Origin of the sequence: Xenorhabdus indica (assembly GCF_014467235.1) — a bacterium.
In the GTDB taxonomy this organism is placed as follows: Bacteria; Pseudomonadota; Gammaproteobacteria; order Enterobacterales; family Enterobacteriaceae; genus Xenorhabdus; species Xenorhabdus indica.
On sequence record NZ_NKHP01000004.1, the window covers coordinates 74,022 to 131,692 of the forward strand.

The 57,671-nt window shown below is 43.3% G+C and carries 38 protein-coding genes and 1 riboswitch (2 of these 39 cut by a window edge); of the genes, 22 read left to right on the forward strand and 16 right to left on the reverse strand.

The window, feature by feature from the left end; translation table 11 throughout:
- The 3 genes from Xind_RS04735 to Xind_RS04745 form a co-directional block, all read right to left on the reverse strand.
- A protein-coding gene (locus Xind_RS04735) for a non-ribosomal peptide synthase/polyketide synthase (protein ID WP_222941728.1) crosses the window boundary here: on the reverse strand, window positions 1-8,301 show its 5' portion. Its footprint begins 14,979 nt before the window's first position; only the first 8,301 of its 23,280 coding nucleotides appear in the window; its start codon is at window positions 8,299-8,301; its stop codon lies beyond the left edge, outside the window.
- A gap of 619 nt (window positions 8,302-8,920) precedes the next feature.
- Window positions 8,921-9,076 carry a hypothetical protein gene (locus Xind_RS04740; RefSeq protein WP_156115324.1) on the reverse strand — a complete coding sequence of 52 codons (156 nt, stop codon included), beginning with the start codon at window positions 9,074-9,076 and terminating at the stop codon, window positions 8,921-8,923.
- A gap of 91 nt (window positions 9,077-9,167) precedes the next feature.
- A complete protein-coding gene (locus tag Xind_RS04745) occupies window positions 9,168-16,751 on the reverse strand; it encodes a TcdA/TcdB pore-forming domain-containing protein (RefSeq protein WP_187649571.1) in 7,584 nt (2,527 codons plus the stop codon).
- A 356-nt stretch (window positions 16,752-17,107) separates the two neighbouring features.
- Between Xind_RS04745 and bcp the strand changes: the two genes are divergently transcribed.
- On the forward strand, window positions 17,108-17,584 hold the full coding sequence (gene bcp / locus Xind_RS04750) for a thioredoxin-dependent thiol peroxidase (protein WP_047679534.1): 477 nt from the start codon (window positions 17,108-17,110) through the stop codon (window positions 17,582-17,584).
- A gap of 92 nt (window positions 17,585-17,676) precedes the next feature.
- Here the strand turns inward: bcp and Xind_RS04755 are convergent, their stop codons facing one another.
- Window positions 17,677-18,735, reverse strand: coding sequence for an AI-2E family transporter (locus tag Xind_RS04755; protein ID WP_047679536.1), 1,059 nt, complete (start codon window positions 18,733-18,735; stop codon window positions 17,677-17,679).
- A gap of 158 nt (window positions 18,736-18,893) precedes the next feature.
- Between Xind_RS04755 and bepA the strand changes: the two genes are divergently transcribed.
- Together bepA and arsC are read left to right on the forward strand one after the other, a co-directional pair.
- A complete protein-coding gene (bepA, locus tag Xind_RS04760) occupies window positions 18,894-20,360 on the forward strand; it encodes a beta-barrel assembly-enhancing protease (RefSeq protein WP_187649572.1) in 1,467 nt (488 codons plus the stop codon).
- An 11-nt stretch (window positions 20,361-20,371) separates the two neighbouring features.
- Window positions 20,372-20,731 carry an arsenate reductase (glutaredoxin) gene (arsC, locus tag Xind_RS04765; RefSeq protein ID WP_047679539.1) on the forward strand — a complete coding sequence of 120 codons (360 nt, stop codon included), beginning with the start codon at window positions 20,372-20,374 and terminating at the stop codon, window positions 20,729-20,731.
- Window positions 20,732-20,808: 77 nt separating this feature from the next.
- On the opposite strand, the gene hda is transcribed toward arsC, so the two are convergent.
- The 3 genes from hda to upp form a co-directional block, all read right to left on the reverse strand.
- Window positions 20,809-21,516 (reverse strand): DnaA inactivator Hda, encoded by a 708-nt coding sequence (gene hda / locus Xind_RS04770; RefSeq protein ID WP_187649573.1) that lies wholly within the window; start codon window positions 21,514-21,516, stop codon window positions 20,809-20,811.
- A 518-nt stretch (window positions 21,517-22,034) separates the two neighbouring features.
- A complete protein-coding gene (locus tag Xind_RS04775; protein WP_187649574.1) occupies window positions 22,035-22,382 on the reverse strand; it encodes a hypothetical protein in 348 nt (115 codons plus the stop codon).
- Window positions 22,383-22,575: 193 nt separating this feature from the next.
- Complete coding sequence (gene upp, locus Xind_RS04780; protein WP_187649575.1) at window positions 22,576-23,202, reverse strand: uracil phosphoribosyltransferase; 627 nt, start codon at window positions 23,200-23,202, stop codon at window positions 22,576-22,578.
- A 231-nt stretch (window positions 23,203-23,433) separates the two neighbouring features.
- Here upp and purM point away from each other — a divergent pair, with 231 nt between their 5' ends.
- From purM to mgtE, 6 genes are all read left to right on the forward strand, one after another.
- Window positions 23,434-24,474 carry a phosphoribosylformylglycinamidine cyclo-ligase gene (gene purM / locus Xind_RS04785; protein ID WP_187649576.1) on the forward strand — a complete coding sequence of 347 codons (1,041 nt, stop codon included), beginning with the start codon at window positions 23,434-23,436 and terminating at the stop codon, window positions 24,472-24,474.
- A 44-nt stretch (window positions 24,475-24,518) separates the two neighbouring features.
- On the forward strand, window positions 24,519-25,157 hold the full coding sequence (gene purN / locus Xind_RS04790) for a phosphoribosylglycinamide formyltransferase (protein WP_047679545.1): 639 nt from the start codon (window positions 24,519-24,521) through the stop codon (window positions 25,155-25,157).
- 351 nt (window positions 25,158-25,508) lie between these two features.
- A complete protein-coding gene (gene speG, locus Xind_RS04795; RefSeq protein WP_047679547.1) occupies window positions 25,509-26,072 on the forward strand; it encodes a spermidine N1-acetyltransferase in 564 nt (187 codons plus the stop codon).
- 28 nt (window positions 26,073-26,100) lie between these two features.
- Window positions 26,101-28,170 carry a polyphosphate kinase 1 gene (gene ppk1 / locus Xind_RS04800; protein ID WP_047679549.1) on the forward strand — a complete coding sequence of 690 codons (2,070 nt, stop codon included), beginning with the start codon at window positions 26,101-26,103 and terminating at the stop codon, window positions 28,168-28,170.
- Between the two features lie 3 nt (window positions 28,171-28,173).
- Window positions 28,174-29,778 carry an exopolyphosphatase gene (gene ppx, locus Xind_RS04805; protein WP_187649577.1) on the forward strand — a complete coding sequence of 535 codons (1,605 nt, stop codon included), beginning with the start codon at window positions 28,174-28,176 and terminating at the stop codon, window positions 29,776-29,778.
- Window positions 29,779-29,851: 73 nt separating this feature from the next.
- Window positions 29,852-31,315 carry a magnesium transporter gene (gene mgtE / locus Xind_RS04810; RefSeq protein ID WP_187649578.1) on the forward strand — a complete coding sequence of 488 codons (1,464 nt, stop codon included), beginning with the start codon at window positions 29,852-29,854 and terminating at the stop codon, window positions 31,313-31,315.
- 73 nt (window positions 31,316-31,388) lie between these two features.
- Here the strand turns inward: mgtE and Xind_RS04815 are convergent, their stop codons facing one another.
- Window positions 31,389-31,868, reverse strand: a complete 480-nt coding sequence (locus tag Xind_RS04815; protein WP_047679552.1) for an Hcp family type VI secretion system effector — start codon at window positions 31,866-31,868, stop codon at window positions 31,389-31,391.
- A gap of 739 nt (window positions 31,869-32,607) precedes the next feature.
- Between Xind_RS04815 and Xind_RS04820 the strand changes: the two genes are divergently transcribed.
- The 8 genes from Xind_RS04820 (at window position 32,608) to fbaB (ending at window position 45,911) form a co-directional block, all read left to right on the forward strand.
- Window positions 32,608-33,837, forward strand: a complete 1,230-nt coding sequence (locus Xind_RS04820) for an MdtA/MuxA family multidrug efflux RND transporter periplasmic adaptor subunit (RefSeq protein WP_187649579.1) — start codon at window positions 32,608-32,610, stop codon at window positions 33,835-33,837.
- Window positions 33,837-37,019 (forward strand): MdtB/MuxB family multidrug efflux RND transporter permease subunit, encoded by a 3,183-nt coding sequence (locus tag Xind_RS04825; RefSeq protein WP_187649580.1) that lies wholly within the window; start codon window positions 33,837-33,839, stop codon window positions 37,017-37,019. Before Xind_RS04820 ends, Xind_RS04825 begins: the two co-directional genes overlap by 1 nt.
- The gene (mdtC, locus tag Xind_RS04830; protein WP_187649581.1) at window positions 37,016-40,111 is read left to right on the forward strand and encodes a multidrug efflux RND transporter permease subunit MdtC; all 3,096 of its coding nucleotides are present in this window, start codon (window positions 37,016-37,018) and stop codon (window positions 40,109-40,111) included. Before Xind_RS04825 ends, mdtC begins: the two co-directional genes overlap by 4 nt.
- 8 nt (window positions 40,112-40,119) lie before the next feature.
- Complete coding sequence (gene baeS / locus Xind_RS04835; RefSeq protein ID WP_047679560.1) at window positions 40,120-41,526, forward strand: envelope stress sensor histidine kinase BaeS; 1,407 nt, start codon at window positions 40,120-40,122, stop codon at window positions 41,524-41,526.
- 11 nt (window positions 41,527-41,537) lie between these two features.
- The gene (baeR, locus tag Xind_RS04840; RefSeq protein WP_047679562.1) at window positions 41,538-42,236 is read left to right on the forward strand and encodes an envelope stress response regulator BaeR; all 699 of its coding nucleotides are present in this window, start codon (window positions 41,538-41,540) and stop codon (window positions 42,234-42,236) included.
- Between the two features lie 82 nt (window positions 42,237-42,318).
- A complete protein-coding gene (locus tag Xind_RS04845; protein ID WP_187649582.1) occupies window positions 42,319-42,663 on the forward strand; it encodes a YegP family protein in 345 nt (114 codons plus the stop codon).
- A gap of 187 nt (window positions 42,664-42,850) precedes the next feature.
- Window positions 42,851-44,242: a prephenate-dependent tRNA uridine(34) hydroxylase TrhP gene (gene trhP / locus Xind_RS04850; RefSeq protein ID WP_187649583.1), complete on the forward strand. Its 1,392-nt coding sequence runs from the start codon at window positions 42,851-42,853 to the stop codon at window positions 44,240-44,242.
- Window positions 44,243-44,861: 619 nt separating this feature from the next.
- Window positions 44,862-45,911, forward strand: a complete 1,050-nt coding sequence (gene fbaB / locus Xind_RS04855) for a class I fructose-bisphosphate aldolase (RefSeq protein ID WP_187649584.1) — start codon at window positions 44,862-44,864, stop codon at window positions 45,909-45,911.
- Window positions 45,912-46,043: 132 nt separating this feature from the next.
- Here fbaB and thiD read toward each other — a convergent pair whose 3' ends face one another.
- The 3 genes from thiD to Xind_RS04870 all read right to left on the reverse strand — a co-directional run bounded on the left by thiD (window position 46,044) and on the right by Xind_RS04870 (window position 49,463).
- Entirely contained in the window at window positions 46,044-46,844 is an 801-nt protein-coding gene (thiD, locus tag Xind_RS04860) for a bifunctional hydroxymethylpyrimidine kinase/phosphomethylpyrimidine kinase (protein WP_187649618.1), read from the reverse strand.
- A gap of 40 nt (window positions 46,845-46,884) precedes the next feature.
- Window positions 46,885-46,977, reverse strand: a riboswitch (TPP riboswitch).
- Window positions 46,978-47,111: 134 nt separating this feature from the next.
- On the reverse strand, window positions 47,112-47,321 hold the full coding sequence (gene cspE, locus Xind_RS04865; protein WP_038269841.1) for a transcription antiterminator/RNA stability regulator CspE: 210 nt from the start codon (window positions 47,319-47,321) through the stop codon (window positions 47,112-47,114).
- A gap of 780 nt (window positions 47,322-48,101) precedes the next feature.
- Window positions 48,102-49,463, reverse strand: coding sequence for an amino acid permease (locus Xind_RS04870; protein WP_047679575.1), 1,362 nt, complete (start codon window positions 49,461-49,463; stop codon window positions 48,102-48,104).
- Window positions 49,464-49,938: 475 nt separating this feature from the next.
- Between Xind_RS04870 and Xind_RS04875 the strand changes: the two genes are divergently transcribed.
- On the forward strand, window positions 49,939-50,325 hold the full coding sequence (locus Xind_RS04875; RefSeq protein ID WP_047679734.1) for a helix-turn-helix domain-containing protein: 387 nt from the start codon (window positions 49,939-49,941) through the stop codon (window positions 50,323-50,325).
- Between the two features lie 107 nt (window positions 50,326-50,432).
- Here the strand turns inward: Xind_RS04875 and Xind_RS04880 are convergent, their stop codons facing one another.
- Complete coding sequence (locus Xind_RS04880) at window positions 50,433-51,263, reverse strand: N-acetylmuramoyl-L-alanine amidase (protein ID WP_187649619.1); 831 nt, start codon at window positions 51,261-51,263, stop codon at window positions 50,433-50,435.
- A 188-nt stretch (window positions 51,264-51,451) separates the two neighbouring features.
- Complete coding sequence (locus tag Xind_RS04885; protein ID WP_047679579.1) at window positions 51,452-52,924, reverse strand: alanine/glycine:cation symporter family protein; 1,473 nt, start codon at window positions 52,922-52,924, stop codon at window positions 51,452-51,454.
- Window positions 52,925-53,699: 775 nt separating this feature from the next.
- Between Xind_RS04885 and Xind_RS04890 the strand changes: the two genes are divergently transcribed.
- Window positions 53,700-53,891: a hypothetical protein gene (locus tag Xind_RS04890; protein ID WP_156115326.1), complete on the forward strand. Its 192-nt coding sequence runs from the start codon at window positions 53,700-53,702 to the stop codon at window positions 53,889-53,891.
- A 167-nt stretch (window positions 53,892-54,058) separates the two neighbouring features.
- Here Xind_RS04890 and Xind_RS04895 read toward each other — a convergent pair whose 3' ends face one another.
- Window positions 54,059-54,247, reverse strand: coding sequence for a hypothetical protein (locus Xind_RS04895; protein ID WP_047679582.1), 189 nt, complete (start codon window positions 54,245-54,247; stop codon window positions 54,059-54,061).
- A 51-nt stretch (window positions 54,248-54,298) separates the two neighbouring features.
- Between Xind_RS04895 and Xind_RS04900 the strand changes: the two genes are divergently transcribed.
- Both Xind_RS04900 and Xind_RS04905 read left to right on the forward strand, forming a co-directional pair.
- The gene (locus tag Xind_RS04900) at window positions 54,299-54,778 is read left to right on the forward strand and encodes a PliI family lysozyme inhibitor of I-type lysozyme (RefSeq protein WP_156115327.1); all 480 of its coding nucleotides are present in this window, start codon (window positions 54,299-54,301) and stop codon (window positions 54,776-54,778) included.
- 113 nt (window positions 54,779-54,891) lie between these two features.
- Window positions 54,892-55,269, forward strand: coding sequence for a hypothetical protein (locus Xind_RS04905; RefSeq protein ID WP_047679586.1), 378 nt, complete (start codon window positions 54,892-54,894; stop codon window positions 55,267-55,269).
- A gap of 204 nt (window positions 55,270-55,473) precedes the next feature.
- Here the strand turns inward: Xind_RS04905 and Xind_RS04910 are convergent, their stop codons facing one another.
- The gene (locus Xind_RS04910; protein ID WP_187649585.1) at window positions 55,474-55,872 is read right to left on the reverse strand and encodes a VOC family protein; all 399 of its coding nucleotides are present in this window, start codon (window positions 55,870-55,872) and stop codon (window positions 55,474-55,476) included.
- Between the two features lie 308 nt (window positions 55,873-56,180).
- Window positions 56,181-57,434: an NADP-dependent isocitrate dehydrogenase gene (gene icd, locus Xind_RS04915; RefSeq protein WP_047679590.1), complete on the reverse strand. Its 1,254-nt coding sequence runs from the start codon at window positions 57,432-57,434 to the stop codon at window positions 56,181-56,183.
- A gap of 139 nt (window positions 57,435-57,573) precedes the next feature.
- Between icd and rluE the strand changes: the two genes are divergently transcribed.
- Window positions 57,574-57,671 carry the beginning of a 23S rRNA pseudouridine(2457) synthase RluE gene (gene rluE / locus Xind_RS04920; RefSeq protein WP_187649586.1) on the forward strand. The gene runs 532 nt beyond the window's last position, so 98 of the gene's 630 nt are visible here — the first part of the coding sequence; its start codon is at window positions 57,574-57,576; the stop codon falls past the right edge of the window.

Below are 57,671 nucleotides of genomic sequence, written 5' to 3' on the forward strand. Positions count from 1 at the left end.
CCGTTCCGCCGTTAACTCAGGCCGGTGCAGATAGCCACAGGCTACCCCATCTCCCCCCACATAAATCTCACCGGTTGTTCCCAACGGTACGGGCTGACCATGCTTATCCAGCAGATAAACCCGGGTATTGGCGATGGGCCGGCCAATGGGGAGCCGGATCATGTCTTCTTTTAGCGCCTTAATAGGATATGTTGTTGTAAAGGTGGTGCCTTCCGTCGGTCCATAGGCCTGCAACAGTTGTTGCGGTGGACGATGTTTCAGCACCTGGGCAATCACTGATAAATCGGGGATATCGCCGCCAAAAATCAGCGTCTTTATCTGCGGCAGCACCGGGGACAACTCTACCGCCAGCCGGTTAAACAGCCCGATGGTCAGCCACAAGATCGTAATACGGTGGGTCTGTAAAACCCGGACTAACTCTACCGGCGTCAATAAGGTGGCGTGATCAAGCACCACCAGTGCCCCCCCGTTAAGCAATGGCGCCCAGACTTCGAAAGTACTGGCATCAAACGCCGGGTTCGCGGTAAAGGCCACCCGATCATCCTGCTCAATGGCCGCATAACCATTATTGATGACCAGCCGAACCACGGCACGGTGTGGTACCAGCACCCCTTTGGGTGTGCCGGTGGAGCCGGAGGTGTACATGATATAGGCTAAATCCGTACTGATACGCGGCAAATCAGGGTTAACGCTATATTGCTCATTGTTTGTATTGCTCTCATCGGCAAGACAAAGCCGCGGCACCGCCAGATCAGCCGGAATATCTGCCTGTGTATCGGTGAGTAACAATTTGGCGGCACAGTCATTGATCAGCCAGTTTTTCCGCTCATCCGGCACACTGGGATCCAGAGGGACGTAAACTGCCCCGGCCTTAAGCACAGCCAGTTGCGCCACGACCAGCATGATGGAACGCTCGAACAGCAGCCCAACCGGATCGCCGGGGCAAACACCTCGTTCGATTAGCTGATGAGCCAATTGATTTGCCCATGTATTCAGTTCACTGTAGCTCAGGGTCTTATCGCCCTCTATCAGGGCTGTCGCCTGTGGCGTTTTCTCTGCCTGCTGTTCAAACCCTTGATGAATACACAATGTGTCAGGATATGGCGTTTCAGTCGCGTTCCAGGTTTCCAGCAATAATCGGCGTTCTGCCGGCAACAGCATCTCAATTTTCCCGACCTGTTGTTGATAATCAGTCACCATCGCTTGCAGCACCGCATGCAAGTAACCAATGTGTCGTTCAACAGTCGGCTGATTAAACAGTGCGGTTGAATAACCGAGATAACCGACAATCCTGCCGGCTTCCTCTGACAAGTTCAGTTCGAGATCAAATTTGACAATATCGAATGCTTGCTCAGCCGGTGACACGACCAACCCCGGCAATGTCCAGTCTGTGTACTCATTATTTTGCCAGGCAAACATGACCTGAAACAGCGGTGTATGGGCCAACTGACGCGGTGGTTGCACAATTTCCACCACTTGCTCAAACGGCAAATCCTGATGCGTCTGTGCCGCTAACGCGGTTTGCCGGACCTGTGCCAGTAACTCCGCTACCGTCAACTCACCCGAAACACCCATGCGCAACGCCAGGGTATTCACGAAGAAGCCAATTAAAGACTCCACTTCTTGATGGTTACGGCCAGCACTGGGGGTGCCAATCACGATATCCTCCTGCCCCGACAAACGTGACAAAACTATCGCCCAGGCGGATAACAGTGTCATAAATAACGTTACCCCCTGCTGCGCGCTCAGCCGTTTCAGGGCCGCCGTCAATTCCGCACCCAGATTGATAGGCAAAGCCTGCCCGGCAAACGACTGCTCAGGCGGACGGGGGCGGTCTGTGGGCAACTCCAGTAAAACGGGGACGTCAGCCAACGTGGTACGCCAATAATCAGACTGCACCTGAATACGTTCAGCAGAGAGCCATTGACGCTGCCAGACCGCATAATCAGGGTACTGGATTGCCAATGGCGGTAAAGGATCAGGCTGCCCGGCCAGAAAAGCCGAATAGAGTGTGTTTAGTTCCTGTACCAGCACATTGACCGACCAGCCATCGGAAATAATATGATGTTGGGTCAGCAAAAACTGGTATTCATCATCCGCCAGCCGGATCAGCACTGCCCGGATAAGCGGGCCACAATTGAGTTCAAAAGGTGCCGACATCTCCTTCGTACACAATCGTTCCAGTATCACTTCGGCATCCGGGTCTCCACGCAGATCATGCTGAACCCAGGGCAACCCGTGATCCGCCGTCAGCAGGCGGATTTGAGGCTGACCATCAACGGAAACAAAGACCGAGCGCAACGCTTCATGGCGGGCAAATAATGCATTCAGGGCCTGCTGCCAAACTGCGATATCCAGTTCACCCCGCAAACGTAGCGCCATGGGGATATGATACGTCTCACTGACGCCTTCAAACTGAGTCAGGAACCACAAACGCTGTTGTGCGAATGACAATGGCAGTATCCCCTCACGGGAGACAGATATAATGGCTGGCACAACATGATTTTGCTTATCAATCCGGGCCTGCACCGCCTCAGCCAGAGCCACCAAAGAAGGTGTGCTAAACAGTACAGGCAACGGCAATTCGACCCCTAGCACCGCTATTCGGTTCATCATCCGCACCACCAGCAGTGAATGGCCACCCAGGGCAAAGAAATTATCATGCCTGCTGATCGATTCAATCCCTAAGATTTCCCGCCAAATCGCCGCTAACGCGATTTCTATTTCTCCCTGCGGGGCTTCATAGGCTCGCCGGGCAAAGGCTTGACTGTCTGGTGCCGGTAGCGCCCGGCGATCCAGCTTACCATTTGGTGTCAGTGGAAACGCCTCCAGACGAACAAAAGCGGCTGGCACCATATAATCCGGTAATAAGGAACTCAGGTGGGTACGCAGGCTGTTCACCAGCCCTTCATCTGTTGTTCCCGCTGCCTTCGTTTCTGTGACCTCTGTTTCTGTAACGACATAGGCCACCAGCCGCTTATCCTGCCCTTCTCCCTGCGCCAACACCACCGATTCATGCACCATGGGGTGCCCGGCCAACCGGGATTCTATTTCCCCCGGTTCAATGCGAAAACCCCGGATTTTCACCTGCTGGTCATTACGGCCCAGAAATTCCAGATTGCCGTCCGGCCGGTAACGCGCTAAATCCCCGGTCCGGTACATGCGTGCATCCGGGCTATCACTAAACGGATCAGCTAAGAAGCGTTCAGCCGTCAGTTCCGGGCGATTAAGGTAACCCCGCGCTACACCCGCGCCACCAATGTATAACTCACCCACCGCTCCCAACGGAACCGGTTGACCATGAATATCCAGGAGATAAAGACAAGTATTAGCAATAGGGCGCCCGATAGAAACCACTGTATCTGTATAATCTGACGGACAACGCCAGACTGTGGCACATATTGTGATTTCTGTAGGGCCATAGGCATTAAACAGCATTGCCCGGCTGCTGAGTGCCTGGAGCAAAGACGCATTAGGCGCTTCACCAGCCAGTACCAATGTTGGCCTTATTGCTATCTCCGGTAAATCTGTTCCTTCTCTTAGCAGGGCGGGTGGGAGGCAGGCATGCGTCACCGCCTGCTCTTCCAGATAGTACCAGAGACGACGCAGATCCTGACGAATCGTGTCGGCAGGAAGAGCCAGACTGGCACCACTACTCAGCGCTATCATTATTTCCCAAACACTGGCATCAAAACCCAATGAAGCAAACTGCAATATCCGGCTAGATCCATTAACCTTAAATCGGGCGATTTGAGCCAAAGCCAGATTCACTACGCCCCTATGCGCTACCATGACCCCTTTTGGGGTGCCGGTCGAACCAGAAGTATAAATCACATAGGCCAGATGACGTGCAGTCAATGCCGGTATTTGCGGATTACTATCCGGCCGGTCAAATCGGTTATTCGGGTCAAGCACTGTCCGTTCTGCCAGTGCGGGCTCACCCAATGCTGTCCGGCCAGTCTTATCGGCCAGCACAAGAACCGGCGATGCATCCTTCAGAATATAAACCAGACGCTCTCCCGGATAAGCCGGGTCCAGCGGTACATAGGCCCCACCGGCTTTTAAGACAGCCAGCAATGCAACCACCATGGTTGGTGAACGTGACACACAAATGGCGACCCGTTGCTCCGGCGCTACGCCCAGTGCCATTAACTGATGCGCCAGTCGGTTAGCCCGGACATTTAATTCCGCATAACTGAGCGTCTGGTTTTCATAGACTAGCGCGGTGGCCTGTGGCGTTTTCGCCACCTGCTGTTCAAACCACTGATGAATACACAACGCCTCAGGATAAGCGGTTTCCGTCATATTCCAGGTTTTTAATAACAGCGTGCGTTCTGTTTCCGGCAGGATGTCCAACTGCCGTACTGGGATTTCCGGGGCCTGTTCCAGTGCCTCCACCAGACTTTCCAGTGCCTGCTGCATATAGCCACATACCCGCGCCGGCCCAAACGGCTGCACGACCTGCGCCGTCAAGCCCAACGCGTCACCATAATCTTCCACTGACAGAGCAAAAGGGTAGTTGGTCCGCTCCTGTTCACCAACAAACTCAATCCCACTGACCAGTTCCCCAGACATACCCAATAAAACATTGTGGCGGTAATTCAGCAAAGCACTAAAGAGGGGCGTACCACGGTCAACGCCACTACACTGTTGGGCCAACACCAGTGACGCATGCTCATGGGCTAATAATCCCGCCAGCCGACGATGGGTGGTTTGCACACTGTCCCGTACCGGAGTGTTATCCATATCCAGCCGCAACGGCAAGGTATTGATAAACAGCCCCATCCCACTGTCTGCCCCTTCTCCCGCGGCCATGCGCCCGAACAGTACCGTACCGAATACCACTTTTTCTTGTCCGCTGGTGCATGACAACACCTGAGCCCAGGCCAGATGACACAAGGCTGCCAGACTGACGCCTAATTGCCGGGCCTGACTGCGCAGGCGGTCATTCAGTTCAGGCGTTAACATTTGGTGAGATTCCGTCACCTGTGAACCATCGCGATGTACCTCTGTCAAGCCAAACGGCAACGTCGGCTCTTCCACCTCCGCTAACATCTCAGAAAAGAAACAGGTATGGGCAGCCTGATTTTCCCCCAACCAGGACTGTGCCACCAGATTGCGGAACGGCATCGGTACAGGCAGATTTTCCTCTTGCCCTGTCAGGTATAACTGGACTTCGCGGTGCATCATTTCCAGCGCTTCATGGTCGCCAATCAGATGATGGTGCAGCTCCAGTAAGAACCAGCGGCCATCCGTTTCCTGCGCCACCACAAAATGCAGGAGCGGAGCCTGCCCCAGATCGAGACGATAGTGGCGTAGATCAAAATGTCGGTTTAACTGATCAATGACTGGGCCATCAGCCGGATCCAGCGTCAGCTCGGTCACTGATAAGGCAGCATGACGCCAGACGACCTGTACTGGCACGGATATGTTTTGCCAGATAAAGGCGGTGCGTAAAATATCGTGCCGCTCAATCATCCGTTGCATCGCTGTCAGATAACGATCCAATAAAGATCGATCAGCAAAAATCATCTGAACGGTCAACAAATACGGGTCGCCTTCCCGTGCCAATAAATGGTGGAACAAAATCCCATCCTGCAAGGGTGATAAAGCGTAGATATCCTGAATATTCGCCACCCCGCCCGGCACTTGTTCAACAATATGGTCAATATCTGCCTGCGTTAAATCCACCAACGGCAACATGGCCGGTATCAGTTGCTGTGTTGCGGGAGTAATCACATTGGGCGGAATTTCGATGCTCTGATGCTGCCCCAACCTTTTCGCCAGATCGGCTAACACCGGCGATTGGAATAAATCACTCGCTGTCAGTGCCAATCCCCGCTGACGCAAATGACCAATCATATGTACAGCGAGCAGTGAATCCCCTCCCAACGCGAAGAAGTTGTCATGGCGGCTGATCTGTTCCATGCCCAGTAATCCACCCCAAATCGCTGCCAACGCCATTTCAGTTTCCCCCTGCGGGGTTTTATAGATCTGCCGGGCAAACGCCTCATTGCTCGGTATTGGCAGTGCCCGACGATCCAGCTTACCATTCGGTGTCAACGGAAACGCATCCAGACGCACGAAGGCCACCGGCACCATATAATCCGGCAAAACTGCACTCAGGTGGGTACGCAGGCTGTTAACCAATTCTTCATCCATATCTGCCACGACATAGGCCACCAGCCGTTTGTCCATTCCACCACCCAGTGCCAGTACAGCCGCCTCACGCACTGCCGGATACTCGGCCAGCCGGGCCTCAATTTCCCCCGGCTCAATACGGAAACCACGAATTTTCACCTGCTGGTCGTTACGGCCCAGAAACTCCAGATTACCGTCCGGGCGGTAACGGGCTAAATCCCCGGTGCGGTACAGGCGCGCATCAGGGTTATCACTAAACGGGTCGATGAGGAAACGTTGCACTGTTAATTCAGGTCGGTTCAGATAGCCACAGGCCACACCATCTCCCCCCACATAAATCTCACCGATTGCCCCCAACGGTACGGGCTGGCCATGACTATCCAGCAGGTAAATTCGTGTATTGGCAATGGGCCGGCCAATGGGGAGCCGGATCATACCTTCTTCCAGCACCTCAATAGGATATATTGTTGTAAAGGTAGTGCCTTCCGTCGGGCCATAAGCCTGCAAAAGTTGTTGCGGCGGACGATGTTTCAGAACCTGAGCAATCACCGATAAATCGGGGATATCGCCGCCAAAAATCAGTATTTTTATCTGCGGCAGCACCACGGACAACTCTACCGCCAGCCGGTTAAACAGCCCGATGGTCAACCACAGCACCGTAATACGGTGGGTCTGTAAAACCCGGATTAACTCTACCGGCGTCAATAAGGTGGTGTGATCAATCACGACCAACGCCCCCCCGTTAAGCAACGGTGCCCAGACTTCAAAGGTGCTGGCATCAAAAGCCGGGTTCGCTGTAAAAGCCACCCGATCATCCGGTTCAATGGCCGCATAACCATTATTGATAACCAACCGGACCACAGCACGGTGTGGCACCAGTACCCCTTTCGGGGTGCCCGTCGAGCCGGAGGTGTACATGATATAGGCTAATTCGGTACTGGCACGTGGCAAATCAGGATTAACGCTCTGTTGCTCGTTGCTTGTATTACTCTCATCAGAAAGACGAAGCAGCGGTACAACCAAGTCAGCCGGGATCGCTGTCTGTGTATCAGTGAGTAACAATTTGGCGGCACAGTCATTGATCAGCCAATTTTTCCGTTTATCCGGTACAGTAGGATCAAGGGGAACGTAAACCGCACCAGCTTTAAGCACCGCCAGTTGAGCCACCACCAGCATGATAGAGCGTTCGAACAGCAGTACAATATGATCACCGGGACAAACGCCTTGCTTGATAAGCTGGTGAGCCAGTTGATTAGCCCGTTTATTCAACGCGTTATAGCTCAGGCGCTTATCTCCCGCTATCAGAGCTGTCGCCTGTGGGGTTTTCTCCGCTTGTTGCTCAAATATCTGATGAAGACATGACTGGTCTGGATAGGTAGTTTTCGTGGCGTTCCAGGTTTCTAATAACAATGTCCTCTCCGCCTCCGGCAACAAATTAAGCTGTCCGATGGGGATATCATCACTTCTTCCTTTTGATAACAGCAACATCTGTAAATGGTCATCCATGCGCGCAATCACTTCCCTGTTCAGGCGATTTTCATCATAAATCCAGCGGAAACCACCTTGCTCATTTATCTGAAATGTCAGTAATTCACCCGACGCCTGTTGATCACGCAGTCTGCCATCCTGTATTACCGAAACAGCGACAGGCCACGGATGGTGAGTGCTTAATTCAGGAATGGCGTGCAGTGAAAGTAAATGAGAAAGGTGGTCACGACTGAAGGTCTGGTGTTGCGCCAGTCGGGTAAGTTCATCATCAACCGCGTCAGCCACCTCTCGCCACGGCTTATCCCATGCTACTTTAATGTCCATAGGCACCACTGAGGCCAGATTTGCCCGGTTATTGTTTAATGCCACACTCCAGCCAATTTGGTATGCAGACTGCTGAGACAGGCGCGTAAGATAGATAACAAATGCCTGCAACACTATTCGCCATGGTGCCTCTTGACTCTTTTGGGGAGACAGTGACTGCCAACGGCTGATTGCCCAACGGGGTTCTGCAATCTGATGGGGAATGTCGAAAGGTAACCGGAAGGGGTGCAAAGCAACAAGACGCTGATACCAAAATAATTCACTGGGTGTGAGTGATTGCAGGGTATTTATTCCAGAAAGAATTTCACCATTAAGACTATTTCCCGTTGTAGCCATGTTATCTTTCATTTATTACCTCATTTCAACGAATCTGTTAGTTGTTTGAAAATGATCAATCTGTAGGATCATCAAAAATATTTTTTCTTGCTTTTTGTTTTGTTCATTTGACTGGAGAGAAATATAACTCATGCATAAAACGTTGTTCAGGATATTTAGTGGGTATTTTCTATCAGGTTTTTAAATTCCATAATTTAATTCCTGATTAATAAGTATCAATGCCACAACAATTTTTCTAACAACGGAATAAATAATTAGTTTGGTAAATCAGAATAAAATATTCTGTCTGCACTTTTATTTTTTAGATGAGCTGATTCATTTTTTATTGACTACAATTAATAACCTAATAAATAAAAAATATCTTATCTTAAGAATAATTCCATTTGAAATTATTTTATAAATACAATTACATTTATAGTGATGATTAAAAACCATCAATAAAAATTAATTTCACCTCTTGTTATTTAATTATAAGAACATGAAAAAAGTAACAATCAATACAATAAGATGTATTACAGTTAGTTTATTCTTTGATGCAATATTTCAAACGTTCAGAAATATCTTATAGCCTGAGACAAAGCCCATAATGGGTAAAAAGATATCCAGCAATGTGCGAAGGTGTCCGCAAAATTCAATCCTGTCGCCAGTGCTTGCCAATATCTACCTGCACCATATGATAGATGAATAAAACAATCACTGACAAATAGATTGCTCCCAAAAACAATTTAGGCAACTGGCCGATTAGATCGACCAGTTGCTTAACACAGCGTCCCAGAGCCTTTTTCACCAACTCCAGTTCTATTCCAGTTCTATCGCCACTGCGGTAGAGTGCTACATCCGGGACATAAGTATTGAATGCGCCGGAATAGAGGTGAAAGCTACTCTAGCATTTCTGTACACTCAGCGGATTTTATCCTGAGCTCACCTTCCTCTGATACTAACCCGAAACAGCTAACATCGGGGTTTAATACCGTCAGTTTGGCCATTTTTCTCAGTAAGTTAATTATCTTCATTCTCTTCAGCGTCATTTCAAGCCTCATATCGCGCTGCGCCGCCTGTTCAATATTGACAATGCGTATACTGGTATCTTCTGCTGCCTGATGAAGCAGCACGAGATCTTGGTCACTGCGCCACAGTGACAGGTTGGCTATGCCGGTATCAGAAAACCGGATGACTGAATCCTGACCCCGATCATCTATTGTGATATGCCGGTAATGAGTCAGCGCCTCGGAGGGGGACAGCCAGTAATACGATTCTTTTGAACGTCCGGTGATAGCCAGCCGATCGGTGCCTGCCAGTTGCGGCAGACGGATTTTCCCCCCCAAAGGAACCTGCCCCACCTGCAACACCAGACTCTCCGGTGTTCGGTTAACAAAACGGTAATTTCCTACCAGAGTGGACTTTCCTTCGCTGACTTGGCTAACTTGCCACAATTCTCCGGTAGTCTGGTCATGGACATAACTGGCCTCCTGCCCGGCGACTTGCCCCAAGTAATGCAGAACATGATTCGAGTTAAGTATGCTGGAACGAAGCGTTTTTCCTTCCTCTGGCAGATACCACGCAGGATAACCATGCTCAGAAAACAGTCTAACGGCCTGCGGTAATTCAACCTCATTACTGAGCGCCATAATGGCTGAAGCAATTTGACTGTCCGGGCGACCCTGTACATGCCAGGCAATCAGCACCGGACGGTCTGTCATCTTGGCATCCGCTGACAGCAGTAAGACCGCGCCGTCCGGGGTTTCCAGCCGGAGTGTATTGCCCTGACGAACCGCACTGCGGTATTGATGGCTGGCCAAGAGCCAGGGTTCCGCTGCGGCAGGTTCCCCAGAGAGCACCCGCTTTTCACTCAACTTAAGGTCAGTCTCCGTCGACAGAGGCTGGCGATATAGCTGATGGTTGTCGGTGTCAAAAATCCATGCCTGCCTGCCATCTTCCGCTTCCGCTTCCGCTAAACCAAGATAGACCAGAGTGTGTTCTGTATTGAGCCCAACTCTGCCCTGCACCACCAAATCTGCCTTACTGTCATACCAGGCACTGACGGGTTTTCCGTCTCTGTCCTGCAACCCCTGTAGCAGCAGGGTACTGAACTGATCTGGAGTATCCCGCGCCAGCTGTCTCAGTGCGGCCGTCAGACCCTGCTGGTGAGGTTGCAGCAACCAATCTACCGTCACCCCAATCAGACGGATACTGCCCTGATCATCTGCCAGCCACAGCATCCCTCCACTGGAAAGTACAACCAACTGCTTGTTCGCTATGGATACGGATCTGATATCGTCAACAGCCACCTTGCTGGCCGGAGAGCCGGACAGTCCATTATCCTGCTGAAAATAAAGACTATGTCTCTGATGGCTGTAAAAATAATAACCCGGCTTAGCACCAGTCGTGGTGAAAACGAGGGTGAAATCAGCCGTCAGAGTCTGCAAATCCGAATTTTTCTTTTTCAGCTCAGCCAGGATGCCAGCATCCTCCTGATCCGGATTCACCCGGTTCATTTTGACCATATTTTGCGGCTGTTTTCCATCTGTCTGTAACCAGTAATGTTTATCCATACCCGCTACTCGTCCAGAAAGGCTGATCACCTCCGCCGGGCTGCCTTTAACCTGACGTTCCGGCACGCAGAGATCGCCGGTGAACCACTGATTCGCCACCAGTGGTGACAGAAGGCCATTAAACTCACCGTCACTGGAATCGAGAAGAACAGGCAACGAGATTCTTTTACTGACTTCATCCAGAGTCGCCAGCATGGCCGTATTCCCGTCAACTGCCACCAGTTTCAGTGCTTCCTCTTCCACCTGATAAGTATACGAGATACGGCCTTCATCTAGCTGCCGTTCCACCACAAACCAGAGCTGGTCATTGCCCTGCATCACATGACTGCTGATTTTCTCCTGATCATTCCCCGGAAATTTTATCGGCAGATACTGCCGCAGAACTTCACCACTGGCAATATCCACTTGCCAGAGCGTGGTATCCCGGTAAAACCACGCCTTATTACCCTCGACTTTCGCCAGCTCTGCATCGTTGAGAAAATCTGCTGCGTCAGGGACGTTGGTGTAAATCATACGATCACGACCGGTTTCATAGAATGCACGGCCGACAGGACGGCTTTGCGGTGGTGAGTGTCGGTAGTGTTCCACCACTACATATGGCCTGTTGTGATGATCAGAATTGCTTAACTGCCTGAGATGATCATGCAACGCCTGCAGGCTGTTAAACCGCTCAGCATTCGTTTCAATCTCTTTTATCTGCCACTGCTGATTCTTTTCGTCCTGCTTGACAGAAGATATCCCTTTATTATTTATCAGGAAAATATTATCCGACTCTTCAGACAGGGTTATCTTTATATTACCGATATGCAGTCGTTGTCTGTTATCTTCTTTGCTGAGACCGGGGCTAACATTAGAGCCGATATGACGGGCATCCAGTATCCAGTGGGTATCAGTGTTTCCCTGTAAGGACAGAGAAACCCCCTCCTGCAAGCTGATACGGTATTTGCCTTTCCCGCCGGTCAGATGGTAGGACAAGTACCCGTGAACATCCTCCGGCAACTGCTGGATGACAATATCCCGGTCTTCATCGTCCAGAATGATGTCAACCGGCGTCGCGACAAATTCCGGCTTTATACGGCGCACCACACGCTCTCCGGGAAAAGCATAAAAATCAAAGTCGAATCGTCCATCTTCTTCCAGTCGTCGCAGAACATCAAATCCGCGGTCGTTGCGGGCAGTGACGAAGGGCAGGATCATATATTCGTAATTAATGTAGGACTTCATGGTAACTGGCAGGATCAGGATATCGCTGCTTCCAGGATGGAAGCCGACTTGCGCCTGTTTATGACCGATGCCTTCACGGATATTAATTGCCTGTTTTTTATCAGTATTAGCTGGCCTGCCGGGCCACCAGCCAAAGTAATTACTCCGGCCTGAACCCCATGAGTAAGTCGGGTCGTTGCGATAGAGATACTGACTGTCAAAAGTCAGGTGACCGTGACGTAAATCGAGCTGACGGATCACGGCTCCGGGGATCGGCTCCATTACCTTATAACGGCTGCCATCTTTTGCCACTTTTTCCGCCTGTCGGTATCCACCCTGCTGATAAGCTGCGTCCAGATCGGCAAAATAATTGCCTACCGCCTGTGCATCACTGGCTACCTTGCCGAACGCCTCGGCCAGAGCCGTAAAACCAATACCTAAACCAGCCAGTGGTACTGCCAGCGAGGAGGCAAAACCTGCAACAATGGGGGCACCGAAGATCCCGGCACCAATACCTACGCCGGTTGTCACCAGGCCAGCACTGTCAAACGCCAGTTGTGTACCATAAACGGCCTTCTGGGATTCATTCTCCGCATGCGCCAGTTCTATGCCATCCAGTACCACACTGAAGATATTTAACCCCACACCGACACCCGTGCTGACATGGGAGAGCGATGAAAACAGGCTGCTGGTCACACCCCGGCCTTCACTGACTACCGTCCTGTACAAATTGGCGAGTTTAGCGCCGTCTTCCAACACACCATGAGCCATCTGCGTCAGGTTAACATAAGTATGCACCCGCAGTGCGCTCTCTAACGTATTGGGCATCGCATTAGGCACCTTATCACTGGCTACAATGGGGCGGTTTCTATCGGCAAACCAAGGGATCAGCGTTTTAATCATAAAGGCGGAATTCAGTCCGTGAACAGCGTCTGCTTCGGGGATACCTGGGCGCAGGGTTAGTTTCCCTTTGGTATACGCGTGAGTTTTGCTGACTGTATCGAGATCTTTATCATAAGAATGAATAAAATCAATAATACGTCGGTCATCCGTCGTGAATGTCTGGGGAGGAAGCTCAGGCCGTGCTCTATTAATAAACTGTAAAGAATAACTTCCCGACAGGGATTCACTCTCCCTGAGACTGCCCAGTATTGGCAACCACTCTTCTGCGGACAGTGCATTTTTGCTGTACAGATGCTGCGTGGCCTGCTGAAAATCCTCTGCACGGTTAAGCATCTCCAGCAGCCGGATGTCAATCTGCACATTGTCTGGAAGCGGAGCCGTTTTGTTTCCCAGTGGCGGATTAACCATATTCTCTGTAGGGACTGATTTACCTGGCGTTACTGTTTTCGTCCATACACTATTCTCCTGATTAAAAACAAACGTGACTTTATTACCGTTTTCCACCAGTTGTTTCCGGCCTTTAGAACTGACAGTAATTTGAGTGGTATAAGCCTTAACAGAAAGTGGACGAATACGCTGGTCAAGCGACTGAGCAAACCTTAGCGCATAGCTTTTCTGCTGGTCTTCACCAGCCAGTGAACAACTCACCATACTGATATGTTCAGGGGACGTCTTAACGCCGGAGTCTGTGCAGAACTGGCTGAGTTGTGACGCCAGAGCTTCTGGAGTACGTTTGGCCAGCGTCTGGTGATTAAGTTTATCCCCATCATCGCGGCTATGACCAACCAATTGCCAGCGGATTTTTTCTTTATCCTTCAGGATAGCCAGGTCACCATGAACCACCTGATATTGACCCTGAGCATCCAACTGCACCAGTACTGAATCAGGGTGTTTTCCCACCAATTTTGCTGCCGCTTCTCTGACTACAGAATCGTTTTCAAGTTGAATAATTAGCTGACCATCAAAGCGGGACGTTCCACCCTCATGGAGAGACTCAACTACAGGCTTTTCCCAATTACTGACAGGTTTTTCATCGAACGGAGCAATGCCCGCTGATTTATGATGGTAGCGACCTTCCTCCTGTTCCGGTAACGCCGGCATTGGACCCAAGCGGGTAAAACGCGGTGAATGGAACTGATTAGCCTCTGGCAAACCCTGATTGATGATCGGCAAGACTCGTGCCATCACTCCGTCATACAGTTTACCCTGCAACGCCTTCTCTTTGCCTTCAGCGCGGTACTTGTCGAACATCTGTAACATGTCCTTGCCGATACTGTCCGCATTCTTCGGCTCGTAACGCGCAGCGACATAGAAGGTTTCAAAGAACGAGTGATAGCCGTTACGGATCATGAAGGCCGCGTTGACCATCTGGAACTGCCAATACTCCTTGGTGCTCAATGCGCCACCGAACAATTCCGGCAAGGCATTGCTGACGGTCTGAGTGGTCCCGGAAATCCCGCCTACGAACGGGGTATCCAGATCATTCATGTAACGTGTGGCGTCATTATTCGGGTCAGGACGGAACTGGTTGTAGCTGCGGTACTTATCGTCCTTGATCAGGTACGAACCATCGTGATACGCCAGCTCTTCAAGGTTGGTATTGAGGATCAGATATGGGTCAGGCTGATTCAATCGGTTATTGATCATAACTTTGTCAGCACCCAGCTCGGCATGACGATTGAACGGGACTGCGGCTTTGGAAAGGCCATCGGCTACCGGGCGCAAAACATGGAATAAGACCTGTTTGCGCAGGCTCCTGCCCTCATTACTCAACAGTGCCTCTTTGACCGTCAGACGCAGTTGCATATCACTGCTCTCAAGGCCTTTGGGACCAGCCAACAACAAGGTGAGCAACTTGCCATCCAGCAAGCGCTCAACCGCAACCTGATCGAAAACCTGTATTTTCGGGTTGCTTGGATGCTGTGCTGCATTGGCGCTGGCGACCCGCTGAGTTTCCTCTTCGACAGCCTGAATACGCCACTGTTCGTACAGTGGTGCCAACAACTTCTTGGCCTGGGCAATGTCACTTTGCACATAACCACTTTGCAGGACCTTGATCACAGCCGGGTTCTTCACCAGGCTCGCCGCCAACCTGAACAACAGAGGGTCATTATTGACGTTCTGCCAGACCGAAGCGGCGAACGCCTGTTCCCACAGTACCTTGTTCAAGTTATTGCCCTTGATATCACGCATTCTGTCATTGGTGTACTCTGACTCCAACACTCCTGCGGGAGTGATGTGATTGCGTTTGAGCAAACGCACCAGTTGCTGCTCAAACACTGTGCGTTCTCTGCTGCCTTCAAACAAACGACTGGCCTTCGCACCATCGTCTCGCAATCGATCCAGCTTTTCGAAAAATGCAGCGTTGTATTGGTACAATTCGGCGGTCTGTGCCTTACTCAAGTGACTACTGCTGATCTTGTCGCCGTCAACGCTCATCACCACAAAGGGGGTTGCGGACAGGTAGGTTTCGTTTGGGGTTTTGCCCTGTGGCATTTCCAGCAAGTACTGGCGATTGCCAAAACCGACCGAGCGTTCCAGCTCATGAATATTGACGAAAAGCCCATCACGATCCGGATGGTAACTGTTCTGGCGAAACCCCTCCAGGCCGATAGTCTGGAAGCTGGAGATATCAGCATTCTGGTTGATCAAGTCACTCAAGGCGCCTGGTAATGGCACTTCACGGGTGATCGTGGTATTCAAAGCCTGACCAGACACCTGAATCCCAATCTGGTTCGGCACCTTGCGGTCAACGTTGGTCAGCAATATCTTGCGGCCATTATCGAGCAACTGCGCTTTAAAACCTTCGCGCAAGGTACTTTCCGAAACCAGGTAGTTGGAGAAGTACTTCTCGACGAATGCAGTTTTGACCAGCACCGAACGAATTGGCGCATAGGTCGGCGAGCGAAAAGAGGGCGGCTCACTCTTCAGCCGGTATTGTTGTTGCCAGGCCAAGGAGCGGGCGGCAGTACCGAAGGAGAAATTGAGCACCCCATTTGTCGGTACGACCAGCCTACCGTTCTCCAGAAAGAAATCCTTGAAGCGGCCATCAGTGCTGGCATTGACCAAAGCGACGTTCATGCGGATGTAGCCAGGACGTTCCTCCATCATCAGCAGTGAAATATTTACCGGCAGATCATCAGAGGCCTGGGGCACCTTGGTCAACGCATTGAGGGCCGCAGCCTCTTCCGTAAAGGGTGCTTTGAGCAAGGCGTTGTAACGGGAATTGACGTCCTTGTAAGCTTGCAGCTCGGAAAATAGCGTCACGTATTTTCGGCTGAATGTAGAATCGGCCATCTGTGTGGTCAGTTGCTGTTCCAGCCGCTTGATCTCGGCATCCAGCTTGGCCTGCTTGCCCGCTGCATCCTCCTTCAAAGTCACTGCATTCAGGGTTTTGACACCATCGGGACTGAGGATAGCTAAAGCCCTGCCCCAAGTGCTATCAAAGTGCGTCATGGCTGTCTGTTGGCGACCGTACAACAGGATGTCACGGTCTAGTTGCTGCTTGTAGGCATTGACCGCCGGCGTGTCAGGTTTACTGTTCATCTGCTGCCGTCTTTGTTGCAGCGTCTGCAACTGGTCGTCGATCGAAACGGGGTTATCCTGCATATGAAAATACTGTGCAGCCAATACACTCAACGTGCTCTGCTGCATTTCTTGCAACTGCTCACCTACCTGCCTGACGTAGTTCTCACGTTCGTTAGCATTCATGCTGAACCATTCGGTCTGGCGACCCACCGCTTTGATCTGTCGATCGATCAGAGTATTGAGTAATTTTTTGAAGTCCTTGGACATATAAACCATTACAGTAATCCTTTGTCTGTTTTTGAGCGAAGCTCTTTGCATCGCGGAAGTGAGTCAGAATATCTAAAGATACCTAACTGTGTTGATAATTATTATCAATAACAATAACCATTATCAATTGCGATTTAAGCAAATAATTACACCTATAAATCAATTGGTTTATTTGTAATGATGATGTTTTCTATCTGGTTGTTTTCATTTATTTTATTATTTAGCATGAGTCCATACACAGCACTAGCCATTCGGCCAGTTGCCAGCTATTCGAAAGATGCAGAATACGTATTAATGAGTGAACATATAGTCGTATTAGTGTATAAAATCCATTTGAATAAAAACGATTAAACGGAGAATGCGTGATGAGTCCATTGAAAGCCGGAGATAAGGCCCCACAATTCAGCCTTCCTGACCAAGATGGTGAAAACATTAACTTATCTGACTTCAACGGTCAGCGTGTTTTAGTTTATTTCTATCCCAAAGCAATGACCCCAGGCTGTACTGTTCAGGCGTGTGGTTTACGTGACACGATGGGTGAGCTGGAAAAAATTAATGTCACAGTATTAGGCATCAGTACAGATACTCCCGAAAAATTATCCCGCTTTGTCGAGAAAGAGATGCTGAATTTCACTCTGCTTTCTGATGTTAATCATCAGGTTGCCGGACAATTTGGTGTTTGGGGTAAAAAGCAGTTTATGGGAAAAACCTATGATGGTATTCATCGCATCAGTTTTTTAATTGATCCAGAAGGTAATATTGAACACGTTTTTGATAAATTCAAAACCAGTGACCACCACCAAATTGTTCTGGATTATCTAAAACAGCATTCATCTTGGTAAATTCACGGGCTAATAACACAATCCCCCATCTGGTTGATGGGGGATTTTTTCGCTGACTTCTGCATTATCAGCACTATCGCAGTTCGCTATGACTACTCTTCTGCTTTTTCTTCTGGCCAGACATTAATGACTGCTTTGATCAAAGTCGCCAATGGGATAGCAAAAAAAACGCCCCAGAATCCCCATAATCCACCAAAAATAATAACAGAAAGAATAATAACCAGTGGATGGAGATTTACTGCTTCTGAAAACAGAATAGGTACAAGCAGGTTTCCGTCTAATCCTTGTACAACCAAGTAAGCGATAAATAGTGTCCAAAAATCTGTTCCGAAACCCCATTGGAATAATGCAACTATAATGACAGGAAGAGTGACAATCACCGTACCTACATAGGGAATTAACACGGACAAGCCAACAAGTACAGCAAGTAGCATCGAATAATGCAATTCAAAGAAAGCAAATACCGCGTAAGTACAAATGGTCAGGATAACCATTTCCATCACTTTTCCACGGATATAATTGGTAATTTGTTGATTCATTTCATGCCATACTTTCCCGGCTAAACCGTGGTTACGTGGCAATATACTTTGTAATGCTGCAACCATCTTATTTTTATCTTTCAACAAGAAAAACACCATAAAAGGAACAATAATCAAGTAAATAGAAAAAGTTAACAGCCCAATCAAGGATGCCACGGAAAACTTAACCACAGATTCTCCCGCTAAGGAAAGCTTGCCACGCAGATTTTCTGCAAACATTTCAATAATACCAGCATCAACCAGAGCGGGATAACGAGAAGGCAAAGTATGAGCATACTCATTAAAATGGTTAATCATATTTGGCAGGTCAGAAAATAGATTTACACCCTGTTGCCATACTGTTGGGGCAACAATTAGGATAATTAAGGCGCTAATCCCCATAAAAATAGTTAATACAATTGTCACAGAAAGTGAGCGGCTACAGCCTAATTTCTCCAGTTTTACTGTTGGCCATTCCAGTAAATACGCCAGTACAATTGCGGCAAGAACCGGTGCCAAAATACCATTAAAAAAATAAATGATGCCAAACCCTGCTAACAAAATGAACGATAATGCAGCAATTTGTGGATCAGCAAAATGGCGACGATACCATTGCATGATCATATCCAACATAAAAAAACTCCCTGATAACAATACTTAACAATTATTTTACTGAAATTGCTTACGACTGACCGATTTTAAGTTACCCTTTGCTATCATACACGTATCCTGAAAATGATAGCTAACTGGACATAGTGTTTTTATAAGCACTGTTTTATGAGAGTCGCTTTATGAAAAAAACATCTACCAAGAAACCCCTGATAGCGATATTGGTTAGTCTGACACTATTTGGCAATCTTCCGGCCCTTTCCGCACCTGTTGCAGATTCATTACCAGATATTGGCACAACAGCAGGATCTACACTCAGTATCAATCAAGAAATAGAACTAGGTGATTTTTATATTCGCCAAATACGTGCTGGAACCCCGCTGATTTACGATCCACTATTAACAAAATATATCAATAAGCTAGGCCAGCGGTTAGTAAATCACGCAGATGCGGTCAAAACGCCTTTTCGTTTTTATATCGTCAATAATCCTAACATTAATGCGTATGCTATTTTCGGTGGCAATGTTGTACTACACTCAGCGCTGTTCCGTTATAGCCGAAATGAAAACGAATTAGCCTCTGTCATGGCCCATGAAATCGCTCATGTCACTCAGCGTCATTTAGCCCGCCGGATGGAAGATATCCAACGAAAATCACCGCTGGCATGGGCTGGCACATTAGGTTCTATCTTATTGCTAATGGCTAATCCACAAGCAGGAATGGCAGCATTAAGCGGTACTCTGGCTGGTTTTACACAAGGCATAATCAGCTTTACTCGTGAAAACGAACAAGAAGCAGACCGTATAGGTATGCGGATATTGAACCAAGCCGGGTTTGATCCTTATGGGATGTCCAATTTCATGCAAACTCTGGGGGATCAATCCCGGTACAGTTCTAAACTGCCAGAAATGTTATATACTCATCCATTGCCTGACAGCCGCTTAGCTGATGCCCGCAACAGGGCCAATCAATACCCAAAAAAATCTATCCCAGAATCACAGGATTATCTGCTTGCCCGCGTGCGTATTCTGACAATAAATTCTACTGCACAATCTCCCTATACAGAGGAGCTTCTGAACAAATACAGCCAAGGAACTGTAAAAGAAAAAATTGCCGCCTCTTACGGACGGGTTCTCTTCCTAACCCAAAATAAAAAATATACTGAAGCCAGAACAATATTGACTCCATTACTGGATGAGCAACCAGATAATATATGGTTTATCGATGCTATGACAGATATTGATATTGAGCAGTCACAGTATGCGCAAGCTATTACCCGCTTACAACAAGCCCTTCAAAAACATAAAAATGATCCGGTGCTACAAATCAATCTCGCTAACGTCTATATTCAGGCTAAACAATATCCAAAGGCTTCACAGCAGCTATTCCAATATACCTTCAACTATCCTGATGATTTAACGGGTTGGTCATTAATGGCAGAAGCGGCGGGTAAACAAGGAAAACGCAATACTGAACTGGCAGCTTATGCAGAAACTATGGCATTAAAAGGACAGTTCGATATGGCTATAAATTATCTCAGCCAGGCCAGTGCATTGGTAAAATTAAATAGTTATGATCAAGCCCGCTACGATGCCCGCATTGATCAGTTACGCCAACTGCAACAACGTTATAGCCAATATGAGAAATGAGGTTTTTTTACATGCAAGATATTATTTTTTACCATAATCCCCGTTGTTCAAAAAGTCGGGAAACGCTTAAGTTAGTTGAAGATCTTGGGATTACACCAGAAATTATTCATTATCTCGATACGCCTCCAACAGCAAAACAACTTGCTGTTTTATTAAAAAAGCTAGGTTTCAACGATGCCCGCCAGTTAATACGAAAGAAAGAAACACTCTATAAAGAACTGGGACTTGATAATAATGAACTATCACAGGAAACCTTACTCCAGGCAATGTCCGAGAACCCTAAACTCATAGAGCGTCCAATTGTTGTGGCAGGAGATAAAGCACGCTTAGGACGTCCGCCAGAGCAGGTTAAAGAAATTTTAGGCAATTAATTATTTTGGCATATACAAAAAAGTGATAGGGAAATACCTCTATCACTTTTTCACCCTTTGCTTCCTGACCCAACTTATTAAAGATCAAGAATATCTTTTACAAATGGGATTGTCAGTTTACGTTGAGCCACAATAGAAGCACGGTCAAGCTCATCCAACGTTCTAAATAGTGTTTGCATTTCCCTATCAAGTCGTTTTAACACAAAACGACCCACATCTTCAGGTAATTCAAACCCTCGTAACTTCGCCCGCAGTTGCAATGCCTGAATTTTTTCATCATCAGACAAGGGCTGCAATTTGTAGATCTGCCCCCAATCCAAGCGAGATGCCAAATCTGGCAATGTTAAGTTAATTTGCCGGGGAGGACGATCTCCGGTAATCAAAAGACAGGTTCGGCCGATCTCTACAATTCGGTTATAAAGATTAAAAATAGCCATTTCCCATACCTGATCACCTGCAATACATTCCACATTGTCAATACACACCAATGATAAATGTTCCATACCATCAAGAACTTCTGGAACAAAATAAGCACGTTTATCTAATGGTACATACCCTACAGCCTCCCCTTGTTGGGACAATTCGGCACAGGCTGCGTGGAGTAAATGGCTCTTGCCCCCCCCATCGCGGGACCAAAAATAGATATAACTACCATGTGACTGACTAATAGCCAATTTTATTGCTGCTAATAAAGATGTATTCTCACCTGCAAAAAAACTGGCAAATGTTTCATCATCAGGCAAATATAAAGGCAATGAAAGCTGCGCCGGTGTATTCAGAAGCACCTCAAACCGAATGGATAACGAACAGTACTGAGTTTACCATAAAAACCAAGTCTACTACAAAAAGCGATAACAAACATAGTTGACAATACATTCTGATAATGTTTTATTTTTCGGCCAATTATTTCTAATATTATAAAAAATAACCAATTGAAAACATCTTAAGACAAGTAGCCAGACGAACACAGACTACATTTGCACAAAACTCATTGAGCCATATTCCTTTCGACACGAAGGATTTTGATGAAAGAGAAGATAAACAGAATCCTCACATGGTAGAGTTAGATAAGATTATTGACATACTCGATGATAATCTTACAAGAATACGCAATTAACTTCGAAGAAAGAATATTCCCTCTTGTCATGAGTATTACATTATTAATAAGTGTAGAAGAAATATTAATGGATAAGAACCCAACTTACTATTATTTTAAGTCGCGTAATTTCTCCCTATGATTATACTCTTATTATGACACATCCTGAATGAATATGAGTTACATTGAATAGTTTTCTCTAATGATTTACTTTTCTTTATCGGATGTAGAAATTATCAAGGCATGAGTCTCTTTCAAAAGTTCAGTGACTTCGTTTTTATCTAAATCACCCTCAATAGATATAGAGCTGCCATTACTGTTAACTATAGATATTTTTAAGTTACGACCACCCAAAAGTGCTATGAGTGCTCTTCTTATACTATCAAGATAGCTTAAATTATCTTTAAAAAAAGTGAGAGTAGGTTTAATAATGTTGAATGTCTCTGAACGAGATGTTACTGGATCAACTTCTATATGAAATTTAGCAAGTTCAGTATAAAACTCTTCGATCAACGACTCATCTATATATAAAGTAATAATATTGGTATCTTTCATTTTATTCTCTACTTTATCTTTAATGATACTAAATAAATAAGTGAAACTGAATTATATAGAAAAAGCATCTGATACTTTTAGCATCGTCAGTTTTATAGCACAACGCCTAAAATATGAGAAAGGATTTTGTAAAAAATTCTTTCTCATAAGGAGCAGATATAAATTAGCTTACAACTTTATTATTCTATAAATATTATTTTGTACCAAATATCTTATCGCCTGCATCCCCCAGGCCAGGAACAATATATCCATGTTCATTAAGACGTTCATCGATAGACGCGGTAAATAACTCAACATCAGGATGAGCTTTCTCCAGTGCTGCAACGCCTTCTGGTGCAGCAACCAAAACCAATACCTTAATGACAGGGCAACCTGCTCTTTTCAGTAGATCAATCGTAGCAATCATAGAACCGCCTGTTGCCAACATTGGATCAACAACCAGCGCCATACGCTCATTAATGTCAGAAACCAGTTTTTGGAAATAAGGCACAGGCTCAAGTGTTTTCTCATCACGATAAACACCGACAACACTGATACGGGCACTTGGAATATTTTCCAAAACACCATCCATCATTCCCAAACCTGCACGCAAAATGGGCACTACTGTGATTTTTTTTCCTTTGATCTGATCGACTTCTACCGGACCACACCATCCATCAATGGTCACTTTCTCAGTTTCTAAATCAGCAGTTGCTTCGTATGTCAGAAGGCTTCCCACTTCTGAGGCCAGTTCACGAAAACGCTTAGTGCTTATGTCATGGTCGCGCATCAGGCCCAGTTTATGTTTAACGAGTGGATGTTTAACCTCAACGATCTTCATGGGTTTCTCCTACTGTATATAGCCGGCGGATAAAAAAAATCGCGGGATTATACCTCCTTTTTGATATCGCGCCACTATCCATCTATTGATTTTTAGCAACCACAAGTATTTTTCTTCTATTTTTTTATCCGTAATAACCTACAGAAAGCTATCGCAAACGTTTGCCCAGACTGCTAGAATTATCTCCGTTCTGTTTTATTCATTCAAATGCAATCGCCTGGGAGCTACGCAGTGACCAACAAAACCTCTCTTAGCTATAAAGATGCCGGAGTCGATATTGACGCGGGTAATGCCTTAGTCAATCGTATCAAAGGCGTAGTGAAACAGACCCGACGCCCTGAAGTGATGGGGGGATTGGGAGGATTCGGCGCTTTATGTGCCCTGCCACAAAAATATCGTGAACCTATTTTAGTTTCCGGCACAGATGGCGTTGGTACTAAACTGCGTCTGGCGATGGATCTGAAATGTCACGATACTATCGGAATTGATTTGGTCGCCATGTGTGTTAATGATCTGGTTGTTCAAGGTGCTGAACCACTGTTCTTCCTTGATTATTATGCAACAGGTAAATTGGATGTTGATACAGCCTCCAGTGTCATCACTGGCATTGCAGAAGGCTGTAAACAAGCCGGTTGTGCACTGGTCGGTGGAGAAACAGCCGAAATGCCCGGCATGTATCATGGAGAAGATTACGACGTCGCTGGTTTCTGTGTCGGCGTGGTTGAAAAATCAGAAATCATTGATGGCAGTCAGGTTCAGATCGGCGATGCACTGATTGCATTAGCTTCCAGCGGGCCACATTCTAATGGCTATTCATTAATTCGCAAAATCCTTGAAGTCAGCCAGACCAATCCTGAAACAACCAAACTGGATGATAAGCCATTAGCGGATCATTTACTTGCCCCAACCCGTATTTATGTCAAACCACTACTTGAATTAATTGAGAATGTTGAGATCCACGCGATTTCTCATTTGACGGGTGGCGGCTTCTGGGAAAATATTCCCCGTGTTCTGCCAGAAAATATGCAGGCAAGAATCGAGGGGACTAGCTGGCAGTGGCCTGCGATTTTCAAATGGTTACAACAGGCAGGTAATGTCAGCGATCACGAAATGTATCGCACATTCAACTGTGGAGTCGGAATGATAATTGCTCTACCACAATCTCAAGCAAAACAGGCAATTGAATGCCTAAACACTGCGGGTGAAAAAGCGTGGCAAATCGGCAGCATTACTGAACTTGGTCACAACGAACAGCAAGTTACTATCAGTTAATAAAAAGCTCGTAAATAAAAAGCCCGTTAATAGAAAGTCATCCTATGAAAAAAATTGTGGTATTAATTTCTGGTAATGGCAGTAACCTACAATCCATTATTGATGCCTGCCAACAAAACCGGATTAATGGGCAGGTCTGTGCAGTATTCAGCAACAATGCTAATGCTTATGGCCTGCAACGGGCAGAATGTGCGGGTATTCCCACGCATTTTCTCAATCCGAAAGAGTATTCAAATCGTGCAGATTATGATTTTGCCCTACTCACCGCTCTTGATCGATATCAGCCCGATTTGGTCGTTTTAGCGGGTTATATGAGAATATTGTCACCCGGTTTTGTCCAGCATTATCGCGGACGACTGATTAATATTCACCCTTCCCTGCTACCGAAATATCCCGGTCTGCATACCCACCGTAAAGCAATAGAAAATGGAGATCAGGAGCATGGTACTTCTGTCCATTTTGTGACTGAAGAGCTTGATGGTGGTCCCATTATCTTGCAGGCTAAAGTACCAATCTTTACAGGCGATCAGGAAGAAGATGTTATCAGACGCATTCAAACTCAGGAGCATGATATTTACCCACTGGTCATCGGCTGGTTCCTGGATCAGCGTCTGAGAATGGATAACAATACCGCCATTATGGATGGCAAGATATTGCCACCACAAGGTTATGCTTCAGAATAACCAATATCATTAGATCGATTACAGCATTGTGTCCAGAATTAATGTGTTCAGGTTAGCGTGTAAAGTTAATACATTGAGATTAATACGTTTTAAGGTTAATGTATTAAAGTGAATCATGTTAATATAATGAAAATTAACCAGACACTTTGCTGTAAGTTATTCTTTCGGAAAGCTCTTTTTCTATATTTCGTTCTTTTTCTATAAGTTATATTTTTCTATAAATTATAGTGCTAACCCAAAGCTGTAACTTGAAAGGCAACGGGGATATCTAGTAATAATTAACTATCCGTATATCATTTCGTATAGACCAAAACTAAATCGGCCCTTATCGTAAAAACACTGAGGTATCTAATGTCCAGTGGCTCTGAAAATCCACCCGTAAACTTACGTCCCCTCGAACGGGAAGATCTCCCTTTCGTCCACCAGCTCGATAACAATGCCAGTGTCATGCGCTATTGGTTTGAAGAGCCTTATGAGGCTTTTGTTGAATTATGCGATCTCTATGACAAACATATCCACGACCAAAGTGAACGCCGTTTTATTATAGAAAGCATGAACGCTAAAGTCGGCTTGGTTGAGTTAGTGGAAATTGATTATGTTCACCGCCGTTCCGAATTTCAAATCATTATTGCACCGGCTTATCAAGGGCAAGGCTATGCAACTGAGGCAGTTAAACTTGCGATGGAGTACGCATTTTCTGTACTCAATCTCTACAAACTCTATTTAATCGTTGATAAAGAGAACGAAAAAGCAATTCATATATACAATAAATTAGGATTTTATACAGAAGGTGAATTAATCGATGAATTTTTCGTAAACGGCTCTTATCATACTGCTATTCGGATGTGTACTTTCCAGCATCACTATTTTGCTAACAAAATTCGTCATTCTCAGAGTAAAAAGCAAGATCGTTAACCCAATAAATGGACCAAACGGAGTAGTAATGTCCCACGACCGCCTCTATACAGAAAAAGAACTCAGTTGGCTCTCTTTCAATGAACGCGTACTTCAGGAAGCGGCTGACAAAAGCAATCCACTTATTGAAAGAATGAGGTTTCTAGGGATCTACTCCAATAATCTGGATGAGTTTTATAAAGTTCGTTTTGCTGATGTAAAACGTCGTATTCTTATTAGCGAAGAACGGGGTTCTGCAACCAGCGCTCGGCAATTATTCAAAAAGATCCAGTCTAAAGTAGCCAAAATCGATCAGGAGTTTGATGAACTCTATAACGATTTACTCTTAGAAATGGCGCGCAACCAGATTTTCTTAATCAATGAACGGCAGATATCTCCCAATCAACAAATCTGGTTGCGACAATATTTCCGGCAACATTTACGTCCGCATATTACACCTATCGTTATCAATCCAGAGACTAATCTGGTTGAATTTTTGAAAGATGATTACACCTATCTGGCTGTGGAAATTATTCGGGGACAAGAGACAAAATATGCCCTGCTGGAAATTCCAGCAGACAAAGTTCCCCGTTTCGTTAATCTGCCGCCAGAAATGCCAAAAAAACGCAAGTCAATGATTTTACTTGATAATATTTTGCGTTATACACTGGATGAAATTTTCAAAGGTTTTTTTGATTACGATACACTGAACGTTTACTCCATGAAAATGACCCGTGATGCTGAATACGATTTAGCAACGGAAATGGAATCCAGTTTGTTGGAATTGATGTCTTCAACCCTGAAGCAACGGTTAACGGCCGAACCTGTCCGCTTTGTTTATCAACGGGATATGCCGGATGAAATGGTAGAACTACTACGCAGTAAGTTAGGGTTGTCTAATGATGACTCTGTTATTGCTGGTGGCCGTTATCACAACTTCAAAGATTTTATTAAGTTTCCCAATGAAGGAAATCGAACCCTTCTGAATAAACCAATGCCACGCTTACGCCATACCTGGTTTGATCATTTCCGCAATGGTTTTGATGCTATCCGTGAACAAGATGTTTTGCTCTATTACCCTTATCACACTTTCGAGCATGTGCTGGAATTACTGCGGCAGGCATCATTCGATCCGAGTGTATTATCGATAAAAATTAACATCTATCGTGTAGCTAAAGACTCACGCATTATTGATTCTATGATCCATGCGGCTCACAACGGTAAAAAAGTAACGGTAGTCGTGGAGTTACAGGCACGATTTGATGAAGAGGCCAATATCCACTGGGCAAAACGCCTGACTGAAGCAGGCGTGCACGTGATTTTCTCTGCTCCGGGCCTGAAAATTCACGCGAAGTTGTTTATCATCTCGCGCCTTGAAGGCAGTGAAATTATCCGCTATGCCCATATTGGTACAGGAAATTTCAATGAAAAAACAGCTCGCTTATATACCGATTATTCCCTGCTAACAGCCAAGCCAGAAGTCACCAATGAAGTACGTCGTGTATTTAACTTTATTGAAAACCCTTATCGTCCCGTAACATTTGAGAATTTAATGGTATCGCCCCAAAATTCACGTGCGATGCTCAATAAGTTAATTACTCAAGAAATCGAAAATGCCAAAGCAGGAGAACTGGCAGGCATTACCTTAAAAATAAATAACCTGGTAGATAGAGAATTAGTGGATCGCCTGTATGATGCCTCAGAAGCGGGTGTCAAAGTGCGTCTTCTGATCCGGGGTATGTGTTCTCTGGTTCCCAATCAATCCGGTTTTAGTGAGAACATTCAAGTCACCAGTATTGTAGATCGCTTCCTTGAACATGATCGGGTTTATGTTTTCACCAATAAAGGGAATGAAAAAATTTTCCTCTCTTCCGCAGACTGGATGACCCGGAATATTGATTATCGTATTGAAGTCGCCGTTTGTTTATTAGATCCCCTGTTAAAACAACGAGTATTGGATATCTTAGAACTCCAGTTTAACGATACAGTCAAGGCGCGCTATATTGATAAAGAATTGAGCAATCGCTATGTACCACGGGGAAATAAGCGTAAAATCCGCGCACAAACTGCCATTTATGATTATCTGAAAAACCTGGAACAACCGGAACCAAGAGCCTAATTTATGCCGTTGAAACACGATAAACCAACGCCTAAGCCGCTGGAAATTGCAACCATTGACCTTGGCTCTAACAGTTTTCATATGGTTATCGCCCGTATTGTAAATGGTGCATTACAAGTTATTGGGCGCCTAAAAAAACGGGTTTACCTTGCTGATGGACTTAATGATAAAAATGAGTTAAGTGAAGAATCTATCAGTCGCGGTCTTGACTGCCTGTCGCTATTCGCTGAGCGGTTGCAGGGTTTCTCTGCGGAAAATGTCTGCCTTGTAGGTACTCATAGTCTACGGGAAGCAACCAATGCGGAAGAATTTCTGAAACGAGCCAAAGAGGTTATTCCTTATCCCATTGAAATTATTTCCGGTCACGAAGAAGCCCGTTTGATCTTCATGGGGGTAGAACATACTCAACCGGAAAAGGGCCGTAAACTGGTGATTGATATTGGTGGTGGCTCCACCGAGTTGGTCATTGGTGAGGATTTCGAACCTCTATTAATTGAAAGCCGCCGTATGGGGTGTGTGAGTTTTTCCCGACAGTTTTTTCCTGGTGGCGTAGTAAATGAGCATAATTTCCACAAAGCAAGGCTTCAGGCAGAACAAAAACTAGAAAATCTCATCTGGCAATTCCGCACAAAAGGTTGGGATTTTGCTTTAGGAGCATCAGGGACTATCAAAGCAGTCCATGAATCACTGATTGAATTTGGTGAAAAAGATGGTTTGATTACACCTGATCGCCTCCATATGCTGGTGAAACGGGTATTAAAATACAAAAACTTCAACTCTCTGGATTTACCCGGTTTACCCGAAGATCGCAAACAAACTTTTGTTCCGGGTCTGGCTATTCTATGCGGTATATTTGATGCCTTGCATATTCAAGAATTACGTTTGTCTGACGGAGCATTACGTGAAGGTGTTCTTTACGAAATGGAAGATCGCTTCCGCCATCAGGATATTCGTCAAAGAACAGCCAAAAGTCTTGCTGATCACTATAATATTGACAGGGAACAAGCCAGCCGTGTCTGGAACACAGCCAAAACACTTTATGACCAATGGGCGGCACAAAATCCGAAACGAGTACAACCACAATTGGAAGCCATTCTGCTCTGGGCAGCGATGCTCCATGAAGTTGGCTTAAGCATCAACCTGAGTGGCTTACAGCGGCATTCTGCCTATATCCTGCAACACACGGACTTACCCGGTTTTAATCAAGAACAGCAATTATTGTTGGCAACATTGGTTCGTTACCACCGCAAAGCAGTTAAAATTCATGAACATCCCCGTTTCTATCTGTTCAAGAAAAAGCAATATCTTCCGATACTCCAGATATTGAGATTAGCAACCTTGCTGAATAATCAACGCCAATCCACGACGACTCCTGAATCTTTAAGGCTGGAAACGGATCATGGTCACTGGACACTTTATCTTCCCAAAAACTATCTAATTCAGAATGTACTGGTGCAGTTAGACTTAGAGAAAGAACAGATTTACTGGGGTGATGTAGCGGGTTGGCACTTACATATTCAAGAGGAATCATCAACTGCGGCGTTGGAACATTATCAGCAAAAACAGCAAAATATGATGGGACAAAATGGCAATCCTAAGACAAAATAGCACCATATCCCCCTAAACTGGGTAGCTTTGTTCAAATTTGTGCAAAACTATTTGCACAAATTAAAGGTAGACTATGTTACAACCAACCTTTAAACCTGATAATGGGAATGTCACCAGTCAACATTCCCAAAAGCTGGCTCTCATTCGCCAGAACCTGTTTTCGCTGCTCATTGACGATAAACTATTCGTTGATTCGTTATTGGGGCAAGCTGATGCACACGCAAAAATCAGCGATGACCAATTATTAGAGAAGATTGAAGAAGTCAAATCCCTTCTGACCAATCTGCATGCAGCAGATATTGCCGATATTCTGGAAGCATTACCTTATGATGAACGCCTTGCTTTATGGCGGCTCATTGATAATAACCAGCGTGGTGAGGTATTGGTGGAAGCCTCTATCCCAGTCTGGGATAACCTAATCAAAGACATGTCTGATCTGGAACTGCTCAGAGCAATTGGCACACTGCACGTAGATGAACAGGCTTATATTGCTGAACACCTTCCCAGGGATACAACACGCCGTTTACTGACCTATCTGGAACCTAGCCAACGTAACCGTATCCGGGAAGTATTGCAGTACCATAAGGACAGTATCGGCCAGATGATGGATTTTGAATTTGTGACAGTACGAGGTAATGTCACACTCGGTACTGTTCAGCGTTTCCTGCGTTCCCGCGGCTCTATTCCGGAAACAACGGATAAAATCTTTGTCATTGATCGTAAAAATCGCCTTCAGGGAGAACTTCTGCTTACGACTTTGCTAATCAATGCACCGGATAAACTTGTAGCTGAGGTGATGAATATAGATACCGTCACTTTTCTGCCTGAACAAAAAGGCGAAGATGCTGCCAGTGCGTTCGAACGTTATGACCTGATTTCTGCTGCGGTAGTGGACAGTAACGGGCGTTTGATGGGTCGTCTGACTGTCGAAGATATTGTTGATACTTTAAGCGAAGAAACGGATACCAATATCCGACGTATGGGTGGTTTGAGCCGCGAAGAAGATGTCTTCGCACCGGTTGGGCAGGCAGTAAAAACCCGCTGGACTTGGCTTGCTATTAATTTGTGCACAGCGTTTGTCGCTTCACGTGTTATCGGCCTGTTTGAACATACTATTTCCCAACTCGTGGCTCTTGCCACTTTAATGCCTATTGTAGCAGGCATCGGGGGCAATACCGGTAATCAGACTATCACCATGATCGTACGGGCATTGGCTCTCCACCAAATCCAAACAGGGAGTTTCCCTTATCTTTTATTGAGGGAACTTGGTGTTGCTCTGATAAACGGTGTTATTTGGGGAGGCATTATGGGTATTGTCACTTATGTGCTCTATGATGACCTTGCAATGGGTGGCGTAATGACAATGGCAATGATACTAAACTTGCTGATGGCTGCCTTGATGGGGGTCTTGATACCTTTTATTATGATGAAGTTAGGCAGAGATCCTGCGATTGGTTCCAGTGTTATGATTACTGCAATTACTGATACCGGCGGTTTCTTTATTTTTTTGGGATTGGCAACGCTATTTTTGGTTTAATGAGTTCACCGACATTTAAGAAACTCTGTATTCAGGAAAACGCCGATTAAATAATCGGCGTTTTTGCAAATTATCAATACACTCTTTCGTCCCAGACACTATATCCAGATGTTCCTGCCATATGATGACGACAGATAATATCTTTATATTTAATAGAGACAATTTCTTCCGGTTGTGATTCCGCATGGTTAATACTATGCGGATAGTTTGGTGACAATTCAATGATTGTCGCATCACGACATTCAATTGAATAATAGAGCTCCTGAGATCCTAATTGTGAAGTGCGATAAAAATCAAATTTCAGATTCAAATTTTCATTATTTGAAATTGCCATCATTAATAACGGTGATGATTTATCTTGTGGCTTTACAAACACAATTGGACTATGGTTAACATTTTGTTCTCTATGAATAGAATGATGCAGATTCAATACAAAGATTTCATCTTCATGACCAGTCTGATATTTATTTCCGATGGACTCAACCGAAGAACAACCTTGTGAAATCAACCCTTGTTTGTCTCCTTGCAAGGTTAAATAGATCATATTAGCCATAATAACTTCCTGTTTTGATTAAGTTTGAAAGTACTATTAATCGCGTCTAGCCTGTTTTGAAAAGCTATTGTTTTCCAAGAAAAAATGTGATTAAAGTCACTAAACAATAACGTTTACAGACAAACCATATTTATTGCTGTTAACTTTAACCATTCATTTTACCAGCGATTATGGAATATTATATCAACGAAAAACAAGACAAGATACGCACTTTACTCAATAATTGACTAAGGATTCCTTTAATATCCATAATTTATAGTACTATTTCATTGAACAATATTTTAAATACATTTGGTTCAGTTTTTATTTTCATTATCCCCCTTTATCACCTCTGATAATATATCGTATTTATTGATTATTTTCTGCATGCCACATTTGTATTTATCTTTTAGTTTTTTCTGTGACATTTTTGCTTTTATACAATATTTTTCAATGCCATCCTCTATTTCCTTTTTTAGGTCGTCGGGTTAATCTCTGTCCCATTCACCAGCTAAATGCTAACAAGTCTCCCTTATGAAAGCAGGTTACGTTAGACCCTTTAGCACTTCTCACGGAAACTTAAAAATTCAGCTTTTACGCTCAGATAACAATAGTATTTATTTCATTGACATAATTTCCACATTTTCTCCATGATTGGCTATTTCTCTCCAAGTACACTAATTAAATATATATTTACACTGATTTAGCATAAGATGCGTGTGACTGATTATCGGCACAATATGAAGAGAATATCGAATATATGAGCAATAAATGTCGTACCTACTTTTTTGGGTTTGCTGTGTTAGCCGTTATTGCCGCGGCTGCTTTTTTTACATGGAACTATTTTAAAAAATCAGCCACATCGGGAGAAAAATCAGCACAAGTGTCAGCATTGCAGAAAAATTCGCACCTTATTCCTCCTCAACCCGTTCAAGTGGCTACTGTTAAAATAGAGTCTGTCCCCCATTATCTGGGAGGGTTAGGAACAGTTCAGGCTGCTGATACCGTAAATGTTACCAGCCTTGTGAATGGGCAATTAATTGCTCTGCATTTTAATGAAGGCCAACTTGTCAAAAAAGGCGATTTACTGGCGGAAATTGATCCCCGTCCTTTTCAGGTCAGGCTAGCAAAAGCACAAGGGCAATATGTCAAAGATCAAGCGATACTGGCTGATGCTAAACAGAATTTAGCTCGTTATCAGCAATTGGCAAAAAACAAATTAATTACTCAACAAGATTTGGATAAGCAGTTTTCCTTAGTACGCCAGTATCAAGCCGCCCTAAAAACTGATCAGGCAGATATTGATGAACAGAAACTGCAATTAACCTATAGCCGCATTATTGCCCCTATTTCAGGTCGTGTCGGTCTGAAACGGATAGATGTTGGTAATTATGTCTCTTCCGGAGGAGAAAATCCGATTGTGGTCATCACACGTGTCAACCCTATCGATGTGGTGTTTTCCCTGCCTGAAAATGATCTCAGCACTATACTGAAGGCACAAAAGAGCAATAAAGAACTCGCTGTTATCGCCTGGGATCGCAATAACCAGTTACAACTGGCACAAGGCAAATTACTCAGTATTGACAACCAAATTGATGTTGCTACCGGCACCATCAAAATGAAAGCACAATTCAATAATCAGGATAATGCGTTGTTTCCAAATCAGTTTGTCAATATTCAGATCAAAGTGAATACACTCAACAATGCCATTGTGATCCCAAGTGCTGCATTACAGATGAGTAGTGAAGGTTATTTTGTCTGGATGGTGGATAAAGATAATAAAGTCAGTAAACATAAGGTGACTATCGGATTGCAAAACACCGAATTAGTTGTTATTAACAACAGGTTGTCCGTCGGTGACCGGGTTGTTACAGATGGTACTGATCAGTTGACAGAAGGTGCTATTATCGAGATTGTTAAGCCCCTAAAACCAGAGTCAGATAACAGCAATAACTCTGATCAGTCAAACAGTAAAGTGGAGAATACTTAATGCTTTCTGGTTCTCCAATAGCAGGGGGCGGCCCGTCCCGCTTGTTTATCTTGCGTCCGGTAGCAACCACACTGTTTATGATTGCAATATTGCTTTCTGGTATTATCGGCTACCGGATGCTACCAGTTTCTGCATTGCCACAAGTAGATTATCCTACTATTCAGGTTATTACGCTCTATCCCGGTGCTAACCCTGACGTAATGACTTCTGCTATAACAGCACCATTAGAACGCAGATTCGGGCAAATATCCGGTTTGAAGCAGATGGCATCGCAAAGTTCCGGGGGCGCTTCTGTTATTACACTGGTATTCCAGCTCTCCTTGCCATTGGATGTAGCGGAGCAGGATGTACAGGCCGCCATTAATTCAACCATTAATTTATTACCCGATGACCTGCCCTATCCGCCAATTTACAGTAAGGTCAATCCGGCTGATCCGCCTATCTTAACACTGGCCGTAACGTCTGATTCCCTGCCGATGACAGAGGTTCAGGATATGGTGGAAACTCGCGTTGCTCAACGCATTTCTCAAATCGGTGGTGTAGGTTTAGTCACTCTGGCTGGAGGACAGCGCCCTGCTGTGCGTGTGAAGTTAAATGCACAGGCTATCGCTGCACAAGGGTTAGATAGTCGTACCATCAGCAATGCAATTGTAAGTGCGAATGTAAATTCACCAAAAGGCAGTTTTGATGGCCCGACCCGTTCGATCACTTTGTCTGCCAATGATCAAATGAAGTCCATTGGCGAATACCGCAATTTAATTGTGGCCTATAAAAATGGGGCTCCGATCCGCCTGCGGGATGTTGCAACCATTGAACAAGGTGCAGAGAATACCAAACTGGGCGCTTGGGCAAATGAAAAACCCGCTATTGTTATTAATGTCCAACGTCAGCCGGGTGCTAATGTCATTGAAACGACTGATAATATTCGTTCCATGCTGCCAGAGTTGATCAGCAACCTGCCTAAGTCAGTGAATGTAGATGTTCTGACTGACCGAACTGTCACAATCCGCTCTTCAGTTAAGGATGTGCAATTTGAGTTGTTGCTGGCAATTGCATTGGTTGTGATGGTGATTTACCTGTTTTTACGCAATACAATTGCCACCCTGATCCCAAGCATTTCAGTGCCACTTTCCCTGATCGGCACATTTGCGGTGATGTACTTTTGTGGTTTTTCCGTCAATAACCTCACCTTGATGGCATTAACCATCGCAACAGGTTTTGTCGTTGATGATGCCATTGTGGTTATCGAAAATATTTCCCGCCATATTGAGCGGGGAGAAAAGCCGCTGGCTGCCGCATTGAAGGGAGCCGGTGAAATCGGTTTTACCATTATTTCACTGACTTTTTCTTTGATTGCCGTTCTGATCCCTCTGCTATTTATGGGAGATATTGTCGGTCGTTTATTCCGGGAGTTTGCAATTACACTAGCGGTGGCGATTTTAATTTCAGCCGTAGTTTCACTGACACTGACACCAATGATGTGCGCAAAAATGCTGAAAGCAGAAACGGATGTTAAACATAATCGCTTTGAGCAAGCCTGTGAACGTTTCTTTGAGTGGATAATTGCGATATATGGCACATGGCTAAAACGTGTCCTGAACCATCCTTGGATAACACTCGGTGTTACACTCAGTACTCTGGCTTTAACTGCTCTGCTCTATATCGTGATCCCAAAAGGATTTTTCCCATTGCAGGATAATGGATTAATTCAGGGAACACTGGAAGCACCACAATCCATCTCTTTCAGCGCCATGGCAGACAAACAGCGTCAGGTAACTTCATTGTTACTAAAGGATCCGGCTGTGAAGAATGTAACTACGTTTATTGGTGTTGATGGTAGTAACTCAACATTGAATAATGGTCGTTTGCAAATTACGCTTAAATCTTTCGATCAGCGTGACGATAGAATTGAAGAAATTATTCCCCGCCTGCAAGCTCAAGTGGCCAAAGTCCCCGATGTAACCTTGTATCTACAACCGACTCAAGATCTGACAATTGATACTCAGGTTTCCCGTACCCAATATCAATTTACTTTACAGGCTACTTCTCTTGATGAACTCAGTGTCTGGGTTCCAAAATTACAGGAAGCACTAAAAAAGCGTCCTGAATTGGTTGATATCAGTAATGATTGGCAAAACAGGGGGTTAGTCGCTTATATTGATGTGAATCGCGATATGGCCAGTCGGCTAGGTATTTCTATGGCTGATATTGATAACACACTGTATAGCGCTTTTGGCCAAAGGTTAATTTCGACCATTTACACACAGGCGAATCAATACCGCGTCGTGCTGGAGCAGGATACAACGCATTCACCCGGTCTTGATGCACTCAATGATGTCCGTCTTATTAGCGCTGATGGCAAGATAGTACCCCTAACCGCTATCGCTACAGTGAAACAACAATTAGGTTATTTATCCATCAATCATCTGCAACAATTTCCTGCTACCACTTTTTCATTCAATGTTGCACCAAATACTTCTCTGGAAGCAGCAGTTAATGCAGTAAAGGAAACAGAACGCGCAATTAATATACCAAACGATATCAACACACAGTTTCAGGGAGCAACATTGGCATTCCAGAATGCACTGAGTAGTACCTTATTGCTGATATTGGCTGCTGTCGTTGCGATGTACATTGTGCTTGGCATACTGTATGAAAGCTTTATTCATCCGGTAACTATCCTGTCAACACTCCCCACTGCTGGCGTCGGAGCATTATTGGCTTTAATACTAGGTGGCTATGAACTGGATGTTATTGCCATCATTGGGATTATTTTGCTGATTGGTATTGTGAAGAAGAACGCCATCATGATGATTGATTTTGCCTTAGTAGCAGAACGGGAAAACGGAATGTCACCCTATGATGCCATTTTTCAAGCCTGCCTCTTGCGTTTCAGGCCAATATTAATGACAACGATGGCTGCACTATTGGGAGCATTACCATTAATGCTCAGCAACGGAATTGGAGCTGAACTGCGCCGTCCTTTGGGGGTTAGTATGGTAGGCGGATTGATTATGAGCCAGATCCTGACCTTGTTTACAACACCTGTTATTTATCTGCTATTTGATCGGCTAGGGCACTATTACAAGAATAAATACAAGTATAAGAGTAATCCTAAGCAACAGAATGATGATCAAACAAAATTAGCGCATTCTTCTACTGACCATCAGGAGCCGCTGTGAAATTTTTCGCCTTATTTATCCAGCGGCCTGTCGCAACCACACTATTAAGCGTAGCCATTACGCTATTTGGTGCTGTTAGCTTCACCCTGTTGCCAGTATCACCATTACCGCAAGTTGATTTTCCAGTGATTACAGTTTCTGCTTCAATGCCCGGAGCATCACCGGAAACGATGGCTTCTTCCGTCACCACCCCATTAGAACGTTCACTCGGCAGAATTGCGGGTATTAAAGAGATGAATTCCAGCAGTTCATTAGGTTCCAGTGATATTTCTCTGGAATTTGAACTGAGCCGGGATATTAATGGGGCAGCACGGGATGTACAGGCAGCTATCAATGCAGCGGAAAGCCTGTTACCTTCGGGGATGCCAAGCCGCCCAACCTACCATAAGGCAAATCTTGCTTCTGCCCCAATCATGATTCTGACTTTGACATCAGATAGTTATGGTGAAGGGCAATTGTATGATATCGCCTCAACACATCTTGCCCAAAAGATTTCACAAATAGAAGGTGTCAGCCAAGTTAGAGTTGCAGGTAGTTCACTACCCGCAATACGGGTCGAACTGAATCCCAATGCCTTATTCAATCAGGGTGTGTCTCTTGATAATATTCGCGAAACTATCAACAAGGCGAATGTCAGACGCCCAACAGGGCACGTTGATACAGATAAACAAAGCTGGCAAATACAAACCAACGATGAAATCAAGCAAGCGGACAATTATGCTTCCATTATTGTGCACTACCGTAATGGCTCACCCGTTCGTTTAAAAGATGTCGCAACGGTCAAAGATTCAGTCGAAGATACCCGGGCAGCGGGAATGTCCGGCAATGGCCCCGCTATTGCGCTGATTATCCGGCGGGAATCAAGTGCAAATATCATTGAAACCATCAAGAAAATTCGTGCTGAACTCCCGGCCCTGCGAGCATCAATACCCGCTAATATTCAGCTAAATGTTGTACAGGATCGCTCTCCCCCTATTCGGGCATCCCTGCATGAAGTGGAACGGGCACTTGCCGTTGCCGTCGCTCTGGTGATCCTGGTTGTTTTTCTATTCCTACGTTCAGGACGTGCCACTCTTATCCCGGCAATTGCAGTTCCGGTATCATTGATTGGTACGTTTACGGCTATGTACTTATGTGGTTTCAGCCTGAATAACCTCTCATTGATGGCACTGACCATTGCTACGGGTTTCGTCGTCGATGATGCCATTGTGGTACTGGAAAATATTTCCCGTCATCTGGAAGCCGGGTTGAAACCAGCACAAGCCGCTCTTAAGGGAGTAAGAGAAGTCGGTTTTACTGTTCTTGCTATGAGCCTTTCACTCGTTGCTGTCTTTATACCCCTTATACTGATAGATGAGTTACTTGGCAGACTATTCCTTGATTTTGCTGTTACGCTCGCAACCGCGATAGGTATTTCACTGCTGGTTTCCCTGACTTTAACGCCGATGATGTGCGCTCATTTATTGAAATCTTCACCGGAAAAATCACTAAAAAGAACCCGCGGTTTCGGCAAAGTTTTACTGAGACTTCAGCAATACTATGGACGCTCATTAAAATGGATACTTAACCATACTCGTTGGGTTTTATTAACACTGGTTGGGATTATTGCGTTGAATGTCTGGCTTTATATCAGTATTCCAAAAACCTTTTTCCCCAGACAAGATACAGGCCAATTAATAGGCTTTGTTGTTGCTGATCAAAGCATTTCATTTCAGGCCATGCGTAAAAAAATGGAATATTTCATAGGGGTTATCAATGCAGACCCAACTGTTGAAAATATTACAGGATTTACAGGTGGAAGCAGCATCAATGTTGGTTTTATATTTATGGGCTTAAAACCATTGAGTGAACGAACAGAGAATATCGAACAAGTCATAACCCGTTTAAGGAAAAAATTATCCCGCGAGCCGGGTGCAGAACTTTATTTGATACCTATTCAGGATCTCAGCTCTGGCGGAGGCGGAGGTAACGCCAGATCTATTTATCAATTTACTTTGCTGTCAGATGATTTTTCTGAACTTCGCAAATGGACACCTATTATCCAAAAGGCCCTGAAGAAAGTACCGCAATTGACAGGAATAAATTCGGACGATGACAGTAAAGGTTCCGAACTCACCATCACCTATGATCGTGATCTGATGGCTCGCCTCGGCATTAGTGTCGCTCAAGCTAATAGTTTGCTCGGCAACGCTTTTGGACAACAACCGATTTCAACCATTTATCAACCAATGAACCAATACAAAGTAGTGATGGAAGTCGCACCTGAATATAATCAGGATGCCAGCTCTTTAGAGAAAATTTTTGTTATCAATAAAGAAGGAAAACGTATCCCACTCTCTTATTTTGCAAGCTGGCGACCAACCAATGCCCCATTAGATGTTTATCACCAAGGGCTTTCAGCCGCTTCTATGATCTCCTTCGACATCGCGGAAGGTTATACGATGTCTGATGCAACCAGAGTAATAGAACGCACAATGACAGAACTCGGTGTTCCATCGACAGTACGTCTTTCTTTTACTGGTACAGTGCAAAAATTTGAAGAAAGTCAGCGTTCTCAGTTATTGGTGATCCTTGCGGCGATTATTACTGTTTATCTGGTGCTAGGCGTACTTTATGAAAGCTATATTCATCCTCTGACCATTCTTTCCACGCTGCCTTCTGCGGGAGTCGGAGCCTTGCTGGCATTGGTGCTCTTCAATACTCCTTTTAGTCTGATCGCCATGATTGGGATTATGCTGCTGATTGGCATTGTGAAGAAAAATGCCATTATTATGGTGGATTTTGCTCTTGAAGCTCAGCGAAATGGTCGGTTAAGTGCCCAAGAAGCAATATTTCAGGCCAGTTTGTTAAGGTTCCGGCCGATCATGATGACTACACTTTCAGCCTTATTCGGGGCTCTGCCTTTGGTACTGAGTAACGGTGATGGTGCTGAATTACGCCATCCTCTGGGAATTACCATTGTTGGTGGTCTGGTAATGAGCCAGCTTCTTACGTTATATACCACACCTGTCGTCTATCTGTTTTTTGACCAACTACGTGAAAAATGGCGCCAACACAGAGCAGCAAAATTTCAGAGAATAAAGCCATCGTGAAATTCAGGATGAAAACAGGGATAGGGATCAGCGGAAAATTATTTCTGGCAATTTTTGCTACCTGTATGCTGGTACTAGTAACAATGCACTGGGGGATTCGCCTCAGTTTCCAACATGGATTCATTGGTTATATCAAACAAAATAGCCAAATGCGGGCCAACATGCTGGCAGAAGCATTGACAGAACAGTACCAGCAATACGGTAATTGGGATTTCCTGACCAAAAATGATCGCGTTATTTTTCAGATTATCCGTGATATTGAACAGAGCAGTAACAACCACCAGAAGTTATCCCCCCACAATTGGCGTACTCAGTTCTGGGTTGTTGATCGCCATATGAATCGTTTAGTGGGCCATGCGGATAATATGTCTGAAGAAACCTATCGCAAGCCTGTGATTTATCAAAATGACGTTGTTGGTTGGGTAATTGTCAGTGCTTCTGACAAAATTACCCGTCAAGCTGATATCAGTTTCGCCAGCCAACAACAAGTGACCAGTTGGATTATCGCCGGCTTTTCCACTCTGTTGGCCTTGATAGCAACTTTTTTCTTATCCCGTGGATTTCTGAAACCGGTTAAACGACTGGTAGAAGGAACACATAAACTGGCTTCCGGTGATTTTAGTATCCGTGTAGCAGTATCCAGCAAAGATGAGATTGGTCAACTGGCATCAGATTTTAATCTTCTGGCTTGTACATTAGAAAAAAATGAACAGATGCGTCAGGATCACATGGCAGATATCTCCCACGAATTACGTACTCCACTCTCTATTTTGCGCGGTGAGCTGGAAGCTTTGCAAGATGGTGTTCGACAACCGACACAAGCAACTATCCATTCTTTACTGACCGAAGTTACTATCCTGACAAAACTAGTGGATGATTTGCATTTGTTATCCCTATCAGATCGGGGCTCTCTGGCTTACCGGAAAGAACTAATAAATGTCGATGAACTACTGAAAATAGCTGTGGCTGCTTATCAGGGGCGTTTTGCTGATAAACAGATTACTCTGGAACTACATTTACCAGAAGACACCCTATTATTTGCCGATCCCAAGCGATTAACACAGTTATTTCAGAATTTACTGGAAAATAGCTTACGTTATACCGCTGATTACGGAAAAGTCGTTATTTGCGGATATATAGATCAGCAAAAATGGGGGCTGAACTGGCAGGATAGCGCTCCCGGCTTGACTGCTGAGCAATGCCAACGTATTTTTGAACGCTTCTATCGCTGCGAATCTTCCCGCAACCGTGCCAGCGGTGGTTCGGGTTTAGGTCTGGCGATCTGTTATAATATCATTGAAGCACACAATGGTCTTATCCAGGCAGAAATATCACCTTTAGGTGGTCTTAGAATTCACGTAGAATTACCTCTGGCCAAATTTTCTGAACATAAGACGCTGAATATAAGACACTGAATATAAGAATAATGAGTCCACAATATACCGTTCTGATCGTGGAAGATGAACCCAAACTGGGACAATTACTTGTCGATTATCTACAAACTGCAAATTATCAAACACAATGGTTGGTACGTGGTGATGAAGTGATTGCTCATGTCCAGCAACACCAACCCGATATTATCCTGCTCGATCTTATGCTGCCTGGGCTTGATGGTTTGTCAATCTGTAGGGAAATCCGCAAATTTTCTGATATTCCCATTATTATGATGACAGCCAAAACAGAGGAGATTGACCGCTTGTTAGGGCTGGAAATCGGTGCGGATGATTATGTTTGTAAGCCTTATAGCCCACGAGAAATAGTTGCCAGAGTGAAAACGATTTTACGTCGCTGTTATCGCCCACAAGATATCATTAGCGAACAAGGGGCTCTGACAATTGATGAAAATCATTTTCAAGCTCGCTATCTTGAACGGGTTCTGGATCTGACACCAGTTGAATTCCGGTTACTTAAGATAATATCCAGCCAGCCTGGGCGGGTCTTTTCCCGTGATCAACTACTGAATAATCTCTATAACGATCATCGTATCGTTAATGATCGCACTATCGATAGCCATATCAAAAACTTACGTAGAAAATTAGAACAATTAGATGAAGATAAATCTTTTATTCGCTCGATTTATGGCTTGGGATACCGATGGGAAGCCGAAATTTGCCGTCTGATGTGACCCTAATTTTTGTTAAAAAATTCACCTGAATAAATTTCAAGCTAAACTTAAGCTGATAATTACCCAATCAGGAGAATTTCTTATGGCTACCGGGCATTATGATCTTAAGAAAGCAAAGAACGGGCAATTTTATTTCAATCTGGTAGCAGCAAACGGTGACATTATTCTCAGCAGTGAAATGTACACCACCAAAGCGGCTGCTAATAAAGGAATCTACTCGGTACAGGTCAACTCTCCGGACAAAACTCGTCATGAAGTAAGAAAGAATAAGTCTGGCAAAAGCTATTTTGTCTTAAAGGCAAGAAATCACCAGGTTATTGGTATCAGTGAATATTATGGGAATGAAATCGCGATGAAGAAAGGTATACAGTCTGTCATGAAGATCGGAACAACAGATAAAGTACGGGATTTGACTAAACGTAATTAATTAACTGTGCCGTATTAACGGCGCGTTTCTGGCTCTTTTCCCATTTCTATTTCCCCCTATTTTCCACAATAAATTTGTGTCATCAGCGGAATAAGCGCTAAAATCCTTCTCCTTTAACCTTACCCTTAGTAATGATAAACAGATAGGGTAAGGTCTGATTTGAACTCAGACTGAGAACGTTAATAATATGTTTATTCCAGAACTACTTTCTCCCGCCGGCTCCTTGAAAAACATGCGCTATGCCTTTGCCTATGGCGCGGACGCCATTTATGCCGGCCAGCCCCGGTACAGCCTTCGTGTTCGTAACAACGAATTTAATCATGAAACACTGGCTCAAGGAATTAAAGAAGCGCATGCATTGGGCAAGCGTTTTTATGTCGTAGTGAATATCGCACCGCATAATGCAAAACTAAAAACCTTTATTCACGACTTAAAACCTGTGATTGAGATGGGGCCTGATGCATTGATTATGTCCGATCCGGGCTTAATTATGATGGTACGTGAAGCCTTTCCTGAGATGGATATTCACCTTTCTGTACAAGCGAATGCCGTTAACTGGGCGACAGTTAAGTTCTGGAAACAAATGGGATTAACACGAGTCATTCTCTCCCGTGAGCTTTCACTGGAAGAAATTGCCGAAGTCCGTCAGCAGGTCCCTGAAATGGAGCTTGAAGTTTTTGTTCATGGCGCACTCTGTATGGCCTATTCTGGACGCTGCCTGTTATCAGGCTATATCAACAAACGTGACCCCAATCAAGGCACCTGCACCAACGCCTGCCGCTGGGAATATAATGTGCAGGAAGGAAAAGAAGATGAAGTCGGAAATATCGTCCATATTCACGATCCCATCCCAGTCAAAAATATTGCGGTTAAAAATGTGGAGCCAACTCTGGGAGAAGGTGCCCCGACAGACAAAGTATTTATGATCGAAGAAGCCAAGCGTCCCGGTGAGTATATGAGTGCATTTGAAGATGAACATGGCACCTATATTATGAACTCTAAGGATTTACGCGCAATTGAGCATGTAGAACGACTGACCAAAATGGGCGTTCATTCATTGAAAATAGAAGGCCGCACAAAATCTTTCTACTATTGTGCCCGTACTGCTCAGGTATATCGCCGTGCCATTGATGATGCAGTGGCTAACAAACCTTTCGATCCTACATTAATGAGTACACTGGAAGGTTTGGCGCATCGAGGTTATACAGAAGGCTTTCTGCGCCGTCATACTCACGATGCTTACCAGACTTATGAATATGGTTATTCAGTATCGGACACACAGCAATTTGTCGGAGAATTTACCGGCAACCGGGTCAATGGCCTGGCAGAGGTGGCAGTAAAAAACAAATTCCTCGTTGGTGACAGCCTTGAAGTTATGACCCCTGCGGGCAATATCAACTTTATATTAACATCAATGACAAATAAAAAAGGCCAGTCCATCGAAGTCGCGCCGGGAGATGGTCACATCGTTTATCTGTCTGTTCCGGTAGAAATTGAACTGAATTTTGCTCTGTTGATCCGCAATCTCAAAGGAAGTAATACCAGAGCACCGCATGTTAAAATGGATCCTTTAAAATAATCTGGCATGGATTTTAAAGAAATAGTTCCATTTTTTTAGAAACAGATCACATCAATACTATTTTATTTCTCGTATTATCAGTTCTGAAAAATGAAGAACTAAAAAAGTTTCACTGTAAGACTAGGAACCACCTCCTTGGCTAGCTCAATCTCCCTTGGGCTAGCCTTTTTCTTTTATAGGAAATGAGTTAAATTCAAACAATTAACCATAATATCAAACTTCAGGTAACCATTGATTAAATTAATAATTATTAGATTTCTTTTGCCAAAAATTGACGTACATTTAATAACAAAATTAATTGTAAATAAAAAAACCATCTCAGATAAATATTATTCATATTTATTCAAATTTCTGAAGAAAATTTTAGAGAAATATATTTTCGATTAGCCGATCAAAAAACGCTTTGAAATACTTATTCATTACAGATTGCGCCAACATTATTTCATTGCACACATCTGCATAACGGGTATGGAATAGTGAAATTTTAATAAACATAGCATTAACTATAAAAAATAGCTTCGACTGAAGCGATCCACTACCGTTTCCCTCTCTGCTTATCTTGTACTCAGTACAAATATAAACAACAATCAGTAGCGCCTTTTGCAAACTGGAGTTAAACATGACTGATATAGTGAAGTTGTTAGGAAAAGACGCAGAAAGTTTATTGCAACATCAATGCAATACCATTTCACGTGAAAATCTTTACCTTCCAGGCACAGATTTTGTCGATCGTGTAATGATTGAAAATAATCGGCCAAACTCTGTATTGCGCTCAATGCAAACTTTGTTTAATCACGGGCGTCTGGCTGGAACTGGCTATCTTTCAATTTTACCGGTTGATCAAGGTGTTGAACACTCGGCAAGTGCTTCTTTTGCAACCAACCCACTCTATTTTGATCCTAAAAATATTGTTGAATTAGCAATCGAAGCAGGATGTAACTGCGTTGCCTCAACTTATGGTGTTCTGGCATCCGTCTCTCGCCGCTATGCCCATAAGATCCCGTTTCTAGTGAAACTGAATCACAACGAAACGTTGAGCTATCCAGCTCAATATGACCAAACCTTGTATGCCAGCGTTGAGCAAGCCTTTAATATAGGGGCAGTTGCAGTTGGTGCTACGATTTATTACGGCTCTCCCGAATCACGCCGCCAGATAGAGGAAATTTCTGCCGCTTTCGAACGAGCGCATGAATTAGGTATGGTAACTGTGTTGTGGGCCTATTTACGCAATTCAGCTTTCAAAAAAGATGGCGTTGATTACCATACAAGTGCCGACTTAACTGGTCAGGCAAACCACCTGGCAGCAACTATCGGCGCAGATATCGTTAAGCAAAAAATGGCAGAAACCAATGGCGGATATACCGCAATCAGTTTCGGGCACACAGATAAACGTGTCTACACTGATCTAACAACAGATCACCCTATCGACTTAGTTCGCTATCAACTCGCCAACTGCTATATGGGACGTGCAGGTCTGATCAATTCTGGCGGAGCTTCCGGGATGAATGATCTAAGTGATTCTGTCCGTACCGCAGTCATCAACAAACGTGCCGGAGGTATGGGACTGATCCTGGGACGCAAAGCATTTAAGAAATCAATGAAAGAAGGCGTTTCACTGATCCATTCTGTTCAGGATGTGTATCTCGACAAGAGCGTCACCATCGCCTGATAGAATTTGTTTAATTTACTGTATTGATTAAAAATGGGGATATGAAATCCCCATTTTTAATCACAATACCACGATATTGTTGTGATAATTCCTACTACTGTTTATTACCACTACTATTTATTACCACATTTCCTACCACCATTGATGAAAATGATGTACAGGCCCTATTCCTTTCCCGACATCTAGCGTATCAGCCTGCATTAAAGCATTCTGCAAATAGGCCTTTGCCACGGGTATTGTACTCTGCCAATCGGCATAACGTGGCCGCAGCGCTGTAAGAGCAGCCGACAACGTACAACCCGTTCCATGTGTATGGCGTGTATTCACTCTGGGAGCCGTAAAACGCCACTCTCCTTCAGACGTAAACAGCCAATCCGGGCTTTCTCTATTGTCCAAATGCCCTCCTTTCAATAAAACAGCCTGGCATCCCATCGACAACAATTCGCGCCCTTGGTGCAACATTTCATCTTCTGTTTCAGCAAGAGAGCATTTCAACAACGTTGCGGCTTCGGGCAAATTTGGTGTAATCAAAGAGACAATGGGCAATAATAATTCCGTCATAGCTTTTACCGCTTCCTGCGATAATAAAGGATCACCGCTTTTAGCCAGCATAACGGTATCTAACACGATATAAGGAACCGGATAACGGTGGAAAGCTTCTGAAACAACATGAACATTGGCAGAATTAGACAACATACCGATCTTAACACTATCTATTCTGACATCTGAAAGTACAGATTCAAGTTGGGCAGAAATAAAGCCAGGTTCAATATCATAAACTGTCTGCACTCCTGTTGTATTTTGCGCAACGAGAGCTGTTATTACAGTTGTTCCATATACGCCAAGTGCAGAAAATGTTTTTAGATCAGCTTGAATGCCGGCACCACCGCTAGGATCGGTTCCTGCAATGGTTAACGAATTAATTCTCATGATGGTAGTTCCTACTACCAGCCCAAGAAAAACGGGTATCAAACCAGAGATACCAAGACTTCCCTACGCTGGCATTATCCAGATCAGGTAATACGGGTACTTCTCAGTTCATTTAAGAACGCCCCGAGCCAAAATAAAAATCACTCTATTAGTATCCCAATAGAGTGATATTTGCAATATGTTATCGTTAATTAATGGAAAAGATTAACGATAGATATATTCAGCCAGCCACCAGCATACCAACTAAAATAAATTTTTTACTACTTCTTACTATAAAGTCGTGACATTTGCAGCGGCTGGGCCTTTAGGACCATCCTGAATTTCAAACTCAACTTGTTGGCCTTCGGACAATGTTTTAAATCCATCTTTCATAATTGCAGAAAAATGTACAAATACATCTTTGCTGCCATCAGCTGGAGTAATAAAACCAAAACCTTTAGACTCGTTGAACCACTTCACAGTACCAGTGATTTTTGCCATTTCAAAAATTTCCTTTGAATCACTTTATTCGCCGATTGGCATAAAAAGAAACAAACCAGTATTCGTTGCTGCTATTCATTAACAGAAACAGTACTTCGTTTACCCAGATGTTTTATCACATACTCTTTATATAATCGCAAGCCATTTTTTTCAGGTGCACGAGCTAACGCACATATTTTAAATTCTTAATATCTATTCTGGTTTAATATTGTTCGGAAGCATTTATATTACATAACCATATGAATTAACAGAAAAATAAAACATTAACTTGATGAAATCATTTTTACTTATTTAATATATAATTCTGTTTTCTACACCTATTAAGAGGTACTCTAGTGAGTTATAACTTTCAAAATAAATTGAAGAAGCAATAAAACGATAGCTAATTTTATGTTAATGTTTGAAAGTAAAATATGATTACTCCAAATTCGGCTAGTTTACGTTTTGTTTAGCCTTTATTAAATATTGTTCAATTAAAATACTCATACTGTAACTTTTAAACTCCTGCTATTCTCGCAACTTGTCAGATGATTACATAATGTTTATAACACCGGAGTGATTGGACTTTAAATAAAAAATTGTTCATATATCAACCTACAGTAAATATCATTATAAGATAACATTCATTTTATATGCAATTTTTCAGGGAGGTTTTTTAACCAATTTTCTTTTGCTGAAATAACACTTTACCATAACGCTCTAATAAAATTAGTTTCATTATAAAATTCAGCCGGGCATTATACCCGGCTGGAAAAGTGTTCGTATTTTCAGCAAGACAATTTATGTCTTAACCTTATTTGATTTGGAAGATAAATAACCTACCCATAATATTCCAATCCAAAACGGCATCAGAATAACTGATATACGTATATCAGGCATCATCAGAATAATAACAAGAATAAAAGCCAAGAAAATCAAACAGAGAAAATTACCAAACGGATACCAAAATGCCTGGAATTTTGTCTTAACACCTTCTGCATTTTTTGCAGCGCGAAATTTCAAGTGTGATATACAGATCATAATCCAGTTAATCACCAGCGTTGTAACTACCAATGCCATCAAAAGCTCAAATGCTTTACCAGGCATAATATAATTAATCAATACGCCTATTGATGTAGCCAACGCCGATAATCCAATTGACAAAACGGGAACACTACGTTTGTTCACTTTCGTCAAAATACTCGGTGCATTACCTTGTTTCGCCAGGCCATATAACATTCGGCTATTACAATAAACACCACTGTTATAAACAGACAACGCCGCAGTCAATACAACAATATTCAGGACATTTGCGACCCAAAAACTATTCAGGTTATGGAAAATCAAAACAAATGGACTGCCTCCCTCCACAACATCCTTCCACGGATAGAGAGAAAGTAAAATAAACAACGAACCGATATAAAACAGCAAAATACGATAAACAACCTGATTGGTTGCCTTTGGTATATTAACTTCGGGGTTTTCAGCCTCCGCGGCAGTGACCCCGACAGTTTCCAAGCCACCAAATGAAAACATGATAACAGCCATTGCCATAATCAGGCCGACAACGCCATTAGGCATAAAACCGCCCTGCTGCCATAAGTTAGTTACACTGGCCTGTGGCCCTCCCGTGCCAGAAATGAGCAGATAAGAACCAAAAAGGATCATTCCAATGATAGCTGCAACTTTGATAATAGAGAACCAAAACTCAGCTTCCCCATATAACCTGACATTAATCAAGTTTACAGCATTAATCAGCACAAAGAATATCGCAGCAGAAATCCATGTTGGAGTTTCAGGCCACCAATATTGGATATACATACCAACAGCGGTGAGTTCCGCCATCCCGACAAGTATAAACATTGCCCAGTAATTCCAACCGGATAGAAACCCCGCAAAATTACCCCAATATTTATATGCAAAGTGGCTAAACGAACCCGCGACTGGCTCTTCAACAACCATTTCACCCAATTGACGCATTATCAAAAATGCAATAAACCCACTAATGGCATACCCAAGAAGAACCGAAGGCCCGGCCATTTTTATCGTTTGAGCAATGCCCAAAAATAACCCTGTTCCTACTGAACCACCGAGAGCAATAAGCTGGATATGCCTGTTCTTTAAACCACGCTTAAGCGTAGATTGTTCTATTTGTCCTGTCATCTAGTCCTCTTTATGATGCTTGGAACTGGTTTAAACTATTTTATTTGTCGTTGTGGACCTGAACAGGCCGAAGAAATCTTATATTTCCTCTATCATTGTGTATTCTGTGTGTGATCTGTCGTAGTCAAACTACCCTGGTGTGGTTGCTACCAAGACAGATTCTGATTTTAATCCAATACTTAGTTTACTAATTCAAATCAAGTGAATATTAAAGCATCATTCACGAAGAATGAATACCGAAAATGAATGTTAACATACATACTTGCAAGAGAATTATTGGGATGTATATCAAAAAAACAAATATTGGATAATAGTGCAGCTTCCCAATTCAAATCTTCAATCACAGTGCTTGTAATACATATCCAGATCCAATAAGCATAAAATTAGGCGTACTATTATCTATTAAGCATAAAACTAAAATCTTGAAAAAAAGTTGTGTATACTTCCTCTCACCTTTAACCAATTTATAATTGTAATGCCACAGGATAATCACTTAGCACTTGTATGTGCACTAAGTAAATGGATAGAAAATCACCTTGGGCGAGTCATCCATCTTGAAGAACTTGCCGCTTACTCTGGCTATTCACTTTGGCACATGCAGAAAATATTCAAGGAAGTTACCGGGATCTCACTTGGTAAATATATACGCCAACGTCGATTAGCGGGTGCTGTGCACCTTCTGAAGAACAGCGCCCTACCCATTTTTGATATCGCCCTGGATTTTGGCTTCGGCTCTCAATCTCACTTTACTTATATGTTCCGTAAAGAATATGGCATTACACCTTACGACTTTCGTCAAAGTACCGATATAGAACTCGAAGTTAAACTTCCTCTGCATCTGACTTACAATTGCCAATCATGAAACACGCTATTTTGCGGCCAGATATTGATATCAGGCCGCAATCTCACCAACCCTAATCTCTCTCAATCATAAGACAGCATGATACAGCTACTACATTCATGATCATTTTATTTGTACTTTTCGACTAATGCCAAAGCTATCGCTTCAGTTTCTGCATCGGGATTACCCTGAATATCTGACGGACGAAAATGCATCTGAAACACCTGAATTATCTTCCGAGTATCTTCATCCAGAAAACCTGTCTGGGGAATGGAATAGCCGTAAGCAGATAAGGCTTTTTGTATTCCAATAACAGGAACCAAAGTATCTGGCAATCTGCTGGCTAAGTATCTATTTACTGTAGCAAGATCAGGCCAAGCACCAATGCCTTGCTCATAGAGCTCCCGCCACGGAAAAACAGGACCTGGATCTTCTTTCCGAAGTGGTGCGATATCAGAATGGCCAACCACATTCACTGCCTCGATTTTATGTCTGCGAATGATATCTTTTGCCAATCTAATCAAGGCATCAATTTGTGATGGGTGATATATGCACCACTCTTTTTTTAAAAAATGTTGCTTAAAACCACAATTGACAATTTCTATGCCAATAGAATAACTGTTTAAATTCTTATACCCTCTCCACTCACTTCTACCTGCATGCCAGGCTTTTTCTTTCTCAGAGGATAATTGAAAGATAATCGGCTCATTATTCTTATAATTAGGCTGAGATGGGATCAGATATTGAACACCGACATTACCATTCGTCAAAACTTGTAGAGAGTTCCGATCATTCAGTGCCGTATAGTGCAACACAAGAAATTTGACCGATTCAAGGTCCTGCCTGGTCGAATATGAATAAGAATGGTCAATAAGATAATTGTTTCTTTCTTCTAATGGAATTTGATGACCGCAACCAATCAATAGTGTAAGGAATACACCTATTAAAATTTCTCTCATCATATTAAAACAATAATAACCGAAAAAAATTGAATGATGTGCTACATAGCGTAGATGAAATTACAATAAAAACAAAAGCCGGATATCAATTGAATACAGAATATCCGGCTAATACATTTATTTTCTTAGTTTTATAAATTACTGCTTCTAACGATATCCACTATCTTCGTTATTGTAAACGACACTGATTAATGAATATCTGCCTTAACCTCAACTCGCTTCTGGTTATTCTGAACTGAGTTGTTATCCCAGATACCTTCTTCAACTTGCTTTTGAATTTCTGGATACATATTGATATCGAAGGTTGGCAACCGACCTGCTCTCCTTTGCTGGTTATAATCCTTCGCCAATTTCATCGCAACGCCTGATAACAAAAGAATAGCAACCAAGTTCACAATAGCCATACAAGCCATGGATATATTCGCCATATTCCAGACTAATGGCACATCTGCCATTGTACCAAACATCACCATACCTAACGCAGCCAGACGTAAAATGAACAGACCTGCGGTGTGGTTACGCTCCAAGAATATCATGTTACTTTCAGCATAAGCGTAGTTAGCAATAATTGATGTAAAGGCAAAAAAGAAAATAGCAATGGCAACGAAAGTTGTTCCCCAATGCCCAACTGCAGATGATAGTGCGCGTTGAGTCAATTCAATCCCACTAATAGCCGTGACATTTTCATTAAGGATACCTGAAGAAAGGATAATGATTGCTGTAGCACTACAGATGGCGATCGTATCCATAAATACCCCCAACATCTGCACATATCCCTGAGAAGCAGGATGTGGAGGATATGGAGACGCAGAAGCCGCTGCATTTGGTGCAGAACCCATTCCCGCTTCATTCGAGAACAATCCCCTTTGAACCCCTTGCAGCATAGCTTGGGAAACACCATATCCCAACGTTCCTGCTACCGCTTCCTGAAGACCAAAGGCACTCTTAATAATTAATGCAAATACATCAGGAATACGTTCAATATTGTGACCAACAACCCAAAATGCCAATATTAAATAAGCCCCCGCCATAAATGGCACAACGAATTCAGCAACTCGTGCAATTGAACGCAATCCGCCGAAAATAATCATGCCACTAATGATGACTAATACAATACCGACATACAAGGGTTTAATATCGAAGGCAAAGGAAGCTGCTTCCGCAATTGAATTTGCCTGAACGGCATTGAATACAAGACCAAACGCGATAATAAGGAAAACAGAAAACAATATTCCCATCCATCGCTGCTTCAACCCTTTCTCCATATAATAGGCCGGGCCACCACGATAATTTCCTTGATCGTCTTTCGTCTTGTACAACTGGGCAAGCGTGCTTTCCACAAAAGAAGTTGCCATACCAATAAATGCAACAACCCACATCCAAAAAATAGCCCCCGGACCACCAGCAGTTATTGCAATTGCAACCCCTGCAAGATTACCTGTTCCTACACGTGCCGCAAGGCTGGTACATAAAGCCTGAAAAGATGAGATACCTGAACTATCTGATTTATTACTATGTTTCAGAACTGAAAACATGTGACCAAAATGACGAAGCTGTATGAAGCCAGAGCGTAGTGTGAAGTAAAGGCCAACCCCCAAAAGCAAGTATATTAATACGTAGTCCCAAAGAATGCTGTTAATGCTGTTAATCAGATCCATCAAGATATTTTCCCCTTAGTAGTTAGCAAACATTAGCTGACCATAAATGTAGTATCCATAGAGAATTTATTGTGCTTAATATTCTTTATAATTAACAAGTAACACAATTCTGTGCATGAAACACAGAGATACTAGCCAGTAAAACGGAAAGAATGTAACACAATATCTATTTCAATGGGTAACTTTTAATGAATTTTTTACATTTACTTTAGCATTTATGAATATTTACATTAAGTTACATGAGTTCCCGCAGCCCAATTTTAAGCCCCTTAAGCACAATTTCCAATTGATAAACTACCCATTTCGGTACTCTCAAAGATGTTTAATGCGCATATATTAATCAACAATTTGTATACACAATCACAACAAGCAACAAACAAAAGAACAAAATTTTTAAAACGTAATACAATACAAAACTCCCATAATAATATGCTTTCATTGATGCTTCTTACTCCCCTCAGCCGCACAATTCATTGTTTATTCTTAACTCACTTCATACTTTGCATTCTACCCGTGTAGCTATAAAACATTCATTAAAAACACTAAAATAATTACAAAATTTAATATTGAAATCTCCTGAATTTGCGAAAACATATAGCAATATTTTTCTTCAAATGAGATTATTAAATTTTAATGCTGTGATAATTGGAAAAAGCCACCATTACATATTAAGATTTTCAATTGTTATTTTTACATTGGAAACAAAAACAACAAGTTAGTAAGATATTAATATTCCACTATCTGGCCATCAGATAATCTGCTAGTGAGGTTATGATTGATGTTAGAAAGAAAAAGAAAAAATCCAGCGGACAATATTCTGCCAAAACGGGTATATAGAGGAAAGTCGAAATATGAGTATCATCCAGCAACAGGCGGTTCTATCTCTATTTGCTGCTTAAACTCACCATTATCTGTTATCTGGAAAGAATACAACAAAATTGTAGAAAAAATTGAAAAAAATAGTACATAGAGATTGATATATGTCAAAATTAATAAGACGGGAGTTTCTACTCCCGTTAACTTTGTCTATTTTCAAATTAAAAATAATAAAAGTATTATATTCAGGCAATCATTTATAAAATAACAGCCTATTTTCACTAGAATAAATTTTATTAATTACAGTAAAGCTCACCTATATTATGAAATATTTCCCGCCAGTTTATTCCAATAATCATATCTTTTAAAACATAAGAAAAAATAATAATTAATATTAAACTCCATTCCTTCTGGTTCTATTTCTTCAGCATAATCTTCCTGATTTATCCTTTCTTCATCAACACTATCAGCTTTTGAAATCCATGCTACGATATAAATTTCTACTCTCAACTTCTGCCATCTGCACATTTAAGCAAAATACGAATCAATGAGGTATTGACTATGCTTATAGATAAGAAAATAAAGTTTTCCGTACTCTCAACTCTGCTCACTCTATTTTTATCACATACAACCTTTGCGAAAGATGGAGCATTGATTAATTTACCTGATAAAAAATTTGCGGTTATCTCAGCCGGTGACTTGGAAAGTGCATCAATTGGTAGTTATTCCATTGCCGTTTTCAAAGATCAGGAGTTAACAAATTTTAGTACTGGCGCAGTTTTTTCCCGTAATGGTTCGCTGTTCGAAGATAATGGTAAACCAAGAGTCATGTTTGCAGACATTGATGGCGATGGAGCCAAAGAGCTAATCGTCTCCAAACTCACCGCAGGTTCAGGAAACTATCTTGAAGTTGATGCACTCAAGTTTACTGATAAAAATGTCAAATTACTCACCCGCATCAATACTGATAGCAAAAATGATCTCATTAAATTACTCCGCAGCCATTGTAAGAAAGAACGATGTACAGAGCAGAAACGCTGATCATGCTCGAATCAATACGCACTGTCACCATAAAGATGTAAGGCAAACGATGGATAATGTACTATTGTTAATGTTATCGCTACTATCACGGTATAGCTGATAAAGGGGAATTTATGAAACGTTTTTTATTACCACTTTTTTTGATCCCATTCTCATTCTTCTCTTATGCCGCACAGGCAAATATAGACAAGATCGCAGAAACTTATTGTGATTTGTTTGGTAAGGCTTCTGTTGAGGCATTCAAAACTAAGGACTCACCAGATGTAATAGCCCAAAAAAGCCTCAATCTGCTACACAAAAAAGGATTAAATCTTAAAGAAATTCATTCCAATCAAAATGAATTCGTTGCATCAATCAAACAAACAGTTATTGAAGTCAGAAAGAATAAGAAAACGTTCCCGACTAATCGCCACTTTGACGAATCGCTCGTTAAATCAGTCGAAAGCTGTAAGATCCAAACAAAACATGCCTTATCTCAGCATTCCCGGTAATGAGCTCTGGAGCGACGAAAATTCGTCGCTCTCTGAGTATTTACTTTTGGAATAACAATCGCGAGAAAAATTATATTGAAGTTAATTGATATTTACAAATACGGCCTGCGAATCGTATTTCAAGTGTTATGAAAATTGCTACTAGCTTGTATGGATTTATTAAACGGTGAATTCAATAATAATTACATTAGTGAAAAAAAATTCTTAGTCAGCCCATTCACTGTTTTGGAGAACAACCCTATAACCATCTATATCTTCAAAAGTTTTTCCAACTACATCCCAATAATCATTGTACGATAGAACTTCCTTAAAACCTGCCTCTATCATACGTTGACAACATTGCTCCCACACACTCTTTTCACTGAAATAAAAAACCAGCAGATTATCTTTTGTTGGTGCGCGCCCAACTGTAGTTCCATGGTGATGAGTAAATTCTAAATGATAATTATGTTTTTCGTGCCCAATTATAGAACCATCAAAATCATTATGCCCCTGAAATTCATCTAATAATTTAAAACCTAAACCATTAACATACATATCAGTAATAACTTTAAGGTTATCAGTAGGCCTGGCAACTCTTAATACCGCTGATTTCGGGATCATTACATTCTCCTTATGAATTGACTTAAAATATTTATATATTTTATTTTCAACCTGATGATTATTTTTATTTTGAAACTATATATAATTAAACCGCTCACCAATAAATGAAAATATATTTCCTGCTTATTTTCGTTAACGAATGTACACACTCTAGAACCTTAAGTTAACTTGAGGTCAAGTCATATTTCCATACATTTCACAATCAATTTATTACTCACTGAACGCCGCTCCCACAGAACGGAGTTTTCAGTGAGTAATAAAAAACGGGAACTATTAAGCCCCCGCTATCTATTTCACTAAGTTATTAATTACATATGAGAGATAATTGCATCACCAAACTCACTACATTTCAGTAATTTAGAACCTTCCATCAAGCGTTCGAAGTCATAAGTCACTGTCTTGGCGGCAATCGCACCTTCCATTCCTTTAATGATTAAGTCAGCAGCCTCGAACCATCCCATATGGCGCAGCATCATCTCAGCAGAGAGAATTACTGAGCCTGGGTTTACTTTATCCTGGCCTGCATATTTAGGTGCTGTGCCATGTGTTGCTTCGAACAGAGCACACTCATCACCAATATTTGCACCAGGAGCAATACCGATACCACCTACTTGTGCCGCCAGCGCATCAGAAATATAGTCACCATTCAGGTTCATACAAGCGATAACGTCATATTCAGCAGGACGCAGCAGGATCTGTTGCAAGAACGCGTCTGCAATTACGTCCTTGATAATAATATCTTTACCGGTTTTAGGGTTCTTAATCTTCACCCACGGGCCACCATCCAACAGCTCACCACCAAATTCAGTACGCGCTAATTCATAACCCCAATCCTTAAAAGCACCTTCGGTAAATTTCATGATGTTGCCTTTATGAACCAAAGTCACTGATTCACGATCATTATCAATTGCATATTCAATTGCAGAACGCACCAAACGTTTAGTGCCTTCTTCTGAGCATGGTTTTACACCAATACCACATTGCTGAGGGAAGCGGATTTTAGAAACACCCATTTCATTCTGCAAGAATTTGATGACTTTATCAGCTTCCGCAGATCCTGCTTTCCATTCAATACCAGCATAAATATCTTCCGCATTCTCACGGAAAATAACCATGTCAGTTAATTCAGGATGCTTAACAGGGCTCGGTGTACCCTGATAGTAACGAACCGGGCGCAGACAGACGTACAAATCTAACTGTTGACGCAATGCAACATTCAGGGAACGAATACCGCCGCCAACCGGGGTTGTCAGAGGACCTTTGATTGCAACACGATATTCACGGATTAGATCCAGAGTTTCATCCGGTAACCAAACATCTTTACCGTAAACATGGGTAGATTTTTCTCCTGTATAGATTTCCATCCAGGAAATTTTGCGCTCACCGCGATACGCTTTCTGAACCGCAGCATCAACAACTTTCAGCATGACCGGCGTTACATCAACACCAATACCATCCCCTTCGATATAAGGGATTACCGGGTTATTCGGAACATTTAATTTACCTTTGGTATCAAAAGTAATTTTTTCACCTTCCGCCGGAACAACTACTTTGCTTTCCATTAACCTCTCCTTTCAAGTAAGCGCAATGCCTTGTTAATTTTTTGTAAGGGACGTGTCAATATTACTTGAATATTCTGCAAACGCCAATGGGCGCAGATTTCAGGTATAATATCCCCTTCATTTTGAGCAATAACTTATCATGACAAATTTCTCTATTAAAAAACGCAAACTTAATCGATTCAGTCAAAGAAAAAATAGCGCTCCCTCAAAAAGAATTACTGGTCCCCGTCGGGTGTT

Coding starts and splice junctions, on each gene's coding strand:
- Xind_RS04815 (WP_047679552.1), bottom strand. CDS start 31,868: ATGGCTAATATGATCTATTTAACCTTGCAAGGAGACAAACAAGGGTTG.
- arsC (WP_047679539.1), top strand. CDS start 20,372: ATGCAAGATATTATTTTTTACCATAATCCCCGTTGTTCAAAAAGTCGG.
- Xind_RS04910 (WP_187649585.1), bottom strand. CDS start 55,872: ATGATCCCGAAATCAGCGGTATTAAGAGTTGCCAGGCCTACTGATAAC.
- Xind_RS04755 (WP_047679536.1), bottom strand. CDS start 18,735: ATGTTGGATATGATCATGCAATGGTATCGTCGCCATTTTGCTGATCCA.
- mgtE (WP_187649578.1), top strand. CDS start 29,852: ATGTTACAACCAACCTTTAAACCTGATAATGGGAATGTCACCAGTCAA.
- Xind_RS04820 (WP_187649579.1), top strand. CDS start 32,608: ATGAGCAATAAATGTCGTACCTACTTTTTTGGGTTTGCTGTGTTAGCC.
- Xind_RS04870 (WP_047679575.1), bottom strand. CDS start 49,463: ATGACAGGACAAATAGAACAATCTACGCTTAAGCGTGGTTTAAAGAAC.
- purN (WP_047679545.1), top strand. CDS start 24,519: ATGAAAAAAATTGTGGTATTAATTTCTGGTAATGGCAGTAACCTACAA.
- speG (WP_047679547.1), top strand. CDS start 25,509: ATGTCCAGTGGCTCTGAAAATCCACCCGTAAACTTACGTCCCCTCGAA.
- ppx (WP_187649577.1), top strand. CDS start 28,174: ATGCCGTTGAAACACGATAAACCAACGCCTAAGCCGCTGGAAATTGCA.
- fbaB (WP_187649584.1), top strand. CDS start 44,862: ATGACTGATATAGTGAAGTTGTTAGGAAAAGACGCAGAAAGTTTATTG.
- Xind_RS04745 (WP_187649571.1), bottom strand. CDS start 16,751: ATGGTTTATATGTCCAAGGACTTCAAAAAATTACTCAATACTCTGATC.
- Xind_RS04875 (WP_047679734.1), top strand. CDS start 49,939: ATGCCACAGGATAATCACTTAGCACTTGTATGTGCACTAAGTAAATGG.
- Xind_RS04900 (WP_156115327.1), top strand. CDS start 54,299: ATGCTTATAGATAAGAAAATAAAGTTTTCCGTACTCTCAACTCTGCTC.
- bepA (WP_187649572.1), top strand. CDS start 18,894: ATGAAAAAAACATCTACCAAGAAACCCCTGATAGCGATATTGGTTAGT.
- bcp (WP_047679534.1), top strand. CDS start 17,108: ATGAGTCCATTGAAAGCCGGAGATAAGGCCCCACAATTCAGCCTTCCT.
- Xind_RS04825 (WP_187649580.1), top strand. CDS start 33,837: ATGCTTTCTGGTTCTCCAATAGCAGGGGGCGGCCCGTCCCGCTTGTTT.
- baeS (WP_047679560.1), top strand. CDS start 40,120: ATGAAAACAGGGATAGGGATCAGCGGAAAATTATTTCTGGCAATTTTT.
- Xind_RS04890 (WP_156115326.1), top strand. CDS start 53,700: ATGTTAGAAAGAAAAAGAAAAAATCCAGCGGACAATATTCTGCCAAAA.
- cspE (WP_038269841.1), bottom strand. CDS start 47,321: ATGGCAAAAATCACTGGTACTGTGAAGTGGTTCAACGAGTCTAAAGGT.
- baeR (WP_047679562.1), top strand. CDS start 41,538: ATGAGTCCACAATATACCGTTCTGATCGTGGAAGATGAACCCAAACTG.
- ppk1 (WP_047679549.1), top strand. CDS start 26,101: ATGTCCCACGACCGCCTCTATACAGAAAAAGAACTCAGTTGGCTCTCT.
- trhP (WP_187649583.1), top strand. CDS start 42,851: ATGTTTATTCCAGAACTACTTTCTCCCGCCGGCTCCTTGAAAAACATG.
- Xind_RS04845 (WP_187649582.1), top strand. CDS start 42,319: ATGGCTACCGGGCATTATGATCTTAAGAAAGCAAAGAACGGGCAATTT.
- Xind_RS04775 (WP_187649574.1), bottom strand. CDS start 22,382: ATGAAAGATACCAATATTATTACTTTATATATAGATGAGTCGTTGATC.
- Xind_RS04905 (WP_047679586.1), top strand. CDS start 54,892: ATGAAACGTTTTTTATTACCACTTTTTTTGATCCCATTCTCATTCTTC.
- upp (WP_187649575.1), bottom strand. CDS start 23,202: ATGAAGATCGTTGAGGTTAAACATCCACTCGTTAAACATAAACTGGGC.
- icd (WP_047679590.1), bottom strand. CDS start 57,434: ATGGAAAGCAAAGTAGTTGTTCCGGCGGAAGGTGAAAAAATTACTTTT.
- Xind_RS04880 (WP_187649619.1), bottom strand. CDS start 51,263: ATGAGAGAAATTTTAATAGGTGTATTCCTTACACTATTGATTGGTTGC.